At 72.6% G+C, this 57671-nt stretch carries 45 protein-coding genes and 1 pseudogene (2 of these 46 running past the window's edge); 19 read left to right on the forward strand and 27 right to left on the reverse strand.

The features are described from left to right. On the forward strand, window positions 1-339 hold the 3' portion of the coding sequence (locus ACIQ7M_RS00480; RefSeq protein ID WP_403638335.1) for an SGNH/GDSL hydrolase family protein. Its footprint begins 981 nt before the window's first position; the window shows 339 of its 1320 coding nt (coding positions 982-1320); its start codon lies off the left edge, out of view; it ends in the stop codon at window positions 337-339. Here ACIQ7M_RS00480 and ACIQ7M_RS00485 read toward each other — a convergent pair. Together ACIQ7M_RS00485 and ACIQ7M_RS00490 are read right to left on the reverse strand one after the other, a co-directional pair. After that, complete coding sequence (locus tag ACIQ7M_RS00485; protein WP_403638337.1) at window positions 326-808, reverse strand: DUF456 domain-containing protein; 483 nt, start codon at window positions 806-808, stop codon at window positions 326-328. The genes ACIQ7M_RS00480 and ACIQ7M_RS00485 overlap by 14 nt on opposite strands. Before the next feature lie 36 nt (window positions 809-844). Then, a complete protein-coding gene (locus ACIQ7M_RS00490) occupies window positions 845-1825 on the reverse strand; it encodes a helix-turn-helix domain-containing protein (RefSeq protein WP_355760068.1) in 981 nt (326 codons plus the stop codon). Between the two features lie 389 nt (window positions 1826-2214). Between ACIQ7M_RS00490 and ACIQ7M_RS00495 the strand changes: the two genes are divergently transcribed. Both ACIQ7M_RS00495 and ACIQ7M_RS00500 read left to right on the forward strand, forming a co-directional pair. Beyond that, window positions 2215-4368, forward strand: a complete 2154-nt coding sequence (locus ACIQ7M_RS00495) for a protein phosphatase 2C domain-containing protein (protein WP_403638340.1) — start codon at window positions 2215-2217, stop codon at window positions 4366-4368. A gap of 100 nt (window positions 4369-4468) precedes the next feature. After that, window positions 4469-6211, forward strand: a complete 1743-nt coding sequence (locus ACIQ7M_RS00500) for a pyruvate dehydrogenase (protein ID WP_403638342.1) — start codon at window positions 4469-4471, stop codon at window positions 6209-6211. A gap of 28 nt (window positions 6212-6239) precedes the next feature. Here the strand turns inward: ACIQ7M_RS00500 and ACIQ7M_RS00505 are convergent, their stop codons facing one another. Both ACIQ7M_RS00505 and ACIQ7M_RS00510 read right to left on the reverse strand, forming a co-directional pair. Beyond that, window positions 6240-7784, reverse strand: a complete 1545-nt coding sequence (locus ACIQ7M_RS00505; protein ID WP_403638344.1) for a helix-turn-helix domain-containing protein — start codon at window positions 7782-7784, stop codon at window positions 6240-6242. A 100-nt stretch (window positions 7785-7884) separates the two neighbouring features. Further along, window positions 7885-10923, reverse strand: a complete 3039-nt coding sequence (locus tag ACIQ7M_RS00510; RefSeq protein ID WP_403638346.1) for an alpha-mannosidase — start codon at window positions 10921-10923, stop codon at window positions 7885-7887. A 269-nt stretch (window positions 10924-11192) separates the two neighbouring features. Between ACIQ7M_RS00510 and ACIQ7M_RS00515 the strand changes: the two genes are divergently transcribed. Next, window positions 11193-11591: an ATP-binding protein gene (locus ACIQ7M_RS00515; protein ID WP_403639200.1), complete on the forward strand. Its 399-nt coding sequence runs from the start codon at window positions 11193-11195 to the stop codon at window positions 11589-11591. 72 nt (window positions 11592-11663) lie between these two features. Here the strand turns inward: ACIQ7M_RS00515 and ACIQ7M_RS00520 are convergent, their stop codons facing one another. Then, the gene (locus tag ACIQ7M_RS00520; protein WP_355761761.1) at window positions 11664-12710 is read right to left on the reverse strand and encodes a DUF2637 domain-containing protein; all 1047 of its coding nucleotides are present in this window, start codon (window positions 12708-12710) and stop codon (window positions 11664-11666) included. Between the two features lie 334 nt (window positions 12711-13044). Continuing rightward, the gene (locus ACIQ7M_RS00525; RefSeq protein ID WP_403638349.1) at window positions 13045-13956 is read right to left on the reverse strand and encodes a (2Fe-2S)-binding protein; all 912 of its coding nucleotides are present in this window, start codon (window positions 13954-13956) and stop codon (window positions 13045-13047) included. A 509-nt stretch (window positions 13957-14465) separates the two neighbouring features. On the opposite strand from ACIQ7M_RS00525, the gene ACIQ7M_RS00530 reads away from it, so the two are divergent. Next, window positions 14466-15338: a GntR family transcriptional regulator gene (locus ACIQ7M_RS00530; protein WP_403639202.1), complete on the forward strand. Its 873-nt coding sequence runs from the start codon at window positions 14466-14468 to the stop codon at window positions 15336-15338. Between the two features lie 329 nt (window positions 15339-15667). Here the strand turns inward: ACIQ7M_RS00530 and ACIQ7M_RS00535 are convergent, their stop codons facing one another. Both ACIQ7M_RS00535 and ACIQ7M_RS00540 read right to left on the reverse strand, forming a co-directional pair. Continuing rightward, complete coding sequence (locus ACIQ7M_RS00535) at window positions 15668-16447, reverse strand: hypothetical protein (protein ID WP_355761755.1); 780 nt, start codon at window positions 16445-16447, stop codon at window positions 15668-15670. A 136-nt stretch (window positions 16448-16583) separates the two neighbouring features. Beyond that, window positions 16584-18257, reverse strand: coding sequence for a PucR family transcriptional regulator (locus ACIQ7M_RS00540; protein ID WP_403638351.1), 1674 nt, complete (start codon window positions 18255-18257; stop codon window positions 16584-16586). Window positions 18258-18677: 420 nt separating this feature from the next. On the opposite strand from ACIQ7M_RS00540, the gene ACIQ7M_RS00545 reads away from it, so the two are divergent. From ACIQ7M_RS00545 to ACIQ7M_RS00570, 6 genes are all read left to right on the forward strand, one after another. Further along, window positions 18678-19568, forward strand: a complete 891-nt coding sequence (locus ACIQ7M_RS00545; protein ID WP_355761749.1) for a xanthine dehydrogenase family protein subunit M — start codon at window positions 18678-18680, stop codon at window positions 19566-19568. Further along, complete coding sequence (locus tag ACIQ7M_RS00550) at window positions 19568-20170, forward strand: (2Fe-2S)-binding protein (RefSeq protein WP_403638353.1); 603 nt, start codon at window positions 19568-19570, stop codon at window positions 20168-20170. Before ACIQ7M_RS00545 ends, ACIQ7M_RS00550 begins: the two co-directional genes overlap by 1 nt. A gap of 2 nt (window positions 20171-20172) precedes the next feature. Next, on the forward strand, window positions 20173-22560 hold the full coding sequence (locus tag ACIQ7M_RS00555) for a xanthine dehydrogenase family protein molybdopterin-binding subunit (RefSeq protein ID WP_403638355.1): 2388 nt from the start codon (window positions 20173-20175) through the stop codon (window positions 22558-22560). A gap of 223 nt (window positions 22561-22783) precedes the next feature. Continuing rightward, window positions 22784-24241, forward strand: coding sequence for an NCS2 family permease (locus ACIQ7M_RS00560; protein WP_355761740.1), 1458 nt, complete (start codon window positions 22784-22786; stop codon window positions 24239-24241). Between the two features lie 43 nt (window positions 24242-24284). After that, window positions 24285-25439 (forward strand): XdhC family protein, encoded by a 1155-nt coding sequence (locus ACIQ7M_RS00565; RefSeq protein WP_403638357.1) that lies wholly within the window; start codon window positions 24285-24287, stop codon window positions 25437-25439. Between the two features lie 165 nt (window positions 25440-25604). After that, window positions 25605-26780, forward strand: a complete 1176-nt coding sequence (locus ACIQ7M_RS00570; RefSeq protein ID WP_403638359.1) for a glycoside hydrolase family 6 protein — start codon at window positions 25605-25607, stop codon at window positions 26778-26780. 46 nt (window positions 26781-26826) lie between these two features. Here ACIQ7M_RS00570 and ACIQ7M_RS00575 read toward each other — a convergent pair whose 3' ends face one another. The 3 genes from ACIQ7M_RS00575 to ACIQ7M_RS00585 form a co-directional block, all read right to left on the reverse strand. Then, on the reverse strand, window positions 26827-27267 hold the full coding sequence (locus tag ACIQ7M_RS00575) for an SRPBCC family protein (protein ID WP_403638361.1): 441 nt from the start codon (window positions 27265-27267) through the stop codon (window positions 26827-26829). A 258-nt stretch (window positions 27268-27525) separates the two neighbouring features. Beyond that, a complete protein-coding gene (locus ACIQ7M_RS00580) occupies window positions 27526-28893 on the reverse strand; it encodes a diacylglycerol/lipid kinase family protein (RefSeq protein ID WP_403638363.1) in 1368 nt (455 codons plus the stop codon). Between the two features lie 370 nt (window positions 28894-29263). Beyond that, window positions 29264-29758: a winged helix-turn-helix transcriptional regulator gene (locus ACIQ7M_RS00585; RefSeq protein ID WP_403638365.1), complete on the reverse strand. Its 495-nt coding sequence runs from the start codon at window positions 29756-29758 to the stop codon at window positions 29264-29266. A 121-nt stretch (window positions 29759-29879) separates the two neighbouring features. On the opposite strand from ACIQ7M_RS00585, the gene ACIQ7M_RS00590 reads away from it, so the two are divergent. The 6 genes from ACIQ7M_RS00590 (at window position 29880) to ACIQ7M_RS00615 (ending at window position 36393) form a co-directional block, all read left to right on the forward strand. Continuing rightward, complete coding sequence (locus ACIQ7M_RS00590; RefSeq protein WP_389840738.1) at window positions 29880-30365, forward strand: PaaI family thioesterase; 486 nt, start codon at window positions 29880-29882, stop codon at window positions 30363-30365. Between the two features lie 115 nt (window positions 30366-30480). After that, window positions 30481-31125, forward strand: a complete 645-nt coding sequence (locus ACIQ7M_RS00595; protein WP_386981524.1) for a DUF1345 domain-containing protein — start codon at window positions 30481-30483, stop codon at window positions 31123-31125. Window positions 31126-31244: 119 nt separating this feature from the next. Next, window positions 31245-32315, forward strand: a complete 1071-nt coding sequence (locus ACIQ7M_RS00600) for a Dyp-type peroxidase (RefSeq protein WP_403638367.1) — start codon at window positions 31245-31247, stop codon at window positions 32313-32315. Then, window positions 32312-33214: a family 1 encapsulin nanocompartment shell protein gene (locus ACIQ7M_RS00605; protein ID WP_403638368.1), complete on the forward strand. Its 903-nt coding sequence runs from the start codon at window positions 32312-32314 to the stop codon at window positions 33212-33214. The genes ACIQ7M_RS00600 and ACIQ7M_RS00605 overlap by 4 nt, the downstream gene beginning before the upstream one ends. A 235-nt stretch (window positions 33215-33449) precedes the next feature. Further along, window positions 33450-36020, forward strand: a complete 2571-nt coding sequence (locus ACIQ7M_RS00610; RefSeq protein ID WP_403638369.1) for an ATP-dependent Clp protease ATP-binding subunit — start codon at window positions 33450-33452, stop codon at window positions 36018-36020. Window positions 36021-36114: 94 nt separating this feature from the next. Then, window positions 36115-36393, forward strand: a complete 279-nt coding sequence (locus ACIQ7M_RS00615; protein ID WP_355761708.1) for a hypothetical protein — start codon at window positions 36115-36117, stop codon at window positions 36391-36393. A gap of 72 nt (window positions 36394-36465) precedes the next feature. Here the strand turns inward: ACIQ7M_RS00615 and ACIQ7M_RS00620 are convergent, their stop codons facing one another. Further along, on the reverse strand, window positions 36466-36930 hold the full coding sequence (locus ACIQ7M_RS00620; RefSeq protein WP_355761706.1) for a GreA/GreB family elongation factor: 465 nt from the start codon (window positions 36928-36930) through the stop codon (window positions 36466-36468). A 271-nt stretch (window positions 36931-37201) separates the two neighbouring features. On the opposite strand from ACIQ7M_RS00620, the gene ACIQ7M_RS00625 reads away from it, so the two are divergent. Beyond that, window positions 37202-39514, forward strand: coding sequence for an FdhF/YdeP family oxidoreductase (locus ACIQ7M_RS00625; protein ID WP_403638371.1), 2313 nt, complete (start codon window positions 37202-37204; stop codon window positions 39512-39514). 117 nt (window positions 39515-39631) lie between these two features. Then, window positions 39632-40294: pseudogene (locus tag ACIQ7M_RS00630) on the forward strand (phosphatase PAP2 family protein); the annotation flags it as partial. Window positions 40295-40574: 280 nt separating this feature from the next. Here the strand turns inward: ACIQ7M_RS00630 and ACIQ7M_RS00635 are convergent. The 15 genes in view from ACIQ7M_RS00635 to ACIQ7M_RS00705 are tightly spaced (at most 13 nt apart) and all read right to left on the reverse strand, a layout consistent with a single transcriptional unit that may run on beyond the window. Continuing rightward, window positions 40575-41909 carry a glutamate-1-semialdehyde 2,1-aminomutase gene (locus ACIQ7M_RS00635; protein ID WP_403638373.1) on the reverse strand — a complete coding sequence of 445 codons (1335 nt, stop codon included), beginning with the start codon at window positions 41907-41909 and terminating at the stop codon, window positions 40575-40577. Between the two features lie 7 nt (window positions 41910-41916). Further along, window positions 41917-42468: a dTDP-4-dehydrorhamnose 3,5-epimerase gene (gene rfbC, locus ACIQ7M_RS00640; protein ID WP_386981536.1), complete on the reverse strand. Its 552-nt coding sequence runs from the start codon at window positions 42466-42468 to the stop codon at window positions 41917-41919. Continuing rightward, window positions 42465-43763: a polysaccharide pyruvyl transferase family protein gene (locus ACIQ7M_RS00645; RefSeq protein ID WP_403638375.1), complete on the reverse strand. Its 1299-nt coding sequence runs from the start codon at window positions 43761-43763 to the stop codon at window positions 42465-42467. The genes rfbC and ACIQ7M_RS00645 overlap by 4 nt, the downstream gene beginning before the upstream one ends. After that, on the reverse strand, window positions 43760-44707 hold the full coding sequence (locus tag ACIQ7M_RS00650) for a glycosyltransferase family 2 protein (RefSeq protein WP_389840723.1): 948 nt from the start codon (window positions 44705-44707) through the stop codon (window positions 43760-43762). Before ACIQ7M_RS00650 ends, ACIQ7M_RS00645 begins: the two co-directional genes overlap by 4 nt. Next, window positions 44704-46002 carry a hypothetical protein gene (locus ACIQ7M_RS00655; protein ID WP_403638377.1) on the reverse strand — a complete coding sequence of 433 codons (1299 nt, stop codon included), beginning with the start codon at window positions 46000-46002 and terminating at the stop codon, window positions 44704-44706. Before ACIQ7M_RS00655 ends, ACIQ7M_RS00650 begins: the two co-directional genes overlap by 4 nt. 5 nt (window positions 46003-46007) lie before the next feature. After that, entirely contained in the window at window positions 46008-47282 is a 1275-nt protein-coding gene (locus ACIQ7M_RS00660; RefSeq protein ID WP_386984504.1) for a DUF4910 domain-containing protein, read from the reverse strand. After that, window positions 47279-48304 (reverse strand): SDR family oxidoreductase, encoded by a 1026-nt coding sequence (locus ACIQ7M_RS00665; RefSeq protein ID WP_355761684.1) that lies wholly within the window; start codon window positions 48302-48304, stop codon window positions 47279-47281. Before ACIQ7M_RS00665 ends, ACIQ7M_RS00660 begins: the two co-directional genes overlap by 4 nt. 3 nt (window positions 48305-48307) lie before the next feature. Further along, window positions 48308-48955: a PIG-L family deacetylase gene (locus tag ACIQ7M_RS00670; RefSeq protein ID WP_355761681.1), complete on the reverse strand. Its 648-nt coding sequence runs from the start codon at window positions 48953-48955 to the stop codon at window positions 48308-48310. Continuing rightward, a complete protein-coding gene (locus ACIQ7M_RS00675) occupies window positions 48952-49782 on the reverse strand; it encodes a glucose-1-phosphate cytidylyltransferase (protein ID WP_403638380.1) in 831 nt (276 codons plus the stop codon). The genes ACIQ7M_RS00670 and ACIQ7M_RS00675 overlap by 4 nt, the downstream gene beginning before the upstream one ends. Continuing rightward, on the reverse strand, window positions 49779-51014 hold the full coding sequence (locus tag ACIQ7M_RS00680; protein ID WP_403638382.1) for a methyltransferase domain-containing protein: 1236 nt from the start codon (window positions 51012-51014) through the stop codon (window positions 49779-49781). The genes ACIQ7M_RS00675 and ACIQ7M_RS00680 overlap by 4 nt, the downstream gene beginning before the upstream one ends. Next, a complete protein-coding gene (locus ACIQ7M_RS00685) occupies window positions 51011-52252 on the reverse strand; it encodes a glycosyltransferase (protein WP_355761673.1) in 1242 nt (413 codons plus the stop codon). Before ACIQ7M_RS00685 ends, ACIQ7M_RS00680 begins: the two co-directional genes overlap by 4 nt. 2 nt (window positions 52253-52254) lie before the next feature. Then, window positions 52255-53487 carry an O-antigen ligase domain-containing protein gene (locus ACIQ7M_RS00690; protein ID WP_403638385.1) on the reverse strand — a complete coding sequence of 411 codons (1233 nt, stop codon included), beginning with the start codon at window positions 53485-53487 and terminating at the stop codon, window positions 52255-52257. 1 nt (window position 53488) lies between these two features. Then, entirely contained in the window at window positions 53489-55009 is a 1521-nt protein-coding gene (locus ACIQ7M_RS00695) for a right-handed parallel beta-helix repeat-containing protein (RefSeq protein ID WP_403638387.1), read from the reverse strand. Window positions 55010-55022: 13 nt separating this feature from the next. Continuing rightward, on the reverse strand, window positions 55023-56990 hold the full coding sequence (locus ACIQ7M_RS00700; protein WP_403638389.1) for an alginate lyase family protein: 1968 nt from the start codon (window positions 56988-56990) through the stop codon (window positions 55023-55025). Next, window positions 56987-57671 carry the end of a bi-domain-containing oxidoreductase gene (locus tag ACIQ7M_RS00705; protein WP_403638391.1) on the reverse strand. It continues 1520 nt past the right edge of the window, so the window shows 685 of its 2205 coding nt (coding positions 1521-2205); its start codon lies off the right edge, out of view — the gene reads right to left on this strand; the stop codon is at window positions 56987-56989. Before ACIQ7M_RS00705 ends, ACIQ7M_RS00700 begins: the two co-directional genes overlap by 4 nt.

A 57671-nucleotide genomic window follows, 5' to 3' on the forward strand; every position in this document is an offset into this window, starting at 1 on the left:
CGTGCCCTGGAGGACGCCTACCGGCTCGTCGTGCGCCGCGCCCACGCCCGAGGCATCGGGGTCATCGGCGGCACGATCACCCCGTACGGCGGTCACGGCGCGTACACCCCCGCCCGGGAAGCCGTGCGGCAGGCCGTCAACACCGCCATTCGGACCCACCGGATCTTCGACGCGGTCGCGGACCTCGACGCCGCCGTCCGCGACCCGGCCCGCCCGAACCGCATCCTCCCGGCGTACGACCCCGGGGACCACCTGCACTTCAACGACGCCGGCATGCGCGCCCTGGCCGACACGATCGACCTCCGCACCCTGACGGCGAAGCGCCTCAGCCCCAGATGACCGCGCCCAGCCACGCCCCGAGGATCAGCAGGCAGGCGAAGAGTTCCGTCAGCACGCTCCAGCCGCCCGCACGCATCGCGGTCCGCACCGAGGCCTTCGCCGGGCCGTGCCCGCCCAGCCGCAGCCGCTCGCTGAGATAGATCCCGCCGACGAAACCGGCCAAGGCGCCGATCACCGGGACCAGGAAGAAGCCGAGGAAGGACCCGCCGCCCGCGTACACCGCCATTCGGGTGGTGGCCCCGCTCTCGCGCAGCCGTCGTGGTGGCAGCATCCAGCGGATGGCCCGGGAGAGCAGCAGGACAGCCGTCGAGGCGACCAGGACGGCCCAGGACAGGGCCTGCGGGTAGCTCAGAGCCCACCACAGCACGGCGGCCCAGACGAGCCACGACCCCGGCAGACCGGGCACCAGTACTCCGACCAGGCCGAGCAGGATCACCACCCCGACCAGCAGGAGTTCCCACGCTCCCATCTGCCCAGACTGCCCGAGCGGACGGGAGGGCGCAGGTCAGCCCCGGGCGACCCAGTCGCGTTCGTACGCGTGCCAGCCGAGCTGGAGCCGGGTCGTCACACCGGTCAGCTCCATCAGGCGTTTGACCCGGCGCTGCACGGTCCTGAGGCCCAGGTCGAGCTGTTTGGCGACGCTCGCGTCGGTCAGTCCCGCGAGGAGCAGCGACAGGATCTCCAGGTCGGTGGTGTCGGGGCCGTCCGCTTCCTGCTCCTGCACGCCCCGGCTGCCCAGCCGCAGTGGCAGCGCGTCCCGCCACACGGACTGGAACAGCCCCGCCAGCAGTTCCAGGAGTCCGCTCGCGTGCACGACCAGCGCGGCCGGCTCCGCGGTGTGCGAGGTGAGCGGCACCATGGCGAGCGCCCGGTCGGCGATCACCAGCTTGGTCGGCACCCGGTCCACGACCCGCACCTGCTCGTCGCGGCCGAGCGCGGCGGACAGCTCGGTGATCCCGCTCGGCTGGTCGAGAACGGAGCGCTCGACGACCACGCGGTAGCGGACACCGCGGCCCGCGGCCTGTTCCTCGGCGTCGTTGTCCGTGCCGGAGACCACCATCGGGGTGCCGGTGACCAGCGCGCACACCTCCTCGACGGCGCCGAGCTGGAGCTGGAGGAAGCGCTGGGAGACCGCCGCGGCGCCGATCACCACCTCGACCAGGTCGTGCACGGCCGGTTCGCCCGCCGCGCCCCGGTACTCCTCGGCCAGCAGCGCGGCCGCCAGCTCCGCCTTCTCCAGTTCGTGGCGCTGCTGGGTGAGCAGCGCGCCGAGGGCGACTCCCGGCGGCGCCGCGACCCAGCGCCCGGGCCGCGCCGAGGACTGCGCGGCCAGGCCGCGCAGCTCCAGCCGGCGCAGCGCGCGCTCCGTCTCGTGCTCGCCGAGCGTGAGCCGGCGCGCGAGATCGGGCACCTCGGCGGCGCCCACGGACACCAGCGCGCGGTACGCCGTTTCGTGGGTCTCGTCCAGACCTATCGCTCCCAGCATGCGGCGATGCCCCTCCTGTTGGTTGCGTACCGGCCGGCCGGCGGCGCCGTGGCGGAAATCGGCCACGGCGCAAACCCGCCTCGGCACATCATCGCCGTACCCCCCGCCCCTCTGACAAGCTCACGTCACCGAGGTGCCCACCGGCGCAGGTGCCGGTCCGCGGCGTGTGTGCGGCCCCGGTCGCCCAGGCACCGCCGGGCGGTTCTCCCGTGGGGGGTGGAGCCGCCCGGCGGTCAGGCGTTCGCACGTGCCGGTACGGACCCCTGTTCGACAGTTCGGAGTTCGATGCTTCGGCAGTTCGCTCGGCTCGCGGTTCGGCGGTCCGCGTCTTGGCCGGTTTTTCCGGATGCCCCGTTTTCAACCGGCTGTCTCGGTGGACAATCGGGGGCATGAGCCAGCAGGGGGAGAAGCCCACCGGTCACGAGGACGACTGGTGGCGGCAGTTGTACGACGACTCCGCCGAGGACACGGGGCCCGCAGCCGTGGCCGATTCCCTCGACGACCGGTTCGCGTCGGCGTCCGGGACGCTCGGGGACGGACCCGACACGGGCCCGGAAGCAGGGCCGGAGGCCGGTCCCGGGCCACGCCGAAAGCCGCTGTCCGACGGTCGGTCCGCGCCGGAGCGTGCACCGGCGTCGCGTCCGCCGTCCGGGTCCGGACGGACGCCCACCGAGGGCGTGCCGTCCGGACAGCCCCGCCCGCCCACGCAGGACGTGCCGCCCGTGCCGCCCCGCACGCCCACCTCGCCGGACGCGCGGTCCGCCGCCGATCCGAGGTCCGCCGCCGACGCGGGGTCCTTCCCGGGACGCGGGTCCGTCCCGCGGCCCGGCGCACGCGGGCTCGACGGCCCGCCGCGCCCCGAGCGGCCCCCCACCGTCGCGGAGCCCTCCCCGCCCGAGGCCGGAAAGCGGCCGCCACCGCTGCCGAAACAGCCTCCCGCCGGATCGGCGCGGCTCCAGGGCACGGCCGAGCCGACCTCGCCGCGCCCGGCACCCGGCACCTCGGCCTCCGCCGCCCGGCCCGGCGGCGACCCGCCCGAGGAGACGCCCTCCGACGAGCCCGTGTCCCGGCCGGGTCGCTGGGAGCGGGGCCCCGTGCGCGGGCCCGGCGCGGACATCGGCCCGCCCGGCCGCGAGACGCCCCCCTCGGAGACGGCTGCCTGGGAGCCCACCCCCTGGGAGCCGACCCCCTGGGAACCCCCGTCCTGGGAGCTCCCGCCCGCAGGTCCGGCACCCGCAGGTCCGACACCCGCCGCCCCCTCGGCCCTGCCCTCCGGTCCGAAACCACCGGGCTTCGCCCCTCAGGAACCCGCCCCGCACGTCTCCCGGGACGCCCGGAGCGACCCGCCCTCGTCGCCTGCCGCCGACCCGGTGCCCCCGTCGAGGACACCGTCGGACGTGCCGCCGAAACCCGAGTCGGCTCCCTCCGTACGGCCCGACGCGACGGCCCTCGCACCCGCGGCGGACGGGCTGCCCAGCACCACCGGGGGCTTTCGGACGCCGCCGCCCGAGCCGGCCCCCGAGGACCTGCCGGCGGACGAGCCCCGGGCGACGGTCCTGTCCGTCGTCGAGCCGCCGCCCCCCGCCGGGCACGTCGGCTCCGGCCCGCCCACCTACGACCCCGAACCGACCGCCCTGCCGGCCGTCGAGCCCGACGAACTCGGTGACCTGGTCGCCGACACCGTGCTGGACGGCGCACGGTACGGGACGAGCACCCTGCGGGCCGTGTCCGTGCGCGGCGATTCCGCGCGCTACCGGGGCGAGCCGCGCCGCGACGCGCTGCTCACCGCCCGGTTCGGGACGGGTGAGCAGGCGCTCGTCCTGGTCGCGATGGCGACGGGCGCGCGCGCCACCTCGGGTGCGCACCGGGCCGCCGCGGAGGCGTGCCGGTGGATCGGGCAGGCCGTCGGGCGCAGTCACGAACGGCTCGCCGCCGACATCAGGGCCGCCCGGCGCGGCGAGCTGAAGTCGGGACTGCACCGGCTCACCGACCGCAGCCTCGGCAAGCTGCGGGCGAGCGCGGCGGAGCAGGGCGTCGAACCGGAGGAGTACACGGCCGGCCTGCGCTGTCTGCTGCTGCCGGCCGACCCCGAGTGCCGTACCCGGGTGTTCTTCGGTGTCGGGGCGGGCGGTCTGTTCCGGCTGCGGGACGGCGCGTGGCAGGACATCGAACCGCGGGTCGCCGACACGGCAGGGGAGGCCGTCGTCGGCTTCGGGTCACCGCCCCACGAGACTCCCGAGGGCGACCGGCTCACCATGGACCTGGGCATCACGACGCCCCCGAGCCCGTACGAGCCGGCCCCCCGGCCCCCGCAGGCCCCCTTCCGGTTCCGGGCCTCCGTAGCCCGCCCGGGTGACACCCTCCTGCTGTGCACGGGCGGCCTCGCGGAGCCGCTGCGCGGCGAGCCCGAGCTGGCCGAGTACCTGACGACACGGTGGTCGGCGGGTGATCCGCCCGGTCTCGCCGCGTTCCTCGCGGACGCGTCGGCGCGGGTCAAGGGGTACGCCGACGACCGGACGGCCGCCGCCGTGTGGGAGGCGTAACCGCGCCGCGTGTGAATTCATGGATCCGAGGGACGAGCCGGGGCACGAGGGGGACCCGGGACGCCCGAGGGTTCGAGGATCACGAAGAGGTGTGTGCGGCATGGCCAAGCAGAACGTCGCCGAGCAGTTCGTCGACATCCTCGTCCGCGCGGGGGTCGAGCGGCTGTACGGAGTCGTGGGCGACAGCCTCAACCCGGTCGTGGACGCGATCCGGCGCAACGCGGCCATCGACTGGATCCAGGTCCGCCACGAGGAGACCGCCGCCTTCGCCGCGGGTGCCGAGGCCCAGATCACGGGGAAGCTCGCGGCCTGCGCCGGCTCCTGCGGTCCCGGCAACCTCCACCTCATCAACGGCCTGTACGACGCGCACCGCTCCATGGCCCCGGTCCTGGCCCTCGCCTCGCAGATCCCCTCCAGCGAGATCGGCCTCGGCTACTTCCAGGAGACCCACCCCGACCAGCTCTTCCGCGAGTGCAGTCACTACAGCGAACTCATCTCCAGCCCGAAGCAGATGCCGCGGCTCCTCCAGACCGCCATCCAGCACGCGGTGGGCCAGTCCGGTGTCAGCGTGGTGTCGCTGCCGGGTGACATCGCCTCCGAGCCCGCCCCGGACAAGCCCGTCGAGACCGCCCTCGTGACGTCCCGGCCCACCGTCCGGCCGGGCGACACCGAGATCGAGGAACTCGTCGCGATGATCGACGAGGCGGAGAAGGTCACCCTGTTCTGCGGCAGCGGCACGGCGGGCGCGCACGCCGAGGTCATGGAGTTCGCCGAGAAGATCAAATCGCCGGTCGGACACGCGCTGCGCGGCAAGGAATGGATCCAGTACGACAATCCCTTCGACGTCGGGATGAGCGGACTCCTCGGCTACGGGGCGGCCTACGAGGCGACCCACGAGTGCGACCTCCTGATCCTGCTGGGCACCGACTTCCCGTACAACGCCTTCCTCCCCGACGACGTCAAGATCGTCCAGGTCGACGTGCGGCCGGAGAACCTGGGGCGCCGGTCGAAGCTGGATCTGGCGGTGTGGGGTGACGTGCGGGAGACGCTGCGCTGTCTGATCCCGCGGGTGCGGCCCAAGGGGAACAGGCGCTTTCTCGACAAAATGCTGAAGAAACATTCGGACGCCCTCGAAGGGGTCGTCAAGGCGTACACCCGCAAGGTCGACCGGCACGTCCCGATCCACCCCGAGTACGTCGCCTCGGTGCTCGACGAACTCGCCGACGAGAACGCGGTGTTCACGGTAGACACCGGTATGTGCAACGTCTGGGCGGCCCGCTACATCTCGCCCAACGGCAGCCGCCGGGTGATCGGTTCGTTCTCGCACGGGTCGATGGCGAACGCGCTGCCGATGGCGATCGGCGCCCAGTTCACCGATCCGCGGCGCCAGGTCGTGTCGATGTCCGGCGACGGCGGATTCTCCATGCTGATGGGCGACTTCCTCACCCTCGTGCAGTACGACCTGCCGGTGAAGGTCGTACTTTTCAACAACTCCTCTTTGAGCATGGTCGAGTTGGAGATGCTGGTCGCCGGGCTGCCTTCCTACGGCACCACCAACAAGAACCCCGACTTCGCGACGGTGGCCCGCGCCTGCGGGGCGTTCGGCGTCCGGGTCGAGAAGCCCAAGCACCTCGCCGGCGCCCTCAAGGACGCCTTCCGTCACAAGGGCCCGGCCCTGGTCGACATCGTCACCGACCCGAACGCGCTCTCCATCCCACCGAAGATCAGCGCGGACATGGTGACGGGCTTCGCGCTCTCGGCGTCGAAGATCGTGCTGGACGGCGGGGTGGGCCGGATGGTGCAGATGGCCCGCTCGAACCTGCGCAACGTGCCCCGCCCGTAGCGCCCCGCCGGGTGGGCCGCCGCCTCGTTCAGCCGGCGGCGGTCAGGGTCCAGCCGTTCGCCCGGTACCAGTAGTGCGGCAGGCCCTTGATGCCGCTGGTGCGGAACGGGACGCCTTGGTCGTCGATCCGGACCGTGCCGGTGCGACCCCGGGAGGACCAGTCGAGCTCCAGATACCAGCGGCAGTCGCAGGACTCGGTCAGGGCGTCGACCATCAGTACCTGGGGATCCTTCACGGACACCCGGAAGGGCGGGCTCAGAATCTTCGAGCCCGTCCCGTCGTCATCGCTCGCGACCGGGCGGGCGACGGGCCGGTCCTTGTCCAGATCGACGGCGAACGAGCCGACGCCCATACCGCCGCCGCACCCCCCGCCCGTGGCGTAGGCCGTGCCCTTCAGCGGGGCCGCGCGTCCGACGACGCGCACGCGCAGTGCCTCCAGGACCACGGCCGCGTCGGACCGCCCCTGCACGGTGAGGTCCACGATCGTCTCCTCGCCGTGCACCGCGTTCTGCGTCCGCGCCCACGGGGAGGCGTCCTGCGGGGCCGGGGGCGGCGGCACCTGGTCGGGCGACTTGTCGATGACGTAGGTGTGGCCGCAACCGACCGCCCAGCGGTGGGAGTTCACGGTCACGGTGAGCGGGGGCCCGGCGGAGACGCCGGTGGGGGAGGGGTTCGTGGACGGGCTCGGCGAGGTGTCGCCGCTGCCGGACGGGCTCGGGGAGGGGGAGCCGGACGGCCGGCTGTGCGTCGTGGAGGGGGATGGGGAAGGTGTCGGGGACCCGTGCCGCGCGCCGCCTGCCGCCTTCGCGGTCGGCGCGCCGGCCACACGGTCGGCGGCGTCCTTCCCGGAGTGCCCCGAGGGCAGGGCGGACAGGCTGCCCAGGGTGGCGACGAGCGCGGTCACCACGGCCGCGGTGACCGCGACACGACGCCTGAACCGCCGCGTCCGCGGCGCTCCGGCCGGTACGGGTGAGGCGCCGGGTGAGGCTTCCACGGGCCCGAGGTCCATGCCCGGCGGCGGGACGTCGTCCGTGTGCTGCCCTTCCGCCGCCGGAGGGGTTACGCCGGCGGCGGGCCCGCCGGCCGGCAGGAGAGCCTCGGCGACGTCCGGCCCGGTCCCGGCCCTCGGGACTGCCTTCGCGTCCGGCCCGGTCCCGGCCCTCGGGACTGCCTTCGCGTCCGGCCCGGTCCCGGCCCTCGGGACTGCCTTCGCGTCCGGCCCGGTCCCGGACCCCCGGGCTCCCGTCGCGTCCGGCCCGGTCTCCGGCGTACGGGCATCGCCCGTGTCCCGTCCGGACTCGGCCCCCGTCGTCCGGGAGCGTTGGCGGGCCGCCACCGCCAGGATCCACAGGCGGTGGAGTTCGACCCGCTCGGCCGGATCCGCTCCGCACAGCGCGGCGAACCGCTCGACGGGTGCGAACCCGAGCGGCACAGCCTCGCCCGAGCAATACCGGTGCAGCGTCGAGGCGTTCATGTTCAGGTGACGGGCGAGCGCGGCGTAACTGCGGTCGGAGCCCGCCTTCAGGCGCCGCAGCAGCGCCGCGAATTCCTCGGCATCGTCCCGGGATGACATCGTTTCCCCCGCTTCTCGACCCAGGACGGCATCCCAGGCACTCCTCAGGAAGAAGAGGCCGGGGAGCCGGGGATGGTTCCACCTTCGCGGGCCCCGCCTTTCACACTCCCGTGCCGTCGTCCCGACGGGCGGGTCGCAGGCGCAGGGTGAGGATCTGGAACGGCCGCAGCTCGATCTCCGACGGGGCCTCCCGCAGCGGGCGTTCCAGCAGGTCGGTCACCTCGGCCCGGGCCACCGGGAAGCCGGCGGTCACCTTCGCGCGGGCCCGTCCGCCCCGTGACTCGTACAGCCGCACCACGACATCGCCGCCGCGGTCCTCCGCGAGCTTGACCGACTCGACGGTGACGGCGGGGTCGTCGACGCTCACCAGCGGTCCGAACTCCGGCACCGAGGCCTGGCGCAGCGGCAGATTGAGCGCGAGTCCCTCCGCCACGGCGTCGCCGACACCGGCCCCCGGCAGCAGCGCGTACGTGAACCGGTGCGTGCCGAGATCGGTCTCGGGGTCCGGGCTGTGCGGGGCGCGCAGCAGGGTCAGCCGTACGGTGGTGCCGAGGCCGTCGGCGTGCGGTGTACGGGTCACGTCGTGGCCGTACGTCGAGTCGTTGAGCACCGCGACGCCGTACGACTCCTCGCCGACCCGCAGCCAGCGGTGGGCGCAGATCTCGAAGCGGGCCGCGTCCCAGCCGGTGTTGGCGTGGGTGGGCCGGTGGACGTGCCCGAACTGGATCTCGGCGGCGGACCGTTCGGCCTGGACGTCGAGCGGGAACGCGGCCTTGAGGACCTTCTCCGACTCCTGCCAGTCGACGTCGGTCACGATGTCCACCCGGCGGCTCGCGGCGGTCAGCCGGATCTCCTGGACGATCCGGGAGGAGCCGAAGGCCCGGGTGACGCGCACGGTGGCCCGCAGCGGCCCGCTCTCCACCAGCTCCACCGACTCGGCGGACGTCAGGTCCGTGCGGGTGCGCCGGTAGTGCCGGTCGATGTCCCAGGCGTCCCAGGCGTTGGGGTGGTCGGGGTGGAGTTGGAGCAGATTGCCGGGACCGCACAGCACCTCCCTGCCGTGCGCGAGATCCCGTACGGAGGTGAGCAGTCCGTCGGCGTCGATCCGCACGCGTAGCCGGTCGTTCTCCAGCACGATGGCACCGTCGGCCTGCCCGGCCCGCACGGTGGGTCCGGGGTCGGGACCGGCCGGTACGACGGCCGTCCCCAGCCCCGGCACGGTCACCACCCCGTCCCCGGCCACCTCGGTCCGCTCGTACGGCGAGGCGTTCAGCACCGCGGACGAGCCGGACCCCAGGGCCCGTACCGCCTCCGCGGTGATCTCCTCGAGCTCGGCGAGCACCCGCGTGTACGTCTCGCGGGCCTCCCGGTGCACCCAGGCGATGGAGGAGCCGGGCAGGATGTCGTGGAACTGGTGCAGCAGCACCGTCTTCCAGAGCCGGTCGAGGGCGTCGTACGGGTAGGCGTACGACGGATCGCGCACGGCGGCCGTGGCGCACCACAACTCGGCTTCGCGCAGGGCGTGTTCGGAGCGGCGGTTGCCCTGCTTGGTCTTGGCCTGCGTGGTGTAGGTGGCCCGGTGCAGCTCCAGGTACAGCTCGCCCGACCACACCGGCGCGTGCGCTCCGTACTCCTCCTCGGCGGCGGCGAAGAACGCCTCCGGCTTCTCGATCCGGACCGTGGGCGAGCCCTCCAGGGACCGCAACCGGCGGGCCTTCTCCAGCATCTCGCGGGTCGGGCCGCCTCCGCCGTCGCCCCAGCCGAACGGGGCGAGCGAGCGGGTGGCCAGTCCCTTCTCGGCGAAGTTGCGCTCCGCGTGGGCGAGTTCACTGCCGTGGAACTGTGAGTTGTAGGTGTCGACGGGCGGGAAGTGGGTGAAGACCCGGGTGCCGTCGATGCCCTCCCACCAGAAGGTGTGGTGGGGCATCTTGTTGGTCTGGTTCCAGCTCAGCTTCTGGGTGAGGAACCAGCGGACGCCGGCGAGCTCGGCCAGTTGCGGGAAGGCGGCCGTGTAGCCGAAGGAGTCCGGCAGCCAGATCTCCTCGGTCTCGACGCCGAGTTCCTCCCGGAAGAACCGCTTGCCGTGCACGATCTGCCGGGCCAGCGCCTCACCGCCGGGCATGTTGGCGTCGGACTCCACCCACATGGAACCCACCGGAGCCCAATTGCCCTGCTCCACGGCCTTCTTGACGCGCTCCCAGAGGTGCGGCTGGTGCTCCTTGACCCAGGCGTACTGCTGGGCCTGGGAGCAGGCGAAGACCAGTTCCGGGTAGTCGAGGGCGAGCGCGGTGACGTTGGCGAAGGTCCGGGAGGCCTTGCGGACCGTCTCGCGCAGCGGCCACAGCCATGCCGAGTCGATGTGCGCGTGTCCGGTCGCCGATACGCGGTGCGCGCTGGCCGACGCGGGCCGCGCCAGCACCTCCGTCAGTTCGGCCCGTGCCGCCGCGGCCGTGCCGGACACGTCGTGCAGGTCGAGGGCGTCGAGCATGTTCTCCAGGGCGCGCAGGATCTCGAGGCGTCGTGGCCGCTGCGGATCCAGCTCGTACATCAACTCCGACAGGACCTCGGTGTCGAGGACCAGATGCCACACGTCTTCGTCCAGTACGGCGAGATCGGCAGCCGCGAATCGGTAGATCGGCCCATCCCCGGCGGTCAGCACGTCTCCCAGACGTGTGGGCTCGAAGCCGTGCAGGACGGCGGGGTTCGCGGCCGCCTCCAGCAGCAGGCGCACCGCCTCGCCTCCCCTCGCCGGCGCCCCGACCGTCAGGTGGCGGTTGCGCGGGTGGATGCCCTTGAGGGGGACGCCCGAGGTGTCGTACAGCAGTCCCTCCGCCTGGAATCCGGGCCCGTCCCCGGTGAACCCGGGGTCGATCACCACCTCCACGCGGCGCCCCGCCCATTCCTCGGGCACCCGGCCCTCGATGCGGAACCAGCTCGTCGACCAGGGTTTTCCCCAGACCGTGCCGGTCGTGAAGGGCTCGTAGGAGGCCTGGAGCGCCTGCCCGACGGGCACCGGCTCGCCCGGCACCTGCCATGCGGAGAGCGTGAGCGGGACCCGCTCCCCGTACTGGGCCGGGCGCAGGAACTGCCGCAGCGCGCGCTCCAGACGGGCCTCCACCAGCGAACGGTCGTCGTGCACGGCGGCTCCTCGGCGCTCGGACGGCTCTGTCGAAGCCTTCACTTCCCCGTGCGGGCGTCGCGCACCCGTGGCCGAACGGGGGCCGGTCGACGATTCGACATGACTGTCACGTTCCCGAAGAGGGCATGGATCCCGTGAACGTGTTCGAGCAGAGGGGACCCGACATCGGCACGCAGGCGGGGGTCATGAAGCGGCAGGCACCAGGAGGTGGTCCCATGACCAGAGGGGCCTTCTCCACCGAACCAGTGGAGGAAGCGTCCGAGAGGGCGATGGACGGACCGGACGGCGCGCAGTTCAGGCGCCGGCTGGGCAAGGCGGATCTGCGGGCGGTGCCCGAAGCCCGCAGGGCGCTGAGGGAACACTTACGGCACTGGGGGAAACCGGACAGGGCCGAGACGGCGGAGCTCCTGACCAGCGAGCTCGTCACCAACGCGTTGATCCATACGGATGACGACGCCGTCCTGACCGCGACGATCGGACCGCGCGGACTGCGCGTGGAGGTCCGGGACTTCGTGGGACGCAGGCCCAGACTGTGCGTACCGAACGCCGACGACGGTACGCACGGCAGAGGTCTCGTCCTCGTCCAGTCCCTGGCCGACGCGTGGGGCGTCCGGTCGCACGGGGTGGGCAAGGCGGTGTGGTTCGAACTGAACGGCGACGCGGTGTAGGAACACCGCGCCGCCGTTGTCGTGTCCGGGCCCGTCCGGAACTCCGGACGGGCTGTCAGGGCCGCGTGCGGCTCAGCCGAACTGCTGTTCAAGGTCCTTGAGTTTGCGCTCCAGGGAGTCGAGCCGGGGCAGGGCCATCGTGTCGTCCTCCGTGGTGAGGTCGACGGTGATCGGCTCGGTGCTCTTGCGGACGGGGGTGAGGGAGGGCCGTGAGCGGACGGGAAGCTGCTCCGCGGTGGGTGTGGATATGGCAGGCTCCGTGGAGGCTCCGGCGGGCGCCCGCTCCACGGTCGTGGTCTCCAGTTCCCGTGCGGCCCCGCGTCCGGGGAAGCCGCGGTGACCGCGGCTGAGCGCCTTGAGGTGCGCCCGCTCCACCCGCTCCTCGTTGCGGCGGCGCAGCCGGTTCTGCTCCTTCTGACGCCGGTCCTCGCGCACCTCGTCCACGGCCTCGTCCAGGGACCGGACGTTCTCCAGGAGCATCAACGACCACGCGCTGTACGTCTCACGGGGTGCGCGCAGCCAGCGGACGATACGGATCTGCGGCAGCGGACGCGGCACCAGGCCCTGCTCGCGCAGGGCGGCCCGGCGGGTCTGCTTCAGGGCCCGGTCGAACAGGACGGCGGCCGACAGGGACATGCCCGCGAAGAACTGCGGAGCGCCCGCGTGGTCGATGCCCCTGGGCGCGTGCACCCAGTTGAACCAGGCCGCGGCACCGGCGAAGGTCCACACGAGTATGCGGGAGCCGAGCGCCGCGTCGCCGTGGCTGGCCTCGCGCACCGCGAGCACGGAACAGAACATCGCCGCCCCGTCCAGGCCGAACGGGACGAGGTACTCCCAGCCGTCGGAGAGGCCGAGGTTCTGCTGGCCGAACCCGACCAGGCCGTGGAAGGAGAGTGCCGCCGCGACGGCGGCACAGCAGAACAGCAGGACGTAGGAGGCGGTGCCGTAGACGGCTTCCTTACGCCTGCGGCGCTCCTCGGTGCGCTCCCACGAGTCGTCGCTGCTCGTGCTGTCCCCGGACCGCTTGCCGCGTGCCAGCACCGCCACCGCCGCCAGCAGGCCCAGGAGCAGAACGGCGCCTGGAAGCAGCCAGTTCAGCGATATGTCGGTCAGTCTCATCGGGGGTCCCTTGCATGGGGAGAGGGCGTAACGCCCGCCATAGTGGCCCAATCACATCGGCCCTCAGGGGGTTTCGGGGCAAGAGGCCGCCAAGGAAGTGCAAGAAGGTGCGCAGGGCGACTTTCTGCTCGAACTGCCGCGCGAGGGACGGGAGTTGAGTACGAATAAGACTACCCATACGGATGGTTCCGTGGAGGGTTCCCGTGACAAGTGAGGAAAGTGTGAAGTACCTGTGATCCGTGGACGCTCCTGGGGCGCCGCGCGGATTCCCCGAGGGTGCCGCGGCCGGGCCCGGTCCCGAAGTGCGTACGGTGGCGCGCTCGCCCCGGGCGTGTCAACTCGCCTGTGCCGTGGCCGACTTGGTGATCCGGTCCGCGTCGCAGGTGCGCGGGCAGGTGGCGCAGGTGTCCTCGGGGCGCACGGTGTAGAAGAGGCAGCAGCTCACCCGGTCACGGGTCGGCAGGGACTGCCCTTCCGGACCGGCCAGTTCGCGGAAGGCAGGCGAACCGACGTACGGCCGGGCCGAGCCCGGGAGCAGCAGTTCGAGCTCGCGCATCGCCCGCCGTTCCTCGCCGAGCAGCTCGGCGACGTACCAGAGGCCTTCGACTATCTCGTCCGTGGCCATGCCCCACAGGGCCCGGCCGCGCCGCCGCATGCGCGGCCCGAATCCGCCGAGGAGCGGTTCCAGGAGCTCGGCCACCGCGGACCGCACCTCCGCGCGCAGCGCCTCCTCGTCCGGTACGACACGGGCGCCCGGCAGGGCGGCCGCCGGATCGTCCGGCAGACAGGCGAAGGTGGTGACCCGGACGGCCATCCGGCCGAGCTCACGCTGGAATGTGACGTCCTCCACAGGCAGGCGGGGCACCCGGCGCTGAAGGAACCACGGCACGGTGATCAGCAGGCACGCCGGCCAGGCGTACCGGTGCAGTCCGAAGCCGGCCACGACGTCCGGCCGTCCCCGTGTGCCGTAGTCCCGGAGCACCTGGGCCTCGTCCCAGGCGAGGAACGCGTCGAGGTCCGCTCCGCCCTCGGCGAGCCGGGCGGCGGCGGCCCAACCCGCGCCCCGCGGGGCCGTTTCGCCCGCCCCCAGCTCCGTGACGCTCAGGTCGGGGAAGACCTCGGTCAGCCGTGCGTAGGCCTCGGCGACGGGTGACACGCCGGCGGCGAGCGGGCCCGGACCGGCCGTGGCGGGCGTGGCCGCCGGGACGGTCGTGGCGGCGTCGGCCGACAGCGTGGGAGTGGACATGCGGAACCATCGCTTCACGATCGTTGGCAGGTAAGCCTTACCTTACCCTGTCGCGCGGGTGTTTGAACCGGGCCCGTGTGCGCCTATCGTGCTTGACGGACTAGTAACAACCGACGTCGTGAGCCCCAGTACCACCGACGTACCACCGCCCCGGAGGAGGAACCGTGGAACAGGCCGGTCCGCGCAGCGCGCACGGCTCCGCCGGGCCGTGGACCCCGGACGTCCACGCCAGTGCCTTCCGGGTTCCGCAGCAGCCGGGGCCCGTGGACGCGGGGCGGGTCGGGGCGGTGTCCGCGGGAGCCGTGGGCGACGGGCCCGGTGCCGGGCCGGCCGGCGGTCTTCCTGTCGTCCTGGCCTCGGCCCGTGGTGAGCACACGCACAGCGAGGCGCCGATCCCGCACCCGCGCACCGAGGGCACCCGTCCCGCCGTACGCGCGGAGGACGCCCACCCCGCCGCACGCACCGGCGACGCCCACCCCGCCACACGCGCGGACGACACCCACCCCGCCGTGAACCGCGGGGACGCCGGGCCCGCACCCGTCGACCGGACGCGTCCCGTCACCCGCCCGGAGAACGCCGGCCCCCCGCGCACGGACGAAGTCCGGCCGGGAGGGGACACCCGGGGCGCCGCCCGCGTCGCGCGCACCGAGGAGGCCCACCCGGCCGCACGGGAGCAGAACGCCCGCCCCGAGCCGAACGCCCGCCCCGCGCACAGGGAGGAGGCCCGCCCCGCCGTCCGCGCCGAGGGCGTCCGTCCCGTCGTGCAGCGCGCCTCCGTGCGGGGGCAGATCCTCGACGCCCTGCGTACCGCGCTCGTATCCGGTGAACTCGCCCCCGGCGAGGTGTACTCGGCGCCCGCGCTCGGCGAGCGGTTCGGGGTGTCGGCGACGCCCGTCCGGGAGGCGATGCAGCAACTCGCGCTCGAAGGCGCCGTCGAGGTCGTCCCCAACCGGGGCTTCCGCGTCATCGAGCGCGGTACCCGGGAAGTGGCCGAACTCGCCGAGATCCGGGGCCTGATCGAGGTCCCGGTTATGCTCCGGCTCGCGCGCACCGTGCCCGCCGCCCGCTGGGCCGAGCTGCGCCCGCTCGCCGAGGCCACCGTGCGGGCCGCCTCCTCGGGCTGCCGCGCGACCTACGCGGAGTCCGACCGTTCCTTCCACCGCGCGGTCCTCGCCCTCGCGGGCAACGCGCAGTTGGTGCGCATCGCCGACGATCTGCACCGCCGTGCCCAGTGGCCGCTCGTCGGCGGCCCCGTCTCGCGGGGCCGCGCCGACCTGGTGGCCGACGCGGCCGAACACACGGCGCTGCTGGACGCGTTGATCGCCGAGGACCTGACGGTCGTCCAGGCACTGGTGCGCGAACACTTCACCGGCGCGCCCTGACGGCGCCGATCCCGGAGGAACGCGGGGCCCGCCTGGAGCGCGGGTTCCGCCTGGAGCGCCGACCCCGTCTGGGCACCGGCCCTGTACGGCCGCGGGGCCCCGCCCAGAGGGCCGGTTCCGCCTGGAGCACCGGCCCTGTCCGAGCACCGGCCCTGTCCGAGCACCGGCCCTGTACCGCAGCGGACCCCGCACGGCCGCGGGGCCCCGCCTGGAGCGCCGGCCCCGTACAAGCACCGGCCCCCACACGGCCGCAGGGGGCTTCTGCCCGGCGAAGCCGTCCGGACCGGACCCGTTCCTGGTCCGGCCGCGGAGGTGCGCCCCGTATCCGATCAGGCCGTGGCCGCCGGCGGTGCCGGGGCCAACTGGTCGGCCAGCCACAGGGGAACGCCCCCGAGCAGACGGAACAGACGGCCCGCCTCAGCCCGGAGCCGCGACGCCTCCGGCTCGGTCTCGGCGTCGGCGAGGGACGCCAGCGCCGGTGCCGTGCCGACCAGGTACCCGAGTTCCTCGCGGATCCGCAGGGATTCGGCGAACCCGTGCCGGGCCTCCGCCAACTCCCCTTCGCGCAGGGCGATTCCGGCGAGGTGCCGCCAGGTGAAGGACAGCAGCAGCGCGTCGTTCTGGGCGGTCGCGCCCGCGTGCGCCCGCCGGTACGCGGCGCGGGCCGCCTGCGGCGCGTGCGCGAGGTTCTCGGCGAGCAGCCCGCGCCGGAAGTCCAGCAGCGCCCTGCCCGGCGCGCCCGGCGCGAGGAGTGCCGCGGCCCGGCCGAGCGCCGCGCGGGCCTCGTCGGCCCGGTCACGCACGCCCAGCAGAGTGGCCGCGTAGGCGAGTTGGCCCCGCTCGCAGGCGGCGGCGCCCCGCTCGTCGTCGCTCTGCGCCAGCGCCTCGGCGGTGCGCAGCGCGTCCTCCGCCTCGGCCCAGCCCTGCTCGGTGTAGAGACAGCGCTCGACCAGGAGCGAGGCTCTCTGCAGCGCCGGCCCCGCCGCGTGCGGCTGGATCAGCGCGGCCGCGTCGGCCCAGCAGGCGCGCGAGCGCAGCCGCCATACCGCGGTCTGGAGTGGATCGTCCCCTGCAGTCGTTCCGGTACCAGACATGGCGGTATGCGCCACGTTGCCCTCCCCGAGCACACCATTGAGCTGTTGAGTGGTGGCATCTCAGCACGGATCACCGGGCCCGGCCAAGGGGGTGGGTGAAGGATTTCACAAAGTCGTCGGTCCCGGGCCGGGCCGCGGGGGGCTCCGGGAGTCAGCTCATCCGCAGTGCCAGGAAGAAGTCCAACTTGTCTTCCAGCCTCGACAGATCACGACTCGTCAACTGCTCGATACGTCCGACGCGGTAGCGCAGCGTGTTGACGTGGAGGTGCAGACGGGCCGCACAGCGCGTCCAGGACCCGTCGCAGTCCAGGAACGCCTCCAGGGTCGGGATCAGCTCCGCGCGGTGCCGCCCGTCGTACTCGCGCAGCGGGTCCAGCAGGCGGGCGGTGAAGGCGCGGCGCACGTCGTCCGGGACGAACGGCAGCAGCAGGACGTGCGAGGCCAGCTCCTGGTGTCCGGCGGCGCAGACCCGTCCGGGGCGGGCCGCGGCGACCCGGCGGGCGTGCCGTGCCTCCTCCAGGGCGCCGCGCAACCCCTCGGCGGAGTGGACGGCCGCGCTGACGCCGATGGTGAGCCGCCCGTCGTCGTTCAGACCGGCCGACAGCGGTTCCCGTACGGCCGTCAGCAGGGTGTCGGCGTGCAGGCCCGGCTCGGGGCCGTCCTCGTCGGAGGCGACCGCCGGAAGGGGGACGAGCGCGACCGCCTCGTCCCCCGTGTGGGCGACGGCGATCCGGTCGGAGAGTTCGGGGCCCGGCGACAGCGGGTCGACGAGGATCTCCTCCAGCAGCGCCTGGGCGACCGGGCCGCCCGCGATCTCGCCGCCGTCCCACTCGACGCGGGCCACCACGACCTGCCAGTGCGGGGCCGTGCCGAGGCCCGGCAGCAGTACCGGCGCCGCGACCCGCAGCCGGGCCGCGATCTCGGCGGGCGCGGCCCCCGCCTGGACCAGCTCCAGGACCTCCTGCGCGAGCCGTCGGCGTACCGTGCGCGCCGCGTCCCGCCGGTCCCGCTCCACCGCGATGAGCTGGGTGACGCCCTGGAGCAGGTCGAGCCGCTCGTCGGGCCAGTCCCCGGCGTCCGCCTCGACGGCGAGCAGCCAGTCGGAGAGCACCGTCTCGCGGACGTCCCGGAAGGCGCCCGTGGTCCGGCCGGAGGAGCGGACCGGGAAGAGCGAGTACACGGCCGGGCCCACGGTCACCCGGTGCGGTCCCCGGCGCCCGCCGCGGACCGCCGCCAGATGCGCGGCGGCCAGCTCGGCGCGGGTGCCCGCGGGCAGCGCGCCGCCCGCGAGCTTCGAGCCCGCGATGGGCCGTCCGGCGGGGGAGAGGACCCAGGCGCGCAGGTCGAGGTCGGTGCCGAGCAGGTCGAGGACGACATCGGGGCCGCCGCCCGCGGGGCCCGAGGTCATCATCCGCCGGTGCCGCTCGACCACGGCGGCCAGATCCCCGGCGCGCTCGCCGGAGACCTGCCGTACGACGTGCTCGGTGATCGTGGCGAAGGCGACCGACTCGTTCACGGCGAACAGCGGCAGCCGGTGCCGGGCGCAGGCCACGATCAGGTCGTCGGGGATGTCGCCGAGCTCCGCCTCGCCCGCGGCCAGGGCCGCCACCCCGGTGCCCACGAGGATGCGGACGAACGGTTCGGAGTCCTCGGCGTCGTGCCGCCAGGCGAGGCCGGTGAGGACCAGCTCGCCGCCCGAGAGGTAGCGGCTCGGGTCCTTGAGGTCGGTGGTCATCACACCGCGCACGGTGCGGTCGAGCTCGTCCTCGCCGCCGAGCAGCCGCAGGCCCAGCGCGTCCGTGTCCAGCAGTGCGCGCAGCCGCATTCTCGTCGCCGCCGTTCTTTGTCTCGAAATCTACGATGGATCGGTAGTGAGGCCCTTCGGCGTCCCGGGCCCCGCGGAGCGGTCCGCGGGTTCCGGTCACCGGCGGTACCGGTCCCGGGGCCTCGGGTTCCATCGGGCCGCGTCCCCGTTTCCACCGGGGCCGTGTCCCTGCTTCCAGAGGACCGGCCGTCTGTTTCCACAGGAAGGCGAAGAGGTTGCCGATGGCCTCGGTTCATACGAATCTACAAGATGCGCGCGCTGGCCAGCGAACTCCTTCATGGTTTCCGTGACTGACCCCGGCGCCGGAGCCCGCTGTGTACTGACCCCACTCCACTGTTGAGACCTCTTGAACGAGCCGAGGACGCCGCACCCGATCTGGCTTGATCAGAACGCCCACGACACGAATGAAGAGAGCCACTCATGGACTTCCTTCGCCCCGCCAGTTGGGAGGAGGCGCTCGCCGCGAAGGCCGAGCACCCCACCGCTGTGCCGATTGCGGGTGGCACCGACGTGATGGTCGAGATCAACTTCGATCACCGCAGGCCCGAGTACCTGCTCGACCTGAACCGCATCGGGGAGCTGAGCGAGTGGGAGGCCGGCGAGAAGAGCGTGCGCCTGGGCGCGTCCGTCCCGTACACCGGGATCATGGAGCACCTGCGCCGTGAGCTTCCCGGGCTGGCACTCGCCTCCCACACGGTGGCCTCCCCGCAGATCCGCAACCGCGGCGGCGTCGGCGGCAACCTCGGCACCGCCTCCCCGGCCGGCGACGCCCATCCCGCCCTCCTCGCGGCGGGTGCCGAGGTCGAGGCCGAGTCGGTGCGCGGTTCGCGGCTGATCCCGATCGACGACTTCTACACCGGCGTGAAGCGCAACGCGCTCGCGCCCGACGAGCTCATCCGCGCCGTCCACGTCAGGAATGCGGACGGACCGCAGCAGTACTCCAAGGTCGGCACGCGCAACGCCATGGTGATCGCGGTGTGCGCCTTCGGCCTGGCCCTGCACCCCGAGACCCGTACCGTCCGCACCGGCATCGGCTCGGCCGCGCCGACCCCGGTCCGCGCGAGGACCGCCGAGGAGTTCCTGAACGCGGCGCTGGAGGAGGGCGGCTTCTGGGACAACGGCAAGATCATCACCCCCTCGGTCGCCAAGCAGTTCGCCGCGCTGTGCTCCGCCGCCTGCAACCCGATCGACGACGTGCGGGGCACGGCGAGCTACCGCCGCCACGCGGTCGGCGTCATGGCCCGTCGCACGCTGATGTGGACCTGGGAGTCCTACCGCGGCACCGCCGCCCGTACGGAGGGAGTCGCGTAATGCGTGTCAACTTCACGGTCAACGGCCGCAGGCAGGAGGCCGACGACGTCTGGGAGGGCGAGAGCCTCCTGTACGTCCTGCGCGAGCGACTCGGTCTGCCCGGCTCCAAGAACGCCTGCGAGCAGGGCGAGTGCGGCTCCTGCACCGTCCGCCTGGACGGTGTGCCCGTGTGTTCCTGTCTGGTCGCCGCCGGCCAGGTCGAGGGCCGCGAGGTCGTCACCGTCGAGGGGCTGGCCGACTTCGCCAAGCAGCGTGCCGAGCAAGCCGGTTGCGCGACGGGAGCCTGCAACACGGCCGAGGCTACGGGCATTTCGCTCGACGAGGCCCAGGGCTGGGCTGCCAAAGGCCAGGACTCGCAGACCGGCGAGGGCGCCGAACTCTCGCCCGTGCAGCAGGCGTTCATCGACGCCGGAGCCGTCCAGTGCGGCTTCTGCACCCCGGGTCTGCTGATCGCGGCGGACGAGATGCTGGAGCGCACCCCGAACCCGAGCGACGCGGACATCCGCGAGGCGCTCTCGGGCAACCTGTGCCGCTGCACCGGCTACGAGAAGATCATGGACGCGGTCCGCCTCGCGGCCGCCCGGCAGTCCGAGGCGGTCTGACCATGGGAACCACCGGCACACCCACGAACATCACCCAGGGCTCCCGCACCAAGGGCGGCGTCGGCGAGTCCACCCTCCGCCCCGACGGCACCCTCAAGGTCACCGGCGAGTTCGCGTACTCCTCCGACATGTGGCACGAGGACATGCTGTGGGGCCAGATCCTGCGCTCCACGGTCGCCCACGCCGAGATCGTGTCCATCGACACGGGTGAGGCCCTCGCCACCCCCGGCGTGTACGCGGTCATGACGTACGACGACCTGCCCACCGAGGTGAGGAACTACGGCCTGGAGATCCAGGACACCCCGGTCCTCGCGCACGGCAAGGTGCGCCACCACGGCGAGCCGGTCGCCATCGTCGCCGCCGACCACCCGGAGACCGCGCGCCGCGCAGCCGCCAAGATCAAGGTGGAGTACCGGGAGCTGCCGGTGATCACCGACGAGGCGTCCGCGACCGCACCCGACGCGGTCCTCGTCCACGAGGGCCGCACCGACCACCACATCGGCCACGTCCCGCACCCGAACATCGTGCACCGCCAGCCGATCGTCCGCGGCGACGCCGAAGCGGCCGCGCGGAAGGCCGACTTCGTCGTCCGGGGCGAGTACACCTTCGGCATGCAGGACCAGGCCTTCCTCGGCCCCGAGTCCGGTCTCGCCGTGCCCTCCGAGGACGGCGGCGTCGAGCTCTACATCGCCACCCAGTGGCTGCACTCCGACCTGCGCCAGATCGCCCCGGTGCTCGGCCTGCCCGAGGACAAGGTCCGGATGACCCTCTCCGGGGTCGGCGGCGCCTTCGGCGGACGCGAGGACCTGTCGATGCAGATCCACGCCTGCCTGCTGGCCCTGCGCACCGGCAAGCCCGTCAAGATCGTCTACAACCGCTTCGAGTCCTTCTTCGGGCACGTCCACCGCCACCCCGCGAAGCTCTCCTACGAGCACGGGGCGACCAAGGACGGCAAGCTGACCCACGTGAAGGCGCGGATCGTCCTCGACGGCGGCGCGTACGCCTCGGCCTCCCCCGCGGTCGTCGGCAACGCCTCCTCGCTCGGCGTCGGCCCGTACGTGGTCGACGACGTCGACGTCGAGGCCGTCGCGCTCTACACCAACAACCCGCCCTGCGGCGCCATGCGCGGCTTCGGAGCGGTCCAGGCGTGCTTCGCGTACGAGGCGCAGATGGACAAGCTCGCCGACCAGGTGGGCATGGACCGGGTCGCGTTCCGTCAGCTCAACGCGATGGAACAGGGCTCGCTCCTGCCGACCGGACAGCGCGTCGACTCACCGGCCCCGGTCGCCGAACTCCTGCGCCGCGTCAGGGCGATGCCCCTTCCGCCCGAGCGGCAGTGGCTCTCGGCCGGCGAGGCCGCGGACGTACGGCAGTTGCCCGGCGGTCTGTCCAACACCACGCACGGCGAGAGCGTCGTCCGCGGGATCGGGTACGCCGTCGGCATCAAGAACGTCGGCTTCTCCGAGGGCTTCGACGACTACTCGACCGCCCGGGTCCGCATGGAGGTCGTCGGCGGGGTGCCGGTCGCCACCGTGCACACCGCGATGGCGGAGGTCGGCCAGGGCGGCGTCACCGTCCACGCGCAGATCGCCCGCACCGAACTGGGTGTCGCCCAGGTGACCATCCAGCCGGCCGACACCCGTGTGGGCAGCGCCGGTTCGACGTCCGCCTCCCGTCAGACGTACGTCACCGGCGGCGCCGTCAAGAACTCCTGCGAGCTGGTCCGCGAGAAGGTCCTGGAGATCGGCCGCCGCAAGTTCGGTACGTACCACCCCGCGTGGGCCACGGCCGAACTCCTCCTGGAGGGCGGCAAGGTCGTCACCGACGGCGGCGAGGTGCTCGCCGATCTCGCCGACGTGCTCGAGGAAGAGGCCGTCGAGATCGAGGCCGAGTGGCGCCACCGCCCCACCGAACCCTTCGACCTGCGCACCGGGCAGGGCAACGGCCATGTCCAGTACTCCTTCGCCGCGCACCGCGCCGTCGTCGAGGTGGACACCGAACTCGGGCTGGTCAAGGTCGTCGAACTGGCCTGCGCCCAGGACGTCGGCAAGGCGCTCAACCCGCTGTCCGTCATCGGCCAGATCCAGGGTGGCACCACCCAGGGCCTGGGCATCGCGGTCATGGAGGAGATCATCGTCGACCCGAAGACCGCGAAGGTGCGCAACCCCTCCTTCACGGACTATCTGATCCCCACGATCCTCGACACACCGACCATCCCCGTCGATGTGCTCGAACTCGCCGACGACCACGCCCCCTACGGGCTCCGTGGCATCGGCGAGGCCCCGACCCTGTCGTCCACCCCGGCCGTCCTCGCGGCGATCCGGAACGCGACGGGCCTGGAGCTCGACCGGACGCCGGTACGCCCCGAACACCTCACGGGGACCGCGTAGACGTCGGGCAGTCCTCTCCGGGCGGCACCGGGAACAGCACACCCGCCGCGCCGCCCGGAGGCAAGTACGTCAACGGAGTTCCTCTCGTTTCCCACGTTCGTCTCGGGCCGTCCCCCGGGTCGTGCGGCCGAAGCACATCCCAAATCCCGCAATCGCAGCAGCGGTTGACCAGCCGTCAGGACGGCTGTCCGGGTGCCCCTTTGAACCTTGGGAGCAGGCCCACATGACCCAGCAGTCACTTGAGCCGAAGACCACCGCGCAGGACGCGGGCGCGGACAGTCGCGTCCCGGCCGGACGGTCTCGGCTCGACCGGTACTTCCACATCTCCCGGCGGGAGAGCTCGATCGCGCGTGAGGTGCGCGGCGGCGTCACCACCTTCATGGCGATGGCGTACATCCTGCTGCTCAACCCCCTCATCCTGTCCGGCAAGGACGTGGCGGGGGACGTGCTCGGGCAGAAGGCCCTGATCACCGCGACCGCGTTCGCGGCGGCCTTCACCACCCTTCTCATGGGCTTCGTCGGCAAGGTGCCGCTCGCCCTCGCCGCCGGGCTGTCGGTGTCCGGAGTGCTCTCCTCGCAGGTCGTCCCGCAGATGACCTGGCCGCAGGCCATGGGCATGTGCGTGATGTACGGCGTGGTCATCATGCTCCTGGTCGTCACCGGGCTGCGCGAGATGATCATGAACGCGATCCCGCTGGCGCTCAAGCACGCCATCACCATGGGCATCGGCCTGTTCATCGCGCTGATCGGTCTGGTCAAGGCCGGCTTCGTGCACCAGGGCAAGGCCACCCCCCTCACCCTCGGCGCCACCGGCGAACTCGCAGGCTGGCCGGTGCTGCTCTTCGCCGCGACCCTGCTGCTGATCTTCGGGCTCCAGGCGCGCGGGGTCCCCGGCGCGATCCTCATCGGCATCGTCTCCGGCACGGCTCTGTCCGTCGTCCTCGACGTGACCGGCGTCATCGCCCCCGGACAGTGGGCCGGGGGCGCCCCCGAACTGCACGGCAGCGCCGTCTCGATGCCCGACTTCTCGCTCTTCGGGAAGGTCGAGTTCGGCGGCTGGAGCCAGGTCGGTGCCATGACGGTCGGCATGATCGTCTTCACTCTGGTGCTCGCCGGTTTCTTCGACGCGATGGCCACGATCATCGGCGTCGGCACCGAGGCCGGACTGGCCGACGACCGGGGCCGGATGCCCGGTCTGTCGAAGGCGCTGTTCATCGACGGCGCCGGCGGAGCGGTCGGCGGAGTGGCCGGAGCCTCCGGCCAGACGGTCTTCGTCGAGTCCGCCACCGGAGTCGGCGAGGGCGCCCGTACCGGCCTCTCCTCCGTCGTCACCGGCCTCCTCTTCGCGGCCTGCCTGTTCTTCACCCCGCTCACGGCGATCGTCCCGGGCGAGATCGCTGCGGCGGCCCTGGTGGTCATCGGCGCCATGATGATGACGAACGCGCGCCACGTCGACTGGGCCGACCGCGCCACCGCGGTCCCCGTCTTCCTGACGGTCGTGATCATGCCGTTCACCTATTCGATCACCGCGGGCGTGGCGGCCGGTGTGATCAGTTACGTCGCCGTCAAGACCGCCCAGGGCAGGGCCCGGGAGATCGGGGCCTTCATGTGGGGTCTGACGGCGGTCTTCTTCGTCTACTTCGCGCTCCACCCGATCGAGGGCTGGCTGGGCGTCCGCTGACGCCGAGCCCCTTCCACGCAACCGCTGCCAAGGAGACCGAGACATGCTGGACATCGCCGAAGAACTGCACCGGTGGGTCGAGCAGGGCCGCGACTTCGCCGTCGCCACCGTGGTGGCGGTCGGCGGCAGCGCGCCCCGCCGGCCCGGAGCCGCGCTCGCCGTCGACACCGACGGCACGGCGATCGGCTCGGTCTCGGGCGGCTGTGTGGAAGGGGCCGTCTACGACCTGTGCGCACAGGCGCTGGAGGACGGCGAGACCGTACTCGAACGCTTCGGCTACAGCGACGACGACGCCTTCGCGGTCGGCCTGACCTGCGGCGGCGTCATCGACATCCTGGTCACCCCGGTCCGCTCGCGGGACACCGCCCGACGGGCGGTGCTCGCGACGGCCCTGGCCGCCGCGGCGGGCGGGGGGACGGCGGCGCTCGCCCGCGTCGTGGGCGGGCCCGCCGACCTTCTGGGCCGCGCCCTCGTCGTACGTCCCGACGGCTCCCACGAGGGCGGCTTCGGCGCCCATCCCGGACTCGACCGTACGGTGGCGGGCGAGGCGGCGGCCCTGCTGGACGCCGGCCGCACCGCCACCGTGGAGATCGGAGAGCAGGGCTCTCGTTGCGGAGCACCGCTCACGGTCCTCGTGGAGTCCTCGGTCCCGCCCCCGCGCATGATCGTCTTCGGTGCCATCGACTTCGCCTCGGCGCTGGTCCGGGTGGGCAAGTTCCTCGGCCACCGGGTGACGGTGTGCGACGCCCGCCCCGTCTTCGCGACGGCGGCCCGCTTCCCCGAGGCGGACGAGATCGTCGTGGAGTGGCCCCACCGCTATCTGGAGCGCACGGAGGTCGACTCCCGCACCGTCCTGTGCGTCCTCACCCACGACGCCAAGTTCGACGTCCCGCTGCTCCGGCTCGCGCTGCGCCTCCCGGTGGCGTACGTCGGCGCCATGGGCTCGCGCCGCACCCACCTGGACCGCAACGAACGGCTGCGCGAGGTCGGCGTCACCGAGCTGGAGCTGGCCCGCCTCCGGTCACCGATCGGCCTCGACCTCGGGGCGCGGACCCCCGAGGAGACCGCCCTGTCGATCGCCGCGGAGATCGTGGCCGACCGGCGCGGAGGAAGCGGGGTCTCCCTCGCCGGGGCGCACACCCCCATCCATCACGACGCGCCCTCGGCCCCGGTGCGGCGCATCGGGTCGGTGGCCTGAGGGCCCGCCTCCGGGCCGTCGCGCCGTTTTCGGGCGGGTACTTCCGTGGCCGGTATCCGTGTTCTTCCGTGCCCCGTATTGACGCAGGCCCGCCTCTCGGCGAACCTCCTGTGGGAGCGCTCCCGCAAGTCCCTCGTGACCGTTGCGACCCCGGAGTGAACCTGTATGAGACGACGCACGCCCATCTGGCTCGCCGCCCTGTCCGTCGGTCTGGCCGCCCTCTTCGCCGCACCCCCGGCGCAGGCCGCGCCGTCCGCCGGCCGCGGACCGTCGCTGTACGTCCCCGACGCCAACCCGGCGGCCTACCGGCAGGCCCTCGGCCTCGCCCGGGCCGGCCGGCTGCGTGACGCCGCGGGCATCCTGGCGATGGTGAACACGCCGCAGTCCGTGTGGTTCGGCGACCAGACACCTGCCGAGGTGGAGAAGGAGGTCCGCGCGGTGGTCCGCGACGCGGGCCGTGACGGCGCGATCCCGGCGCTGGCGCTGTACGACATCCCCGGCCGGGACTGCTCCAACTACTCGGCCGGCGGCGCCGCGAACACCGCGGAGTACCAGGCCTGGATCGACGCGGTGGCCCGTGGGATCGGGCGCGGCGACGCGATCGTCACCCTCGAACCGGACGCCCTCGCCCTGCTGCCCTCCGACTGCGGCCAGGACGACGCGCAGGGCACGAAGACGGCCGCGCGCTACACCGAGGTCAACTACGCGGTCGACGCCCTGGAGCCGCTGCGCGGCACGAAGGTGTATCTCGACACCGGGCATCCGGGCTGGCACTCCGTCAACGACATCGTGCCGCGCCTGATCGAGGGCGGGGTGGCCCGGGCATCCGGCTTCTACACCAACGCCTCGAACTACCACACCGACGACGCCAACTCCTGGTACGGCAAGCTCATCTCGTCCTGCCTGGCCTACGCCGACGGCGGTGGTGACGCCGCCCAGTGCCCCAACCAGTGGTGGTCGCGCGCCGACGCGCAGGCCTGGATCGACGCGCGGGTGACGACCCCGCCCTCCCGGATGAAGCACTTCGTCACGGACTCCAGCCGGAACGGGCAGGGCACCTGGACCCCGCCGGCCGGCAAGTACACCGACGCGCAGGACTGGTGCAACCCGCCGGACCGCGGCCTCGGCGCCCGCCCGACGCTGCGCACCGGCGACCCGCTCCAGGACGCCCGCCTGTGGATCAAGACGCCCGGCGAGTCGGACGGCCTCTGCCTGCGCGGAACCACGGGCCCCGAGGACCCCGAACGCGGCACGGTCGACCCGAAGGCGGGTGACTGGTTCCCCCAACAGGCACTGGAACTGGCCCGGTTGGCCGAACCGCCACTGCTGCCCGGAAAGTGAAGGACGCGGGGCCCCGGTCGTCGCCGCTCGGGCGTGCGGCCGGGGCTCAGCCCCGGTCCAGCAACCCGTCCACCGCCCGCCCGAACATCCACCGCGCCGACCCGCCCAGCGGCCGGTCGGCGAAGCCGGGGAGTCCGCGTACGCGCAGGTCCTCGCGCCAGACCACCCGTGACCCGCCGCCGTCCGCCGGGTGCACCTCGAACTCGGCCCAGCCCGTGACGAACGTGCCGCGCTTGACCAGGCGGCACGTTCCCGGACCCTCGCCGTTCGGCGGGCTCCACGCGACGACCTCCATCGGGTCGTCGAACGCGAGCGGCCCCAGTCCCGACCGCGCGACGAAGACCGTCCCCTGCCGTGTCGGCGCAGGCGTGCGCACGGTGACCCGGGTCAGCGGGACGACGTCCGCGTGCCGGGGCCAGTCGGTCAGCCGCCGCCAGCTCTCGGCGACCGGGTGCCGGGACACGCGTTCCAGGACGAAGAGGACCACGGGACGATCCTAGGCGCCGGAAGGGCCGTGGACCGGACGTGCACTCCCCGGCGTCCGGGGTGTTCGCCGACGAGGCTCCCGGAGCCGAACGCCCCGGTGGCCCGGCGCCCCCGCGTCGCAGGGGCCCGGCGATCCGGCACCGTCAACGGCTTCGGCCGGGTCGGATTCGGCCAGGTCAACGGCTCCGGTCCGCCCGTCCCGGGCAAGGTCGACGGCTCCGGTGCCCCCGCCATGGTCCCCGCCAACGCCTCCGGTCGGTCAGCGGCTGTCGTCCTGCCGTCCCGGTCCGTGGCCCGGGCGGTGGACGCCGGCCGTGCGGCTCACCAGCAGGGCCATGGCCATCAGGCGGCGCCAGTCCAGGGTGGGCTGGACCGCCGGGACGCCCGGGCGCTTCCTCGGGACGCGTACGCGCAGCGCTCCCGGTGCGACGCGGCAGAGGACCGGGGTGGGCAGGACCATGGCCTCGCCGTCGATGCCTGCCTCCAGCTCGCCGCCGTCGGCGGTCACGACCACCTCGCGCGCGGTGAGGACCGACAGGCCGTGCGGGACGGGGGAGAGCAGCAGGGCGGCGGCCTCGACCGCGCTGTCCACCTTGACGCCGAGGACCCCGAGCAGCCCCGAGTCCAGCCGCTCGCGCCGGCCCAGACCCGCCGGGTCGTTCGTGCGGTAGGGGTTGTTGCTCACCAGCACGGCCTGCGGCGCCTCCAGCGTCGTACCGGCGGCGAGGGCGGTCAGCTCGGGTCCGCGCTGGCGGGTGAGCAGATCCGGCAGGAGCTCCAGGATCGTGCCGATCTTGTCGTCCCGGTAGGCGGGATCCTGGACGACCGCCGCGTACGCCCCGAAGGAGGCGTTGTTGACGAACGGGTGCTCTCCGGCGAAGCCGAGGTCCACCCGCAGTTCGACCCCGTCCCTCAGCGCGTCCAGGCAGGTGGCGGGGTCGTCGCGGTCGAGACCGAGGTCCATGGCGAAGTGGTTGCGGGTGCCGGCCGAGACGACGAGGAACGGCAGGCCGTGTTCGGCGGCGACCGCCGCGACGAGCGCCTGCGTCCCGTCGCCGCCCGCCACGCCCAGCAGGTCCGCCCCGTCCGCGACCGCCTGCCGGGCCAGCTCGGTGACGTCCTGGTGCCGCTCCGGGTCGAGGAGCACGACACGGGCGCCGAGCCGTTCGGCCTTCTCCACGAGACCGAACCGCTCCACCTTGCCGCCCCCGGACCGGGGATTCATGATGACGAACGGCCGCCGCGGCGGCGGAGTGCGGTGCTCCTTCATGGCCCGGACCCGGCCGCGGGCGCTGCGCAGCGCGTAGCGGCCGCACCACACGGCGACGATCCACAGCACGGGGGACAGCAGCAGGGTCCACAGCAGCGTGATCGCGAGGACCACGACGACGGCGAGCGGGAGCACGACGGCGAGCAGGCCCGCGATCCAGCGCACCGGGCCGCGCCGGGTCAGCGCCCACCACAGCGCCGCGGCCGCGACGGCCATGGCCGCGAGGGCGGCGAGCAGGAGCAGGAGGCCGCGTACGCCCCCGAAGGCGAGCGGCAGTGCCACGGCGAGCGCCGCCGCCACGAGCGAGGCTCTCGCCGCCCATCGTTCGCGGGCCGGTGGCCCCGTCTCCGTGCTCATCGTTCCTCCACCGGTCGGTCCGTCCGGCACCGCGGCCGCCGTCCGAGAGGGCACCGCATCGCCGGTCACGCGAGACCGGATGCCCGCGCGGCGGACGTCCATGTCCGACGTGCCGGGACAGCCCTCATGGGGTCACGCTGCCACGAGCGGGGCTCCCGCACCACGAGGGGGACGGTGTCCCGGCCCCGTTTCGCGCCGAGCACCCCCTCCGGTGTGCCGTCCGAAGGCGCCCCGGGCGCCTTCACCGACCCACGGCGCCCTCACCGCGCCGGGAGCGGGCCCGGGCGCCTCACCGCCGAGGAGCGGGCCCGGGTGTCTCACCGCCGGGGAGCAAGACCGGGTGACACCGCCGGGAGCGTGACCGGGTGTCTCACCGCCCGGAGGCGGGCCGGGCGGCGGGCTCCGCGCGTCGCGCCGAGGGGCCCGGGCGGGTCCGGGCCTCCGGCGGGATGAGCGTGCCGTGTCCGGCCCCGCACACGACCTCCGCGCGCACCTGCTCGCCGCAGTCCGCGTGCACGACCTCCAGCGGCGGCCCCTCGGGATCCGCCGTGTAGCGGTCGCCCCACTGCTTGAGGGCGATCATGGCGGGCCACAGGTCCCAGCCCTTGCGGGTGAGCCGGTACTCGTTGCGGGCGCGGCTGCCGGGCTCGCTGTACGGCACGGTGTCCAGGATCCCGGCCGCGACCAGCTTCCGCAGCCGGTCCGCCAGCACGCTCTCGGAGAGCCCGACATGGCGCCGGAAGTCGTCGAAGCGCCGTACGCCGTTCATCGCGTCCCGCAGGACCAGCATCGACCACTTCTCGCCGATCAGGTCGAGCGTCCGCCGGACCGTGCAGTTCTCGGTACTGGTGTCGAGCCACGTCATGAGCCCCATCGTAGGCTGACTGTGAGATTGACAGCCAGGTGTGGCGCTGGCTAACTTCTGTCGTACCGGCTGACTGCGAAAAACAGAGTCAGATCGTCCGAGCGGGGAGTGTGGGAGAACCATGGGCAGGTCTCGTACGTACGACTGGGAGGACCCGGCCGTCTCCGCGGACGCCGTCGCCCGCCACAGCGGCCTCGACTTCCTCCGCGAGATGCAGGCCGGACGGCTCCCCGCACCGCCGATCTCCGCGACCCTCGGCATGACCCTCGAAGAGGTCGAGCACGGCCGGGTGGTCTTCTCCCTGGTCCCGGGGGAGGAGCACTACAACCCGATCGGAAGCGTCCACGGAGGCATCTACGCCACCCTGCTGGACTCCGCGGCGGGCTGCGCCGTGCAGTCCGTGCTGCCCCACGGCACCGGCTACACCTCGCTCGACCTGAACGTGAAGTTCCTGCGCCCGGTCACCGTGGACACCGGCAGGGTCCACGCCGTCGGCACCGTCCTGAACAGCGGCCGCCGCACCGCGCTCGCCCAGGCGGAGCTCTTCGACGCGTCCGGCCGGTTGCTCGCCCACACCACCAGCAGTTGCCTGCTGTTCCCCGTCTGATCCGCCGCCCGCCGCCCGCCGTCTCCACCGGGCCGGCCGGCGGTCCCGGGACCGGGGTGACCCGGGCGCCGCCGCGCAGGCGGGACATCGCGGACATGGCCTAGCGTGACGGCGTATGAGGACCAGCCCGCCGAGACTGCCCCTGGACGCCGTGCCCCGCCTGGTCATCTCGCTGATCCTCGGCGCCGCGGTCGGGCTGGCCGTCGGCTTCTCGAACGACGTCTTCCTGGGCTCGCTGGCCGGCATCGCCGCGACGGAACTGTTCTTCGTTCTGGCGGGCTGGGTGGTGCTGTGGCCGATGAGCGCCGAGGCGACCCGCGCGAGCGCGTGCCGGGAGGACCTGCGCCCGCTGACCGACGAACTCGTCGTGGTCGCGGTCGCGCTGTGCGGGCTGGGCGCCATCGCGCTGCTGCTTCTGCGCGGCGGCGGGTCGGACCGCGGTGACGCCGTGGCCGTGACCGCCCTGTGCGGAGTGTTCCTGGCCTGGGCCGCCCTCCACCTGATGTACGCCACCCGCTACGCCTACCTGTACTACGACGGGAACGGCGGCATCGACTTCAACACCGACGACCCACCGGCGTACCGCGACTTCTTCTACTTCAGCTACAACCTCGGGATGACGTACCAGGTGTCCGACACCAGCGTCTCCAGCGCGCAGATCCGCGCGATCGTGCTGAGGCACTGCCTCCTGTCGTACGTGTTCGGCACCAGCATCCTCGCCACGGCCATCAATGTCGTCGTCGGACTCGTGAGCGGCTGACCCCGGCGGGGGAGCGAGCCGTTCTGGTGCGGTTTGCCCCGGTACACAGCAGGATGGGAGGAAGAACCGTCCGGTCCGTGCGCCACGGACAGCCCCGCGTCCCCCGAGGAGGCCGACTCTTGGCCGAGCCACAGGCTGTGATCTCCCGGCCGGCCAGGGCCACGGTGTTCCTCGTGGTCACCGTCACGCCGGGGCACGAGGACACGGTCCGCGGTCTGCTGGAGGACGTCTCCGGACTGCGCCGCTCCGTCTCCTTCCGCGCCCCGGCCGACGAACTGGCCTGTGTCGTCGGCATCGGATCGGCCGTCTGGGACCGGCTGTTCAGCGGTCCCCGCCCCCGGGAGCTGCACCCGTTCGTGGAGTTGACGGGCCGGCGCCACCGCGCCCCGGCCACGCCGGGAGACCTCCTCTTCCACTTCCGGGCCCGCCGTCAGGACCTCTGTTTCGAACTGGCCCGGATCGTCGTGGAACGGCTGGAGGGCGCGGCCACGGTGGTCGACGAGGTCCATGGATTCAAGTACTTCGACGAGCGCGACCTGCTCGGCTTCGTCGACGGCAGCGAGAACCCCGAGGGCCCGGCCGCCGTCGACGCCGTGATCGTCGGCGACGAGGATCCCGCCTTCGCGGGCGGCAGTTACGTGATCGTCCAGAAGTACCTGCACGACCTGCGGACCTGGAACGCGCTGCCGTCGGACGAGCAGGGGCGGGTGATCGGGCGCACGAAGCTCGCCAACACCGAACTCCCCGACGAGATCAAACCGGCCGACTCCCATGTCGCCCGCAACACCGTCACCGACGAGAACGGCGACGAACGCAAGATCGTGCGGGAGAACATGCCGTTCGGCACCCTGGGCGAGGGCGAGTTCGGCACCTACTTCATCGGCTACGCGCGCACCCCCGAGGTGACCGAGCAGATGCTGCGCAACATGTTCCTCGGAGACGGCCGGGCCGCGTACGACCGCATCCTCGACTTCTCGACCGCGATCACCGGCTGCCTCTTCCACGTGCCGCCCGCCGGCTTTCTCGACGACCTCCCCGCCGCTCCCGGCGAGCGCGAGGCGGACGAGGGCGCGACGGACCCGACCGCCGTGACCGGCGAGCCCGCCGCGGGCCCCACCGCCACGGACGCCGAGGCCGCGCCGGCGGACGGCTCGCTGGGGATCGGCAGCCTCAAAGGAGTCCGCACATGACGACCGCACCCGACGCCGCCATCGCCGCCGGAACCGGCAACCTGCACCGTGAACTCGCACCCGTCACGCCCGCCGCGTGGAACGAGATCGAGGACGAGGCGCGCCGCACGTTCCGGCGCAACCTCGCCGGCCGGCGCGTCGTGGACGTCACGGGCCCCGACGGACCCGTGCTCGCCGCCGTCGGGACCGGCCATCTGTCGCGCATCGACGGCCCGTCACCCGGTGTCGCGGCCCGGCTGCGCCAGGTTCAGCCCCTGGTCGAGCTCACCGTGCCGTTCCGGGTGAGCCGCGACGCCGTCGACGACGTGGACCGGGGCGCCAACGACTCCGACTGGCAGCCGGTCAAGGACGCGGCCCGCACCATGGCGTTCGCCGAGGACCAGACCGTCTTCAACGGATACGTGGCGGCCCGTGTCGACGGTCTGCGGGCCCGTACGTCCAACCCCGTGCTCCGGCTTCCCGCGGAGCCGCGCGACTTCCCCGACGCCGTCAGCCACGCCCTGAGCACCCTCCGGCTGGCCGGCGTGCAGGGCCCGTACGCGCTGCTGCTGGGCGCGGAGGCGTACACGGCGGTCAGCGAGACCTCCGACCACGGCTATCCCGTCGCCGCCCACCTGGGCAGGCTGCTCGACGGCCGGCTGATCTGGGCACCCGCCGTGGAGGGGGCCTTCCTGCTCACCACCCGGGGCGGCGACTACGAACTGCGCCTCGGCGAGGATCTCGCCATCGGCTACACCGCCCATGACGCCACTGGCGTCGACCTGTACTTCCGCCAGACCCTGACCTTCCTCGTCCACACGGACGAGGCCGTGGTGGCACTCGACCCGTCGACCGACCGGGGCAGGGACACGAACGGGCACACGGGCGGGAACGGGGACACCGGCGGGGGAGCGGTCTGATCCCGGCGGGTGCGCGCGTGTCACCCGGGCGGGGCGGGCCCTCGCGGGGGTCCGCGGGCCGGGCCGTATCCGGTTTTCCGGCGCTCACCAACGCCCCCTACCTCTCGGCGAGTTCCGCCCTCGCCGGGGCGAACACGCAGGCCAGGACCCTCGCGGCGCCGCTGGCCGCTCCGGTTGCGGAGCAATAGGCGCCGCGAAATGGTGGAAGGACTCGTCGCCGCACCGGGAGCTGTCCATGTCGATGTCGTCCTACGGTTTCGGCTCGTCCGACCCCTTCGGTGACCTGCTGAACCGCTTCTTCGGGATGTCGCCCGCGTCCTCTCCACCGGCCGTGCAGCGCGTGCCCATCGGACGGCTGCTGACGGAGTCCTCGCAGGAACTCCTGAACCTCGCCGCGCAGCGCGCCCAGCAGGACGGGACCTCCGACCTCGACACGGAGCACCTGCTGTGGGCCGCCACGAAGGTCGAACCCGCCCGCTCGCTGCTGGCCCGCGCGGAGCTGGACCCCGACGCCCTCGCGGCCCAGCTCGCCGAGGTCCTCCCCCGGGAGAGCAGCGAACCGTCCTCGGAGCCGGGCCTGACTCCCGCGGCCAAGCGCACCCTCGCCGCCGCGTACGCGCGCTCGCAGGCGGCCGGGGTGTCCTACATCGGCCCCGAACACATCCTCGCCGCCCTGCTCGGCGACGCCGACACCGGCGCCGCCCAGTTGCTGCGCGCCGACGGACAGGACGCGCAGAAGCTGGCGGGTCTCACGGAACGCACGGCGCGTCCCGAAAGCCGCCCGGCCGAGCCCGACAAGCCCGCCACGACCCTCGACGAGTTCGGACGGGACCTGACCGAGGAGGCGAAGGCCGGCCGGCTCGACCCGGTCGTCGGACGCGCCGAGCAGATCGAGCAGACCATCGAGATCCTCTCCCGGCGCTCCAAGAACAACCCCGTGCTCATCGGTGAGCCGGGCGTCGGCAAGACCGCGATCGTCGAAGGGCTCGCGCAGCGCATCGTCTCCGGCGACGTCCCGGACACGCTCATGGGCAAGCGCGTCGTCTCCCTCGACCTGTCCGGCATGGTGGCGGGAGCCCAGTACCGCGGACAGTTCGAGGAACGGCTGAAGAAGGTCATCGAGGACGTCCAGGCGTCTGACGGGGAGATCGTTCTCTTCATCGACGAACTGCACACGGTCGTCGGCGCGGGCGCGACGGGCGAGGGCTCCATGGACGCGGGCAACATGCTCAAACCCGCGCTGGCCCGCGGAGAACTGCACGTGGTCGGCGCGACGACCATCGACGAGTACCGCAAGTACGTCGAGAAGGACGCCGCGCTCGAACGCCGCTTCCAGCCGGTGATGGTGCCGGAGCCGTCCGTCGAGGAGACCGTGCAGATCCTGGAGGGGCTGCGCGACGCGTACGAGGCGCACCACCAGGTCCGCTTCGCCGACGGAGCCCTGGCCGCCGCGGCGGAACTGTCCGACCGCTACATCAGCGACCGGTTCCTGCCCGACAAGGCGATCGACGTGATGGACCAGGCGGGCGCCCGGGTGCGGCTGCGCGGCGCCGTCCGCTCGACCGAGGTCTCCGAACGCGAGGACCGCATCGCGAAACTGCGCCGCGAGCGCGATCAGGCCGTGGCCGCCGAGGACTTCGAGCGCGCGGGCCGGCTCAAGGGGCGGATCGCCGAGGCGGAGGGCGAACTCGCGGGCATCGAGGAGCGGCGCGCCGGTGTCGTGTCCGTGACCGCCCGTGACATCGCGGACATCGTCTCCCGGCGCACCGGCATCCCGGTGTCCCAACTCACCGCCAGCGAGAAGGAGAAGCTCCTGAAGCTGGAGGAGGAGATGCACGCCCGGATCGTCGGCCAGGACGAGGCGGTCACCGCCGTCTCGCAGGCGGTACGCCGCAACCGGGCCGGCATGGGCGATCCGAACCGCCCCGTGGGTTCCTTCCTCTTCCTCGGCCCCACCGGCGTGGGCAAGACGGAGCTGGCCAAGACCCTCGCCGAGCAGTTGTTCGGCGACGAGAGCCGCATGGTCCGCTTCGACATGAGCGAGTTCCAGGAGAAGCACACGGTCGCCCGTCTCGTCGGGGCGCCGCCCGGATACGTCGGGTACGACGAGGCGGGGCAGTTGACCGAGAAGGTCCGCAGACAGCCGTACAGCGTCGTCCTGTTCGACGAGGTGGAGAAGGCGCACCCCGACGTCTTCAACACACTGCTCCAGATCCTCGACGACGGGCGGCTGACGGACGGTCAGGGGCGCACCGTCGACTTCCGGCACTGCGTCGTGATCATGACGTCCAACATCGGCGCGCACCGGATCCTGGACCACAAGGGCGACGTGTCCGATCTCAAGGACGCGTTGATGGACGAGCTGCGGACCCGGTTCCTGCCCGAGTTCCTGAACCGCATCGACGACATCATCATCTTCCACGGCCTGAAGGAGGACGATCTGGCGCAGATCGTCGAGCATCTCCTCGGCCGGAGCGAACGCCGGGTGCACGCGCAGGGCATGAAACTGGAGGTGACCGAGGCGGCCAAGAAACTGCTGATCGCCCACGGCCATCAGCCGGAGTTCGGCGCGCGCCCGCTCCGGCGCACGATCCAGACGGAGCTCGACAACGGCATCGCGGAGCTGCTGCTCGGCGGCGAGGCCGAACCCGGCGACACGATCGTCGCCGAGGACCGGGACGGCTCCGTGCGCTGCACCGTGCGCAAGGGCGCCGCGACCGGCGGTGCCTCGGACGACGGGCCTTCGGGCGACGGCGCGGAGGCGGAGCGGGGGAACGCGGAGCCCGCCGGCGACGCGGGGAAGTGACCGACGTACGACGAACGACGGGACGGAGGACTCCTGACACCGAGGACCTGCCCGGGCTCGCGAGACGCCGGGCAGTCGTTTGAGGAGGCTGCGCATGACGCACCACAAGTCCAACCGGGCTGTCGAAGGCGATCCGGAGCACGCCCACAACAGGGGAATGCCCCTGCGGTCCGACGACGACGAGCTCTACGCACGTACGGTCCGCGAGCGGCGGGAAGCCGGACTGCTCGGCGGGCCCATGGACGATCCCGAGGCCGCCTACCGGCGCGAGCGCGTGGAGATCGATCTGGAGGTGGGCTCCGGCCGGATCCCGACGGGCGATGTCACCCGGCGGGGCAGGGCCCCCTATCCGCCCTCCAGCTACGGGGACTGAACCCGCCGCGGGGCACGGACGCACCGGAGGACTCCGGATCACGGATCCTCCGGTCGGCCCGCCGTCACGCGGTCATGTGCCCAGGGAGACCACGACCGCGCTGCCGGGTCCGTCGGGTGCCTGGAAGTCCACGGTGTCGCCCGGCCGGTGACCGAGGAGCGCACGCCCCAGCGGGCTGTCGGCCGTGACGAGCGTCCGGTCCAGCACCGCCGCCCCGTCGCCGATCTGAACGGTGTCCGTCGTACCGTCCGCGAACCGGACGGTGACCGTACTGCCCACGCCGACCGTGTCCGTGGGCGGGGGGCCCGCCACGTCCGCCCCGGCGAGCCGTGTGGTGATCTGCGAGATGCGGTCGTCCAGACGGCGCAGGTCGTCCGCGCGCTGCAACTCGTCGGCCGCGTCCGCGTGGTCGCCGACCTCCGCGTCCGAGTCCTGGAGGGTCGCCGCGACCGTCGCGCGTTCGGTGCGCAGGTCGTCGAGTTCCCGTTCCAGTGCCTGCCGGGCGGCCTCGCTGATCGGTGCCGGTTCGCTGGCCATGCCTGCTCCTCGGTGTGCGCAATCTGAGTCGGATCGGAGTGCTATCAGCATATCCGCGCCGTCTTGTGCACTCATGAGTCGGATCGCGGTGGTATTCGATGTATGGAATCGTGGAGCACCGGAGTTCAGGACGCTGCGCGCTGTCCCGCGCGTGCGTCACGAGTGAGCCAGGGAGGTCCCATGTCCTCGAAGCGACGCCGGAAGAAGAAGGGCCGCCGCAAGCACGCCGCGAACCACGGAAGGCGACCCCAGTGCTAGCTCGGTGAGACTCTTGAACGCATCCCAGAACGGACAGGACGGCCGGGAACCCCACGTGGGGCCCGACCCGCGGGGCGAACCGGAATTCCATCCATACCACCACCCCGCCGCCGGCTGGGGTGCGGCCAAGAGCGTGGGCCAGTTCCTCGTGCGGGAGAGGGCCCTCGTGGACGGCCCCCGCGCCATCATGCGCATGAACCACGAGAACACGGGATTCGACTGTCCCGGATGCGCGTGGCCCGACGACACCAAGGGCCTGCACCTGGACATCTGCGAGAACGGCATCAAGCACGTCACGTGGGAGATGACCGGCAAGCGGGTCGGCCGCGAGTTCTTCGCCGCGCACTCGGTCACCGAGCTGTCCGGCTGGAGCGACTACGACCTGGAGGACCAGGGTCGGCTGACCGAACCGATGCTCTACGACCCGGAGTCGGACCACTACGTGCCGATCGCCTGGCGCGACGCGTTCGAACTCGCCGGGCGCACGCTGCGCGAACTCGACGATCCCGGCCAGGCCTCCTTCTACACCTCGGGACGCCTGGGCAACGAGGCCACGTTCCTCTACCAGCTCCTGGCCCGCGAACTGGGCACGAACAACCTGCCCGACTGCTCGAACATGTGCCACGAGGCCAGCGGCCGGGCGCTGACGGCATCGCTCGGCACCGGCAAGGGGACCGCCGACCTCAAGGACTGGGAGACCACCGACGCCCTGTTCATCATGGGCGTCAACGCCGCCTCCAACGCGCCCAGGATGCTCACCGCCCTGGCCGAGGCCTACCACCGCGGCGCCCAGATCGTGCACATCAACCCCCTGGTCGAGGCCGCCGCCACCCGGACGATCGTCCCGCACGACTTCACGGACATGGCCGTCCTCAAGTCCACCCGGACCAGCACCCTGAACCTCCAACCGCGCATCGGCGGGGACATGGCGCTCCTGCGAGGGATGGCCAAGGCGATCCTGGAGCAGTCCGCGACGGATCCCAAGGCCCTGGACCAGGAGTTCATCGACCGTCACACGGCGTACTTCGACAAGTACCGCGCGGTCTGCGAGGCCACCTCCTGGGACGCGATCGAGCGCCAGTCCGGGATCGACCGGGACGGCATCCTCCAGGCGGCACGCGTGTACCGCGACGCCGACCGCACCATCATGAGCTGGTGCCTCGGTGTCAGCCAACACGAGCATGGCGTCGACACCGTACGGGAGATCGTCAACCTCCTTCTGCTGCGCGGCAATCTCGGCCGCGAGGGCGCCGGCCCCTCACCCGTGCGCGGGCACAGCAACGTCCAGGGCAACCGGACGTGCGGCATCGACCACCGGCCGAGCGAGGAATTCCTCGACCGGCTCGGCGAGGTCTGCGGGATCGACCCGCCCCGCGAGCACGGCATGGACACCGTGGCCACCATCCGCGCCATGCACCGCGGCGACGTGAAGGTGTTCGTCGGCATGGGCGGCAACTTCGCCCTCGCCGCGCCCGACACCCCGTACACCTACGCGGCCCTGCGCAACTGTGAGCTCACCGTCCAGGTGAGCACCAAGCTCAACCGCAGCCACCTCGTGCACGGCCGCCGGGCGCTGATCCTCCCGTGCCTGGGCCGGACCGAGAAGGACCAGCAGCGCGGCGGGCTCCAGAGCACCTCGGTCGAGGACTCGATGAGCATGGTCCACCTGTCCGTCGGCATGAAGCGCCCCGCCTCCGAGGACCTGCTGTCCGAACCGGCCGTCATCGCGGGCATCGCGCGCGCCGCCCTCCCGGACAGCGAGACCCCCTGGGAGTGGTACATCGAGGACTACGACCGCGTCCGCGACACGATGGCCCGGGTCCTCGACGGATTCGAGGACTGCAACCGGCGGGTACGCCTGCCGCTCGGGTTCCGGATCAAACAGCCCGCCCGCGAACTGGTCTTCCTCACCCCGTCGGGCCTGGCCGAGTTCTCCGCGGCCCCGCTGCCCGACGTGATCCCCGAACCCGGCACCCTGGCGCTCGGCACCATGCGGTCCCACGACCAGTGGAACACCACGATCTACTCGGACAACGACCGCTACCGGGGCGTCAAGAACCTGCGCACGCTGGTCTTCATGAACGAGGACGACATGCGCGAACGCGGCATCTCCGAGTTCACCCCGGTCGAGATCGTCAGCACCGCCAAGGACGGCAGCCACCGCCGTCTCGACGGCTGTCTGGCCATCCCCTACGACATCCCCCGCGGCTGCGCGGCGGGCTACATGCCGGAGATGAACGTCCTCTGCGCGATCGGCGACTACAGCCTCCAGAGCGACCAGCCCTTGATGAAACACGTCAAAGTCACCATCACACCGTCCGGTTGAGGCTTCAAGAAGTGTTGACCCGCTCCTTACCCGGCGGCGCTGGGCCGGGCCCGCGTTGTTGGTTAGGGTGACAAAGGCTCGCGTACGGGCCCAGTCGGACACAACGGGGGTTCGTCGGTGGGGAGTTGGCGTCGGGCGGAAGCTGCCGTGGTGCCCCCGGCACTCCGATTGCGGCTCGGGCTGACCGCGGTCCTCGCCGCGTCGGCGGTCCTCGCGCTCGGAGCCTTCTACGCCGGTGACAGCGAGCCCGGCCCGGTGGACGCGCGGCTCGGGACAGCGGCGTACGACGTCGGCCCACCGTGGCGGAACGTCGCCCTGGCACTGGACTTCCTGGGGGAACCCGCGGGCGCGACGGCACTCGTCGTGACCCTCATGGCGGGCTGTCTGCTCCTCCGGCGTCCCCGCGCCGCGGCGCTCGTCGCCTCCGGCGCCACCGCGGCCGTGGTCACGGCGACGCTGCTCAAGTCCCTGGTGGGGCGCACCATTCACGGCGACGGGAACCTGTCCTACCCGAGCGGCCACACCGCCTTCGCCACCGCGCTCGCCCTCGCGGTGGCGCTGGCCGCGACCGGCCGGTTCGGCCTCGGCAGAACCGCCGGCACCGCACTCGTGCTCGGCGCGGCGCTGACCGCCGGCACCGCCATGGGCTGGGCGCAGGTCGCCCTCGGCGCCCACTACCCGACCGACGCCCTCGGCGGCTGGTGCACCGCGCTGGCGGTGGTCCCGGCGGCCGCGTGGCTCGTCGACCGGACGGCGGACCGGATGACCGGCCGGGCGGCCGGCCGGACGGTGGAGCGCCGGACCGACGGGACCACGCGACGGCCGCCGGGCGGCCGTCCCGCGAACCGGCCGGCCGACCGCGTGGAGGACCGGAGAGCCGGCCGCACGGCGGACCGGAACGCCGGCCGCACGGCGCACCGGACGGCCGACCGCACCACGGACCGGAGACCCGGCCGGTCAACCGGCGCGCGGACCGGCCGGATCGCGGGCCGGACGCCCGGTCGCACGGCCGACGCCGTTCACCGGGAGGTGCGCTGACGCCATGTCACCTCACCCCATGTCACACCAGACGGCGGAACACGGGCTTCACCGGCCGTCCGGCGAGCCAGGGGGTGGGATCGGCGGCGTCAAGTGCCTTGCGGTACACCGCACATGCCTGGGCGACCACGTCGACCGTGTGATCGATGTCGGCGTCGTCGAGCGCGCTGCTCACCACGAACGAGGGGGCCAGCACCCCGCCCGCGAGGAGTCGGCGCAGGAACAGGGTGCGGTACTCCTGCGAGGGCTGCCCCTTCTCGTCGAGGGTGGCGAAGACCAGGTTGCTGGCCCGGCCCCGGACGACGAGATGGTCGCCGACGCCCATGGCGGCGGCGGCCTCGCGGACACCGGCGGCCAGCCGCTCGCCGAGGGAGTGCAGCCGCGCGGTGACGCCCTCCTCGGTGTAGACGGTCTGGACGGCCATCGCGGCCGCCAGAGAGTGCGTCTCGGCGCCGTGCGTGGTGGACAGCAGGAACACCCGCTCGCCGGAGTGACGCAGCCCGCCCAGCTCCATCAGTTCACGGCGCCCGGCCAGCGCCGAGACGGCGAATCCGTTGCCCAGCGCCTTCCCGAACGTGGAGAGGTCCGGGACGACGCCGTACAGGCCCTGGGCGCCCGCCTCGGACCAGCGGAAGCCCGTGATCATCTCGTCGAAGACCAGGACACAGCCGTGCCGGTCGGCCAGCGCGCGCAGCCCGGCGAGATACCCGGGCGGTGGCTCGGTCTGGGCGGCGGGTTCGAGGATCAGGCAGGCGACCTCGCCCTCGTACCGGGTGAGCAGCTCCTCCGTGGCGGCCAGGTCGCCGTAGGGGAACCGCACGGTGAGCTCGTTGGTCTCCGCCGGAATACCGGCGGACATCGGTGTGGTGCCGATGAACCAGTCGTCCACGGAGAAGAACGGATGGTCGGCGCAGATCGCCACGCGCGGACGCCCGGTGGCGGCACGGGCCAGCCGTACCGCCGCGGTGGTCGCGTCCGAGCCGTTCTTCGCGAACTTCACCATCTCGGCGGTCGGCACCGTGGCGAGGAAGCGTTCCGCGGCCTCGACCTCCAGGATGGACGGCCGGACGAAGTTGCTGCCGCGGTCGAGTTCCCGCCGGGCCGCCTCGGTCACGCGCGGGTGCGCGTGACCGAGGCTGACCGAGCGCAGGCCGGAGCCGTACTCGATGTAGCGGTTCCCGTCGACGTCCCACACGTGGGCACCGCTGCCGTGACTGATGACCGGGGCCAGGTCGGCGGGATACTGGTCGTCGCCCTTGGCGTAGGTGTGCGCGCCCCCGGGAATCATGGCGTGCAGCCGTTCGTTCGCGGTCCGCGAGCGGGGCAGGAGGAGTTCTTGGGTGTCTTCGGTTGGCACTCCGGCCTCAACTTTCTTGGTGCTGCAGGACCTTGGCGAGGCTTGGCGCCTCCCGGTCCCTCTGGGACATCGATGTGACCGGCAGCGGCCAGGCGATGGCGAGCTCCGGGTCGTCGAAGGCGATGGTCACGTCCTCGGTGGGATCGTGCGGGCGGTCGATCCGGTAGGACGTGTCGGCGGTCTCGGTCAGGGCCTGGAAACCGTGCGCGCACCCCGCGGGGATGTACAGGGTCTTCTGCGTCTCGCCGGACAGCTCGAAGGTGGCCACGTTGCGGTAGGTCGGCGAGTCCGGGCGCAGATCCACGACGACGTCGAAGATCTTCCCGTACGAGCACCGCACCAGCTTGGCCTCGCCCGCGCCGGAGCGCAGGTGCAGGCCGCGCAGCACGCCCCGGACCGATCGGGACACGCTGTCCTGGAGGAAGACGTCCGGGTCCAGACCCACGGATCGGACCACGTCCGCGTCGAACGTGCGGCAGAAGAAGCCGCGTTCGTCGGCGAACGGAGTCGGCTCGAACAGGTACGCGCCGGCGATCGCCGGTACTTGGGTCGCTCTCATCGGGTCTCCCGCTGGGCGTGGGCGTGGTCGGTCGCCGGGAACAGGGTCGCGCTCAACTCGTCGAATTGTTCGTCCAGTTGCCGGGCGGCGGCCAGGTTGCGCTCGGCGAGGATCAGCCGCAGCTCCGCCGACCGCTTCTCCAGCGCCCGGAACTGTTCGAGCAGTCGGTCGGCGTCGACCTCGCGCGCCGGGTGGCAGTACGCGCCGAGACCCATCCGCTCCATGAGCGCGTCGCTCTTCGCCGCGTAGCTGAGCGCGAGCGCCGGTGTGCCGGTCTTCAGCGCGCAGATCAGGTTGTGGTACCGGACCGCCACCACCGTGTCGGCGGCGGCCATCTCGTTCATCAGGTCGGCCAGCGAGGCCGGTTCGGCGGCCGTGACCAGCGGTGAGTCCACCGCGTCGAGGATCGCGGCGACCACCGACGTGTCGCAGGTGTCACCGGTGAGCAGCCGGACCGGTCTGCCCTCCTCGGCCAGCGTGCGCACGAACCGGATCGTCCCGTCGAGGTAGCGCCGGTGGATCTCCTCGGCCCGGGCGCGGTCGTCGTTGCCGCCGTGGAAGTCCATGACACCGACGCAGACCGGGCCCGGCGCACCTGAGGGCTCGATGGGGGTACCTCCCTGCTCTGGGGGCCCCTCCCGGCCGAAGGCTGGGGGAGAAGCCGAGAGCTCGGGGGACGGCGGCGCGGGCAGGGAGAACGCGAGGTCCGGGTAGACCTTGTCGCGCGCGGTGTCCACGCCCATCGCCCGCATCGCGTCACGGGACTGGTCGTCCCGGTAGGACCGGTACGCGGCCAGCCGCCCCGACCAGCGCACCAGGGTCCGCGTCGGCCGGTTGCGGATCTCGGCGGCCCCGACGCCGGCGAGCGCGACCCGGGTGCCCAGCAGCCGGCCGCTCGCGCAGAGCAGGAAGAGCGAGTAAGGGAAGCCCCACGGCCGCAGCGGCAGCGTGGCCTCCAGGACACCCATCCCCGGGACGATCACGACGTCGTGCCGGCGTACCCAGGCGGCGGTGCGGAAGACGTCGACGAGTTTGCCCAGACCCTTGCCGACGACCGCGCCGGCCCGTGACGCCGTCCGGTACTCCCCGCGGTACCAGTGCAGCCGCGTCGCGGGGATGCCGAACCGGGCGGTGACGGCCTCGGGCCCGCCGCACAGCGCGTCCACGACCGCCTCCGGGTGCCGGCGCCCCAGGTACCCGAGCACGGCCTCCAACGACCCGTCGTTGCCGAGGTTGCCGGAGCCGAGCAGGCCGAACACCCCGACGCGCACAGGAGTTCCGTCCGCCGCCGTCACGCCTGCCTCCCCTCACGGCCGGCGACCAGGGCGTCGACGGACACGGTGAGCCGGTCCGGGTCGACCGGGGCGCGGTCCTCGACCCGCTCGCCGGCGCCCGGCCGGACCCGGCTGGTCATCCACGCGGCCAGGTGGCGTCGGCAGGCGCGCCGGTCGGCCGGGGACAGCGGCGCTCGCCGGATCGCCGAGGCGAAGCCCCAGACGTACTCGGCGAGCAGCCGGGGCGTCGGGTGCAGCACCCCGGCCCGGCGCGGATCCAGGTTGACGCACCGGGAGCGCTTGGAGGGGTTCGCCCGCTCGGCGCGGGTGGGGTGGTCGCGCCGGAAGTACAGCAGCTCGGGCACCTGGTGGAAGGCCCCGTGCAGGGTGATCTCGGCGACGTACGTGCGGTCCGCGTGGTGATAGCTGTCCATCGGCTTCACCCGGCGCAGCATGTCGGTCCGCATGACCCCGTAGAAGTCGTCGCCGCCGGGCTCGAACAGCAGACTGCGGAAGCGCTCCGGCGCGCTCGGCGAGTCGGTGGCGAGTGTGTACTCGTAGGGGACCTTCACCTTGCCGTCGCCGTCGATGACCGCCTGGCCGGTGTGCGCGAGGATCATCTCGGGCCGCTCGTCCAGTGCCTCCACGCACAGGCGCAGCAGGTCCCGGCCGTACAGGTCGTCGTGCGAGGCCCACTTGAACAGCTCGCCGCGGGACTCGGCGAGCACATGGTTGTGGTTCGGCGTCGCGCCGATGTTCCGGGGCAGCCGGATGTACCGGATGCGCGAGTCCTTCGCGGCGTACCGGCGGCAGATGTCCTCGGTGCCGTCGGCCGAGGCGTTGTCGGAGACGACCAGCTCGAAGTCCTCGTAGGTCTGGCCGAGCAGGGCGTCGAACGACTCGGCCAGGTACTCCTCGCCGTTGTACACGGGCAGGCCGATGCTCAGCCTGGGTTGCGCGGTCATGACGTCCTCACTTCGCGGATCGGTTCTTGAGCGTGCTCGCGCACGGCGGACCGCAGTTGCAGCCACCACACGGCCGAGCCGCCGACGGTCGCGGCGGCGACGCCCCAGGCCGAGCCGACCGCGCCGCCGGCGGCGGCGCCGCCGAGCCCGCCGCCGACGTAGCAGACGGAGGCGAACAACTGGCAGCGCAGGCTGCGCCGGGCCGCGCCGAGCGCGCGCAGCCCGGCCGCCGCGCCGGTGCCGAGGCCCGCGCCGGCGACGCCGAGGCTGATCGGCACGATGAGCTGGGAGGCGGAGTGCCAGACGTCGCCGAGCACCATCTCGCCGACTCCGCCGGGGATCAGCAGCAGGGCCGCGCCCCAGATCAGCGAGCCCGCGGCCTGCCCCCCGCCGAGGAGCAGGCAGAACCTGGCCAGCCGATGCGGGGCCCTGCGCAGTACCCGTGCCGCCTCCGGGACGGTGACCAGCGAAAGCCCCATCAGTATGGTGAGGAACGGGCCCATGAGGAGTTCGGCGCCCCGCACGGCCCCCACCGCGCCCACCCCGACGATCACGCCGACCCCGTACGCCCGCAACTGGCTCGCGCCGCTGAGGCTGACGTTCTCGACCAGGTACCGGTAGCCGAGGTCGCGCTGTTCGCGCAGCCACCCGCGCGCCTCGGTCATGCGGGGCCGGATGCCGGACTGGATGTACCCGTACCCCGCGGCCACCGTGGCGGACGCGCCCCAGGCGAACACGAAGGCGGCCACGGTGCCGACGTGGGCGGCCACCACCATGGCGGGGACGAGCGCGACACCCCACACGACGTCGTTGAGGAACGCCTTGCGCCCGGTGCCCGCGGCGAAGAACGAGTACCGCCAGGCGTCCTGGAGCAGCAGCCCCGGCAGCAGGACACCGAGGGCGGCGAACGCGGGCCCGACCCGGCCGCCGAGGCCGAGCCCGGCCACCAGGCACACCACGCCGAGGACGCCGCCGACGCCGAGCGCGGTGCCCGTCGAGCGGCCCACCGCCCCGCGCCAGGCCGCGCCGGGCGGGCCGCTGAACCGCACGGTGAGCGGATCGGTGGCCAGCCCGCGGGAGACGTTGAGCACCACGCCGTAGGTCACCCAGGCGAGGCTGAACACGCCGAACGCGGTCACCCCCAGCGAGCGGGCCACGTAGATGCCCACCGCGAAGTTGCTCACGCTGGACGCCGCCTGGTCGGCCAGCCCCCAGGACAGCCGGCCGACGAGGGCCCGCTTGGCGGACCCGGCCGGTGGCGCCGCCTTCGGCGGATTCTCCCCCTCGGTGGTCATCGGCGTCACGTCTTGATCAGGTCGGCGTCGCGCAGGGCGCCGGCCGCGGCGGCGACGGTGTCGAACGGCAGCCCGGCGCGCTCCGCGACGTCCAGCAGACTGTGCTCGCCGTCGGAGAGGCTGAGCACCCACAGCATGGCCATCTGGGCTTCCTTGGCGTCGCTGCGGCCGCCGAGCGAGTCGTACAGCCCGCGCCGGCCGAGCTGCGGTTCGCCGTAGGGGCTGAGGTTGACGTACCGCCGGTTGCGGTCGAGGACGGCGAACGCCTCGCGGCAGACGGCGAGCGTGTCCGCCATCGCCTCCGGGGAGACGAAGTCCAGGTCGTCCGCCGAGGTGTGGTACTCGGGGTACCCGGCGTACGGGGTCCGGCTGAGCGAGCCCACCCCGAGGTCGAACCCGGGCGAGCAGTACTGCCGCTCGTCATAGCCGTACGGGGTGAACTCCTTTACCTCGTGCGGGCGTTCGGACGTGCGCAGCACATGCTCCAGCACCCGGTCGATCTCCGCGTCCCCGCGCCTGCTCCGCTTGTACGTCAGCCGGCCCGAGTCACCCGCGCAGGCCAGCACCAGCCCGTGCTTGACCCGGTCCACCCGCTCCACGTTGCGGGCCAGCCAGGTGATCGCCCCGACCGTGCCCGGTGCGAAGATGAACCGGTAGGTGTAGTACGGGTCCTGCTCCGCCAGCGCGCGCGCCAGGTACACCGCCACGGCGATGCCGGCCAGGTTGTCGTTGGCCAGCGACGGGTGGCAGACGTGACAGGAGACGATCACCTCGTCGGTCACCCGACCGGGGACCACGTGCTCGGCGTAGGTGAGGTGGCCGTCGGCGAGCGTGGAGTCGACGCACACCTCGTACTCGCCGTCCGGCAGCGCGTCCAGGGTCTCCTGGGCGAGGCAGAACCCCCACTCCGGCTTGTAGTAGCTGGTGCGGTACGGCACCAGGGCCGGCTGGTCCGGCAGGGTGTGCAGATGTCCGCGCAGCTCGGACAGCGGCATGGTCGCCGACACCGGCACGCTGTAGCCGAGCACGTGCAGGCTGGACGCCGCGAAGTCGACGACCCGCCTGCCGGTGCCGTCGGCTATGTAGGCGTCCCTGATGTTCCACTCCTGCGGCACCGTCCAGTCGAGCACCTGGGTCCCGGTCGGCACCTCGTGCACCTGGAGCGGGATGTGCTCGCCGACGATGTCCAGGGTGGCGCGCACCCCGTCGCCGGTGATGCTCCGGCACAGCGGGTACAACCGCTCCACCAGCGCGTACATCTCCTCCCCGGCCGTGCTCATCGGCGCCACCGCAGGGTCTCGTCGACGGTGCCGGCGTCCGACGCGGCCCGCAGCACGGCGAGCCGGGTGAAGCGCTGCTCGAAGGCCTCCCGGGTCAGCCCGTGCTTGCGGTAGGCGTCGGCGAGTTCGAGCGCGCCCTGCTTGACGGTCCACTCGCAGTCGAAGCCGGGCAGCGCGGCGCGGAACCGGGAGAAGTCCACCCGGTACGACCGCGGGTCGGCGCCGTTCTCCCCGGTGATCACGACCTTGGCGCCGGACACCGCCTCGGCGACCTGCTCGGCGATCTCGGCGACGGTGACGTTGTTGACCTCGCTGCCGATGTTGAACGCCAGGTCGTGCACGGCCTCCCGCGGCGCGACCAGCGCGGCCGCGAAGGCCCGCGCGATGTCGGCGGCGTGGACCAGCGGGCGCCAGGGCGTGCCGTCGGAGAGCACGAGGACCTCGCCCGACAGCAGGGCGTGCCCCACCAGGTTGTTCAGCACGATGTCGGCGCGCAGCCGGGGCGAGAAGCCGAAGGCGGTGGCGTTGCGCATGTACACCGGGCTGAAGTCGCCGTCGGCGAGCTCGTGCAGGTCGTCCTCGACCCGCACCTTGGACTCCGCGTACGGCGTCACCGGCCGCAGCGGGGCGTCCTCGGCCACCAGCTCGTCGCCGCCGGCGGCGCCGTAGACCGAGCAGGTCGACGCGTACAGGAAGCGCCGCACGCCCGCCTCGCGGGCGAGCCTGGCCAGCTTCACGGACGCGTGGTGATTGATGTCGTAGGTGAGGTCCGGGGCCAGCGCGCCCAGCGGGTCGTTGGACAGCGCGGCCAGGTGGATCACGGCGTCGACCCCGGCCACGTCCTCGGCCGTGACGTCGCGCAGGTCCACCTGCCGCGTCGGCGGGTCGGCGGGCGCGGGGCCGAGGACGCAGTCGGCGAACAGGCCGGCGTCAAGACCGACGACCTCGTGTCCGGCGGCCGTGAGGACCGGGGCCATGACGGTGCCCAGGTAGCCCTGGTGCCCGGTCAGCAGTACGCGCAAGGTTCATTCCCCCAGGTCGAGAGTGAGTTTGGTGACGGCGAACGCCTCGGCGTAGCGCGCGTTGCTTTCGATGCCGCGGATCCGGGCCAGCCCGAGGAAGGCCTCCCGGTCGTACCAGGGCCGGTGCTGCTGCGAGGGGTAGTGCTCCTGAAGCAGCCGCACCTTCTCCTCGGCGATCTCCGGTGCCAGCGGCTGGTACGCCGACGGACGGCCGAGATCGCCGTCCCACTTGACGATCTCGTAGCCGAGCACGAGGTGGTCGCGGAACGCGGTGGTCATGAGCTTCGCCAGACCGCGGTGGTCCTGGTGCGCGTCGTCGGTGCGCGGGGCCAGGACGAGATCCGGCTCCGTGGTCGCGCGCAGCTCCTCGACCGCGCCCTTGGCCTCGTCCCAGTGCGCGGGCAGTCGGCCGTCCGGCAGCTTGTGCACGGTCAGCCCGAGGTCGGCGCCCGGGCAGAAGGCGGCCAGCGCGGCCCGCTCCTCCTGTTCCCGCTCGCCGCCGCCACCGCTGAGCACCAGCGCGTCGACCCGGAGGCCCGGATGCGCGCGGCACAGCGTCAGCAGCGTGCCGCCGGCGCCGATGGCGATGTCGTCGCAGTGCGCGCCCACCGCGACGATTCTGTTCAGGCGCCCGGCCCCCAGCCGGATCACGCGGTGCCCGCCGTGGCGCCGACCCGGCTCGCGGGCACCCGTGCCACGGTGCCGCCCCGCTCCCACACGGCCCACGGGCGGTCGCCCCGGGTGTAGGCCTCGTCGAGCGCGGCCCGCTCCTTCACGGTGTCGGTCGGCTTCCAGAAGCCGCGGTGCTGGTGCGCCACCAGCCGCCCCTGCTTGGCCAGTTGGGCGCAGCCGTCGGCCACCAGGTCCCCGTTCTCCGGGATGTGGTCGAAGACCTCCTGGCGGAGCACGAAGTAGCCGCCGTTCTCCCACAGCGGCATGTCGCTGACCGCGGTGATGCCGCCCACCAGGCCGTCCTCGCCCAACTCGACGCAGTGGAACGAGGACTGCGGCGGGACGACCATCATCGACGCGCCGGCGTCGCGCCGGGCGAAGTTGTCGATCATCTCCGGCAGCGGGGCGTCGGTGAGCACGTCGGCGTAGTTGGCGAGGAACATCTCGTCGCCGTCCAGGTGGTGCCGCACCCGGCGCAGCCGCTCCCCGATGGGCGACTCGATGCCGGTCTGCGCGAACGTGATCGTCCAGTCGGCTATGTCGGTGGACAGCAGCTCGGTCCGCCCGCCCCGCAGCACGAAGTCGTTGGACGTCGTCTCCTCGTAGTTGAGGAAGAAGTTCTTGATGTGGTGGGCCCCGTAGCCGAGGCACAGGATGAACTCCTTGTGCCCGAAGTGCGCGTAGTAGCGCATGACGTGCCAGATCAGCGGGCGCGGGCCGACCATCGCCATCGGCTTCGGCACGTCGTCGGAGGTTCCGTTGCGCATCCGCATCCCGTAACCGCCGCAGAACAGGACGACCTTCATGCCTTGACCTCGACAATGCTCAGTTCCGGAATGGGAAACACGAGTCGGCCGCCCCATTCGTGCACGAAGGACAACTGCTCGGTCAGCTCGGCCCGCAGGTTCCACGGAAGGACCAGGACGTAGTCCGGCTTGTCGGCGGCGATCCGCTCGGGTGCCAGGATCGGGATGCGGGTGCCCGGGGTGAACCGGCCGTGCTTGTAGGGGTTGCGGTCGACCGTGTACGCGAGCAGGTCGGGCCGGATGCCGCAGTGGTTGAGCAGGGTGTTGCCCTTGCCCGGGGCGCCGTAGCCGACGACCGTCTCGCCGCGCTCGGCCGCGTCGATGAGGAACCGCAGCAGATCCCGGCGGACCTTGGCCACGCGTGCGGAGAACTCGGTGTACCCGGACAGCTCCTGGAGCCCGGCGGCCTTCTCCCGGTCGAGCACCTCGGCCACGCGGGCGGAGGGCTCGCCGGCCACCTCGGCGGGCCGCGCCCACAGTCGGATGGAACCGCCGTGCGTGGGCAGCAACTCGACGTCCACGAGCGCGAGTCCACCGCTGGCAAGGGCTCGGACCGCGGAAGCAACGGTGTAGTACTGGAAGTGCTCGTGGTAGATCGTGTCGTACTGGTTCTCCTCGATCAGGGTCAGCAGGTGCTGCACCTCGATGGAGACCCAGCCGTCGTCGGCGACCAGGGCGCGCAGACCCTGGGTGAACCCGACCACGTCCGGGATGTGCGCGTACACGTTGTTGGCCACGACCAGGTCGGCCGGCCCGTGCTCGGCGCGCACGGCGGCACCGGTGTCCGGGTCGAGGAACGCCGTCAGCGTGGGCACACCCGCCTCGCGGGCCGCGGCGCCGACGTTCACCGAGGGCTCGACGCCCAGGCAGCGGATCCCCCGCTCCACCACGTGCTTGAGCAGGTATCCGTCGTTGCTCGCGACCTCGGCCACGAAGGCGTCGGGGCCGAGGCCCACCCGCTGTACGGCGTCGTCGACGAACGTGCGCGCGTGCTCCACCCAGGACGTCGAGTAGGACGAGAAGTACGCGTACTCCGTGAACGTCTCCTCCGGCTCGATCAGCGGAGGGATCTGCGCGAGCCAGCAGTCGGTGCAGACCCGCAGGTGCAGCGGGTACGCGGGCTCGGGCTGGTCCAGTTGGTCAGCGGCGAGAAAGCTCTCGCACGGCGGTGTCGCCCCCAGGTCGACGACGCTCGCCGTCGCGTGCGAGCCGCAGAGTCGGCATCGTGTCATGTACTTTCCCCATCCCCCTTGAACGCGCGGGTGTCCCCGCCGCGAGCATGTGCCGACCGTCCCGCGATCGCGGTCCGGTACTCCTCCAGCAGGCGCTCCAGCCCGACGGCCGGGCTGAAGCCCTGTTCGTAACGGCGCCGGGCCGCCCTCCCCATCTCCCGGTTGTCGTCCGGCCCGGCCGTGATCCGGCGCAGACAGGACGCGAGCGAGGCGGCCTCACCCGGCTCGTGCAGCAGCCCCGTCACCCCGTCCTCGACGAGTTCGACGAAGGCGCCGTGACCGGCGGCGACCGTAGGGACCCCCGCCGCCATCGCCTCCACGACCACGAGGCCGAACGCCTCCAGCCAGGTGGAGGGAGCCACCACGGCGACCGACCGCGCGATCGCCCGCCGGCACTGCTCCTGGTCGTACAGGCCGACGTAACGGACGTCGTCCCGGCCTGCGGCCCAGGCGGTCACCTCGGGCTCCAGCGGTCCCGTTCCGGCGATCACGAGCGGTACGCCCACACCGCCCCCGGCGGCGATCTCGTCCCAGGCGGCCATGAGCAGCCGTACGCCCTTGGCCTCCGCGAGCCGGCCCAGATAGAGCACGTGCTCGCCCGCGCCCTCCCGGCGGGCGCCCGGTTCGGGCACGAAGTTGTGCTTCACCGCCAGCCGCCCGGCCGGCATGCCGGCCTTCACCAGGACGTCGCGCTGCGCTGCGGAGATGCAGAAGAACCGCTCCACCCCGGTCCACCACCGCCGCCGGTTGACCGACATGCTGACCGCGAGCGGCACCGTCGCCAGCCGGGAGCCGCGGTAGCAGCCGTGCCGGACGGCGGGCAGCGGTGTGGACCCGACGCACTCGGTGCACGGCCGGCCGTCCCGCTGGAGCGTGCCGGGCGGGCAGATCTGGGTGTAGTTGTGCAGCGTGGCCACCGCGGGCACGCCGGCGTCGGCGCAGGCGGCCAGCACGGCAGGCGACAGGAGCGGGAAGACGTTGTGGACGTGCACCACGTCCGGCCGGTCCGCGCGCAGCCGGTCGGCGAGTTCCGAGCGGACCGCCGGGTTCCACGGCACCAGCAGCGGTATCGCCACCTTGCCCGGCAGGGACCGGGCGGCGATGTCGTCGCTGCGCCGCTCGAACGTCTCGACCCGGTGGCCGGCCTCCCGCAGCAGCGCCACCTCCTGGTCGACGACCTTGTTCTCCCCGCTCGGCTGCGCCGAGGCGTAGCGGTTGTGCACCACGAGGACGTGCATGCTCAGATCACCTCCGATCGCTGGGCCCATCGAGGGACGTGTCGCCGGGGAAGCCGGGGCCCCGGCGGGGGAGCCGCCCGGTCGGGCGTCGCCAGCAGCGAGGCGGCCACGGCCAGGTGCAGCAGATACGGCGAGGCGTCGCCGAGTCCGGCCTCGGTGTACGAGGCGATCGCGCAGTAGCTGATCAGGAAGATCGCGCAGGCCCTCGACAGCGACGGCGGCCGCAGCAGCGCGACACCGCCCAGCACGATGATGATCGCGGCCACCAGGACGACGCCGACCACTCCCTGCTCGTTGAAGACGGCCAGCCAGCTGTTGTCGATGGGCAGCCCGTCGAACGACTTGTCGCCCAGACCGGCGCCGAACAGATACTCCGTGGTCGACCGGGGCTCCGCCAGCAGCGCGTGCCAGACCTTGGCCCGGCCGGTGAGGCTGGAGAAGTTCTCCTGGCTCTGTCCGCGCAGGAACCACGTCTGCAGCGCGGAGGCGAACCCGACCGCGGCCACCGTGCCGATCGTCACCGACCAGGTGAAGAACCGGCGGGCGGCGCCGCTGGTGAGGATGAGCGAGCCGATCGCCAGCGCCAGCCCGACGAGCAGGCCGAGCGTGGCCGTACGGGTGTGGGTCAGGGCGAGCAGGACGAGGGAGGGCACGATGACCACGGCCGCGCTGGTCCGGTCGGTCCGGCGGCCCAGCAGGAGCAGCACGGTCAGCCCGATGATGACCGCGGCGTACTGTCCGATCTGCGGCGGGGTGAGTGGCCAGAGCGCGCCGACCAGCCGCCCGCCGTAGAGGTCGGGCAGGGCCGCGCCGGGCGAGGCGACCAGACCGGCGGCCACCGTCGCGAGCACCGCCAGGTACATCCGGATGTGGTGCCGGACGAACGTCTGGCCGCCGTCCCACCAGCGGCTGACCAGCCACAGGGTGCCGACGAAGAGGGCCAGCCGGAAGCAGCGGAACAGGGCGCCGAACCCGGACTCCAGATGCATGCTGGAGATCACGCTCATCACCAGGAGCAGGGTGAGCAGGAACAGGTAGGCGCTGGTCCGGATGCGCAGCCGGAGATTGACCGCGAGGGCCAGCGCGAACGCGGTGACCAGCGCGCCCATGGTGACCATCTGGATGAGGGAGCGGGGCAGCGGGACGATGGTCTTCGCCCCGGCGGACCCGAGGGTGTTGAGGATCAGCAGCCCCCAGACGGTCCCGATGATCTTCGGTGTACGGTCCGTGTTCATCTCAGCCACCGTCCTGGGCGCGGAAGGTGCTGCCCGTGTCCTGCAGATACGGCGTCCCCTGCCACTGGCCGGAATCGAGCACCCGGCTCGGGTCGTGGGCGACGAACCTCCACGGCCCGACGTAGGTGTTGTCGTGCCAGCGGTTGTGCTGCTTGCCGGTGATCGCCTCCGCCACCCGCTCGCCCTGGTACGGCGACCAGTCCGGGTAGGTGCCGTAGTTGGCCAGCACCGCCATGCGGTCGCACTTCACCGCGCAGTCGACGACGGACTTGTCCAGCGCGAAGCGGTTGTTGTGGATGTCCACCCGCTGGGTCTTCCAGCGGCAGTCGGCGTACAGCGGTTCGGTCGCGATCCCCGGCCGGGCGCAGCGGCGCATGTCCTTCACCAGCAAGGTGCAGTCCCCGGACGAGGTGTTGGCCGGGCTGTTGCAGAACCGGTCGGCGTTCTCCCACAGGGTGATCCCGGACCAGTTGTTCTCCAGCACGTTCCGGTAGATGTCGATCCTGTCCGTGCGGGCGTGGACCCGCGGTTCGCCGCCGGACTCGGAGATGTAGATGGTCGCGAACGGGAAGTTGTCCCCGCGGTCCGCGTACTTGCGGCCCTCGACCCAGTTGTTCCGCCGGATCGTGTTGTTGCGGACGACCGCGTTGTAGCTGGTCTCGTAGATCAGCGCGGCACCGTCGTTGGCCTCGATCAGGTTGTCCTCGATGAGGAAGTCGTTGTTGTTCGTGTCCGCCCACAGCCCGGTTCCGCGGTTGTCGTGCACCCAGTTGCCGCGTACGTCGGCGCCGTCGACGGCCCAGAACTTGACGCCCCCGGTGCAGCCGCAGCCCGGCCGCTTCCGCTCCCAGTCGTCCGTGTTGTTGCCGACGATCTCGTTGCCCTCCAGCACCAGGCCGCTGATACGACCGTTGCCCTTGTACGCGTTCACGCCGTACTGGCCGTTGTCGCGAAGGCAGTTGGCGCGGACCTGCTGGCGGGCCCCGGCCATCAGCCCGGCACCCGAGTTGTGCTGGATCGTCGCGTGCTCGATCACCCAGCCGTCGGCGGAGTCGTGGTTGACCACGCCCTCGTCGCGCGGGGCGACGAACCCCTGCACGGTCAGATAGCGGATGGTGACGTCCGGGGCCGCGCCGGCGAACGCGTACTGATTGGTCTTGCGGCCGTCGAGCACCGCGCCCGGAGCGCCGAGGTAGACGTCCCCCTTCTTGGGGATGACCTGGGCGTAGCGATCCCGCTCCAGCCTGTGCTTGCCCGGCTTGAGCCAGAACGTGGTGCCCGGGGGGCTCTTCTTGGTCTTCTCGGCCAGGTCGCCGGCCTTCGAGGGGTCGACCGTCACCGCGCCCGCCGGCGCCTTCGCCGGCCCGGACGCGGGTTTGGCGCACATCCGGGCCACGGACGTGGAGGGCCCGGCCGTCGGCTTCAGCCGTGAGTCCTGTGAGCTGTCGCAACCGGTCGCCGCCGGCAGGGCCAGCGCCAACAGCGCAGCCGGCAGCGCCCAGTGCCGCCAGTTGATCCCCAAGCGTCCTTCCTCCCTAGCCGTGGAACCTGAGTACGGTGGTGAACCCCTGCGTGCCGTCGGCGACGCCGGTGCCGACCAGCGTCGTGGCGGGTTCCTTGCGCCCGAAGCCGGCGGAGTACCAGCCCAGGGGCGGTTCGCTCTCGCCGCGGTGCGCCCGCCAGGTCAGCCGCGCGGGCAGGTCGAGCTCCGCGGAGCGCTCCTCGCCGTCGACGGACCAGGTCAGCCGCGCCCGGTTCCCCTCCAGTTCCGCGGTGACCGCCGGGCCGAGGTGGAAGGCCAGGCGTACGTCCCGGTGCGGGCCGCGCACCTCGTCGAACACGGTCAGCTCCCGGCTCCCGGACGCCAGTTCCACCAGACGCCGGTGCACCGAGTCCTGGTAGCCGTCGTGCTCGGCGCACCAGCGGGACGTCCCCCCGGCCGGGGCGCCGGAGGCGTCCGCGACCAGGACGCGGCTGCGGGCGTGCCGGGTCCACAGGAACGGGCCGCCCGAGACGGACTGGTCACCGCCGTCGAGTTCCAGGGTGTTGTGGCCGAGGGTGGAGCGGAAGTACCGCCGCCACTCGGGCTGCCCGTGGTAGCAGAACGTGCCCGGGTCGGCGAGCACGTCGACCCCGTCGTGCCGGACCTCCACGGACAGCGCGTCGGCGTGGGCGTGCGCGGCGATGGACAGGAATCCGTGCGGACCCCCGTCGCAGCGGACCCAGATCTCCTCCGGCCCGCGCAGGATCGTCATGCCCGCGTCGGCGAAATGGGCGGGCCGTTCCGCGGGGCGGGACACGGCCGGTGCGGTGTCCTTCCTCGCGTACGGCTGGATGAACGCGGCCAGCAGCGGGGTGCGCACGTCGGTGCCGGTCACCGCCGGCCACCAGTCGAGCCGGCCGAACACGGCCTCCCCGGTGGCGAGCAGCGAGGCCCAGCGGTCGGTGCCCGCGCCGTCCACGATCAGACCGTGCCCGTCGTCCGCGTCGCCCTGACGAGGCGGCCGCAGCCGGTTGTCCACGACGGCCGCGAGCGCGTCCGTCATGCGCAGCAGCACGAGCCGGACCGTCGCGGGGACCTGGACGCCCGCCGCGTCCGCCTCGGCCAGCGCGGCCAGGCCGAGTTCGAGGACCAGGCCGTGGTACTCGGTGGCCAGCTCGCGGTTGAGGCCGGAGAGGAACGTGTTGCCGCGCAGCTCCCGCTCCAGGGACCGCAGGGCGTCGGAGCGCCAGCGCGCCGAGGAGGGGAACCAGCCGAACGCGCAGGCCGCCGCGAACTGCCCGGCGGTCTCGGCGATGACGTGGTTGTTCGCCGAGGACCCACGGCTGGGGAAGGCGGCCAGCCAGCGCTGGTGGTGCCAGATCTGGTTCAGCGCCACCGGGTTGTCCTCGAAGAGGGCGGCCGCGCCCTGCCAGCCGTCGAGCAGCCGGCGGACCCACACCCAGGACAGCAGCCGGATGCCCAGCTCGATGCCGCTGGTCCAGTGCACCCCGCGCAGCGGCGGGTTGGCCTCCCACCACGACCGCAGGTGCCCCGCCACCCGCTCGGCGTACCGCTCGTCCCCGGTGAGGGCGTAGGCGGCGGCGAGCACGGTGAGGTACTGGTGCCGGGACGGCTCCCAGATCTGTTTGATGTCCCCGACCGCGTCCTCGTCGCGGTACGGCACGTCGAAGGCGTACACCTGCGGGGCCCGGCGTCCGGTCTTCGGGTCGTACGACCAGTCCGGGTCGGCCAGGTCGTCGCGTTCCACCCCGAAGAACTCGGCGTGCCCGTCCATCAGCCGGTCCGCCGCGGCGACCAGACGCTTCGCGGCGTCCGGCGCCACCTCGGCGAGAGTCCCCGCGGGCAGCGTCGCGGTGAACCGGGCGCCGGTCACCTCCGGGCAGTCCGGCGGCGCCGCACGCCACCGCCGCCTGCGCACCGCGTCGCCCGCCCGGCCGCCGACCTCCCGCGGCCCCATCCGGGACAGACGGCGCAGGTACCAGCCCGCGCTCATGGTCATCGAGCCGCCGCCAACGTCACCGGCACGCCGCCGGCCAGGCCGGTCTGCACGGCGAGGGTGGCCGCGGTGGTGGCGACCAGCGACTCCAGCGGCACCGGCATCGGACCGCCGGTACGGACGGCCTTGACGAACGCGGCCAGTTCGGCCGACTGGCCCTTGTCCCGGGCCTTGGGCAGCCGCGAACTGAGCCACCGCTTGCGGGCGTGGACCGAGGCGCGGACGAAGTCGTCGAGGCGGAGCACCTTGCCGTCCGCGACGAGGTCCAGTGTCTCCTTGGGGAAGCCGGGCGCGCCCGTGGTGACGTAACTGATGGTGGCGGTGGACTCGTCCGGGTAGCGCAGGACGATCTGGAGGTCCTCGTTGCCGGACGAGGCGACCGCGTACACGGAGACCGGATCGGCGTCGAGCAGCCAGCTCGCCGTGTCGATGAAGTGGCCGCCCTCGCCGGCGAACCGCGAGCCCTCGGAACCCTGTTGGAGGTACCAGCTCCCCTGCGCCAGCCGGCCCGCGTTGACCAGATAGCGCAGGCTCGCCGGACCGGTCCGGGCGCCGAACTGGTTCCTGGCCTCCTGGAGCAGCGGCGAGAAGCGGCGGTTGAAGCCCACCTGGAGCCGGTCGTTGCCGGACTCCTCCACCGCCGCGAGCACCCCGGCCAGCTCCTCCTCGGTGAGGGCCAGCGGC

It is taken from the genome of Streptomyces sp. NPDC096324, from assembly GCF_044763015.1.
Lineage (GTDB): Bacteria > Actinomycetota > Actinomycetes > Streptomycetales > Streptomycetaceae > Streptomyces.

Coding starts and splice junctions, on each gene's coding strand:
- ACIQ7M_RS00495 (WP_403638340.1), top strand. CDS start 2,215: ATGAGCCAGCAGGGGGAGAAGCCCACCGGTCACGAGGACGACTGGTGG.
- ACIQ7M_RS00675 (WP_403638380.1), bottom strand. CDS start 49,782: ATGAAGGTCGTCCTGTTCTGCGGCGGTTACGGGATGCGGATGCGCAAC.
- ACIQ7M_RS00615 (WP_355761708.1), top strand. CDS start 36,115: ATGACGCACCACAAGTCCAACCGGGCTGTCGAAGGCGATCCGGAGCAC.
- ACIQ7M_RS00555 (WP_403638355.1), top strand. CDS start 20,173: ATGGGAACCACCGGCACACCCACGAACATCACCCAGGGCTCCCGCACC.
- ACIQ7M_RS00620 (WP_355761706.1), bottom strand. CDS start 36,930: ATGGCCAGCGAACCGGCACCGATCAGCGAGGCCGCCCGGCAGGCACTG.
- ACIQ7M_RS00660 (WP_386984504.1), bottom strand. CDS start 47,282: ATGAGCACGGCCGGGGAGGAGATGTACGCGCTGGTGGAGCGGTTGTAC.
- ACIQ7M_RS00610 (WP_403638369.1), top strand. CDS start 33,450: ATGTCGATGTCGTCCTACGGTTTCGGCTCGTCCGACCCCTTCGGTGAC.
- ACIQ7M_RS00525 (WP_403638349.1), bottom strand. CDS start 13,956: ATGTCCACTCCCACGCTGTCGGCCGACGCCGCCACGACCGTCCCGGCG.
- ACIQ7M_RS00690 (WP_403638385.1), bottom strand. CDS start 53,487: ATGAACACGGACCGTACACCGAAGATCATCGGGACCGTCTGGGGGCTG.
- ACIQ7M_RS00685 (WP_355761673.1), bottom strand. CDS start 52,252: ATGCACGTCCTCGTGGTGCACAACCGCTACGCCTCGGCGCAGCCGAGC.
- ACIQ7M_RS00605 (WP_403638368.1), top strand. CDS start 32,312: ATGACGACCGCACCCGACGCCGCCATCGCCGCCGGAACCGGCAACCTG.
- ACIQ7M_RS00570 (WP_403638359.1), top strand. CDS start 25,605: ATGAGACGACGCACGCCCATCTGGCTCGCCGCCCTGTCCGTCGGTCTG.
- ACIQ7M_RS00700 (WP_403638389.1), bottom strand. CDS start 56,990: ATGACCATGAGCGCGGGCTGGTACCTGCGCCGTCTGTCCCGGATGGGG.
- ACIQ7M_RS00545 (WP_355761749.1), top strand. CDS start 18,678: ATGGACTTCCTTCGCCCCGCCAGTTGGGAGGAGGCGCTCGCCGCGAAG.
- ACIQ7M_RS00595 (WP_386981524.1), top strand. CDS start 30,481: ATGAGGACCAGCCCGCCGAGACTGCCCCTGGACGCCGTGCCCCGCCTG.
- ACIQ7M_RS00520 (WP_355761761.1), bottom strand. CDS start 12,710: ATGAGACTGACCGACATATCGCTGAACTGGCTGCTTCCAGGCGCCGTT.
- ACIQ7M_RS00515 (WP_403639200.1), top strand. CDS start 11,193: ATGGACGGACCGGACGGCGCGCAGTTCAGGCGCCGGCTGGGCAAGGCG.
- ACIQ7M_RS00500 (WP_403638342.1), top strand. CDS start 4,469: ATGGCCAAGCAGAACGTCGCCGAGCAGTTCGTCGACATCCTCGTCCGC.
- ACIQ7M_RS00490 (WP_355760068.1), bottom strand. CDS start 1,825: ATGCTGGGAGCGATAGGTCTGGACGAGACCCACGAAACGGCGTACCGC.
- ACIQ7M_RS00590 (WP_389840738.1), top strand. CDS start 29,880: ATGGGCAGGTCTCGTACGTACGACTGGGAGGACCCGGCCGTCTCCGCG.
- ACIQ7M_RS00585 (WP_403638365.1), bottom strand. CDS start 29,758: ATGACGTGGCTCGACACCAGTACCGAGAACTGCACGGTCCGGCGGACG.
- ACIQ7M_RS00560 (WP_355761740.1), top strand. CDS start 22,784: ATGACCCAGCAGTCACTTGAGCCGAAGACCACCGCGCAGGACGCGGGC.
- ACIQ7M_RS00505 (WP_403638344.1), bottom strand. CDS start 7,784: ATGTCATCCCGGGACGATGCCGAGGAATTCGCGGCGCTGCTGCGGCGC.
- ACIQ7M_RS00485 (WP_403638337.1), bottom strand. CDS start 808: ATGGGAGCGTGGGAACTCCTGCTGGTCGGGGTGGTGATCCTGCTCGGC.
- ACIQ7M_RS00540 (WP_403638351.1), bottom strand. CDS start 18,257: ATGCGGCTGCGCGCACTGCTGGACACGGACGCGCTGGGCCTGCGGCTG.
- ACIQ7M_RS00550 (WP_403638353.1), top strand. CDS start 19,568: ATGCGTGTCAACTTCACGGTCAACGGCCGCAGGCAGGAGGCCGACGAC.
- ACIQ7M_RS00565 (WP_403638357.1), top strand. CDS start 24,285: ATGCTGGACATCGCCGAAGAACTGCACCGGTGGGTCGAGCAGGGCCGC.
- ACIQ7M_RS00580 (WP_403638363.1), bottom strand. CDS start 28,893: ATGAGCACGGAGACGGGGCCACCGGCCCGCGAACGATGGGCGGCGAGA.
- ACIQ7M_RS00655 (WP_403638377.1), bottom strand. CDS start 46,002: ATGACCACCGAGGGGGAGAATCCGCCGAAGGCGGCGCCACCGGCCGGG.
- ACIQ7M_RS00650 (WP_389840723.1), bottom strand. CDS start 44,707: ATGACCGCGCAACCCAGGCTGAGCATCGGCCTGCCCGTGTACAACGGC.
- ACIQ7M_RS00680 (WP_403638382.1), bottom strand. CDS start 51,014: ATGACACGATGCCGACTCTGCGGCTCGCACGCGACGGCGAGCGTCGTC.
- rfbC (WP_386981536.1), bottom strand. CDS start 42,468: ATGAGAGCGACCCAAGTACCGGCGATCGCCGGCGCGTACCTGTTCGAG.